Annotated in this window: 60 protein-coding genes, 1 tRNA gene and 1 pseudogene (1 of these 62 only partly in view); 29 read left to right on the top strand and 33 right to left on the bottom strand. The window is 59.8% G+C overall.

Annotated features, from left to right (window positions below; translation table 11 throughout):
• The 3 genes and pseudogenes from BJ928_RS25505 to BJ928_RS25515 form a co-directional block, all read right to left on the bottom strand.
• Window positions 1-128 (bottom strand): annotated as a pseudogene (locus BJ928_RS25505) (S-(hydroxymethyl)glutathione dehydrogenase); the annotation flags it as partial.
• 161 nt (window positions 129-289) lie between these two features.
• A complete protein-coding gene (locus tag BJ928_RS25510; RefSeq protein WP_047633452.1) occupies window positions 290-2,299 on the bottom strand; it encodes an acetyl/propionyl/methylcrotonyl-CoA carboxylase subunit alpha in 2,010 nt (669 codons plus the stop codon).
• Window positions 2,300-2,380: 81 nt separating this feature from the next.
• Window positions 2,381-3,316 (bottom strand): DMT family transporter, encoded by a 936-nt coding sequence (locus BJ928_RS25515; RefSeq protein ID WP_047633450.1) that lies wholly within the window; start codon window positions 3,314-3,316, stop codon window positions 2,381-2,383.
• Window positions 3,317-3,533: 217 nt separating this feature from the next.
• On the opposite strand from BJ928_RS25515, the gene BJ928_RS25520 reads away from it, so the two are divergent.
• Window positions 3,534-3,956, top strand: a complete 423-nt coding sequence (locus tag BJ928_RS25520; RefSeq protein WP_047633500.1) for a helix-turn-helix transcriptional regulator — start codon at window positions 3,534-3,536, stop codon at window positions 3,954-3,956.
• A 97-nt stretch (window positions 3,957-4,053) separates the two neighbouring features.
• Here the strand turns inward: BJ928_RS25520 and BJ928_RS25525 are convergent, their stop codons facing one another.
• From BJ928_RS25525 to BJ928_RS25540, 4 genes are all read right to left on the bottom strand, one after another.
• A complete protein-coding gene (locus tag BJ928_RS25525; protein WP_047633449.1) occupies window positions 4,054-4,248 on the bottom strand; it encodes a hypothetical protein in 195 nt (64 codons plus the stop codon).
• A 76-nt stretch (window positions 4,249-4,324) separates the two neighbouring features.
• Complete coding sequence (locus BJ928_RS25530) at window positions 4,325-4,540, bottom strand: hypothetical protein (RefSeq protein ID WP_047633448.1); 216 nt, start codon at window positions 4,538-4,540, stop codon at window positions 4,325-4,327.
• 161 nt (window positions 4,541-4,701) lie between these two features.
• A complete protein-coding gene (locus tag BJ928_RS25535; protein ID WP_047633447.1) occupies window positions 4,702-5,040 on the bottom strand; it encodes a hypothetical protein in 339 nt (112 codons plus the stop codon).
• Window positions 5,041-5,177: 137 nt separating this feature from the next.
• Window positions 5,178-5,262: transfer RNA gene (locus BJ928_RS25540), tRNA-Leu, on the bottom strand.
• A gap of 237 nt (window positions 5,263-5,499) precedes the next feature.
• Between BJ928_RS25540 and lipB the strand changes: the two genes are divergently transcribed.
• Complete coding sequence (gene lipB, locus BJ928_RS25545) at window positions 5,500-6,216, top strand: lipoyl(octanoyl) transferase LipB (RefSeq protein ID WP_047633446.1); 717 nt, start codon at window positions 5,500-5,502, stop codon at window positions 6,214-6,216.
• A 109-nt stretch (window positions 6,217-6,325) separates the two neighbouring features.
• Here the strand turns inward: lipB and BJ928_RS38900 are convergent, their stop codons facing one another.
• Entirely contained in the window at window positions 6,326-6,487 is a 162-nt protein-coding gene (locus BJ928_RS38900; RefSeq protein WP_156151449.1) for a hypothetical protein, read from the bottom strand.
• 561 nt (window positions 6,488-7,048) lie between these two features.
• On the opposite strand from BJ928_RS38900, the gene BJ928_RS25550 reads away from it, so the two are divergent.
• From BJ928_RS25550 to BJ928_RS25560, 3 genes are all read left to right on the top strand, one after another.
• The gene (locus BJ928_RS25550) at window positions 7,049-7,366 is read left to right on the top strand and encodes a hypothetical protein (protein ID WP_047633445.1); all 318 of its coding nucleotides are present in this window, start codon (window positions 7,049-7,051) and stop codon (window positions 7,364-7,366) included.
• A gap of 17 nt (window positions 7,367-7,383) precedes the next feature.
• A complete protein-coding gene (locus BJ928_RS25555; protein ID WP_147413939.1) occupies window positions 7,384-7,689 on the top strand; it encodes a hypothetical protein in 306 nt (101 codons plus the stop codon).
• Window positions 7,690-7,950: 261 nt separating this feature from the next.
• Window positions 7,951-8,484, top strand: a complete 534-nt coding sequence (locus tag BJ928_RS25560; RefSeq protein ID WP_047633443.1) for a hypothetical protein — start codon at window positions 7,951-7,953, stop codon at window positions 8,482-8,484.
• 60 nt (window positions 8,485-8,544) lie between these two features.
• On the opposite strand, the gene BJ928_RS25565 is transcribed toward BJ928_RS25560, so the two are convergent.
• Window positions 8,545-9,039 (bottom strand): peptide deformylase, encoded by a 495-nt coding sequence (locus BJ928_RS25565; protein WP_047633497.1) that lies wholly within the window; start codon window positions 9,037-9,039, stop codon window positions 8,545-8,547.
• A 407-nt stretch (window positions 9,040-9,446) separates the two neighbouring features.
• Here BJ928_RS25565 and BJ928_RS25570 point away from each other — a divergent pair, with 407 nt between their 5' ends.
• Window positions 9,447-9,836: a MerR family DNA-binding transcriptional regulator gene (locus tag BJ928_RS25570; protein WP_047633442.1), complete on the top strand. Its 390-nt coding sequence runs from the start codon at window positions 9,447-9,449 to the stop codon at window positions 9,834-9,836.
• Window positions 9,837-9,926: 90 nt separating this feature from the next.
• On the top strand, window positions 9,927-10,367 hold the full coding sequence (locus BJ928_RS25575; RefSeq protein WP_047633441.1) for a hypothetical protein: 441 nt from the start codon (window positions 9,927-9,929) through the stop codon (window positions 10,365-10,367).
• Between the two features lie 65 nt (window positions 10,368-10,432).
• Here BJ928_RS25575 and BJ928_RS25580 read toward each other — a convergent pair whose 3' ends face one another.
• The 4 genes from BJ928_RS25580 to BJ928_RS25595 form a co-directional block, all read right to left on the bottom strand.
• Window positions 10,433-10,900 carry a GNAT family N-acetyltransferase gene (locus BJ928_RS25580; protein ID WP_047633440.1) on the bottom strand — a complete coding sequence of 156 codons (468 nt, stop codon included), beginning with the start codon at window positions 10,898-10,900 and terminating at the stop codon, window positions 10,433-10,435.
• 31 nt (window positions 10,901-10,931) lie between these two features.
• The gene (locus BJ928_RS25585; protein WP_047633439.1) at window positions 10,932-11,405 is read right to left on the bottom strand and encodes an isoprenylcysteine carboxylmethyltransferase family protein; all 474 of its coding nucleotides are present in this window, start codon (window positions 11,403-11,405) and stop codon (window positions 10,932-10,934) included.
• 12 nt (window positions 11,406-11,417) lie between these two features.
• Window positions 11,418-12,407 carry a DUF1624 domain-containing protein gene (locus BJ928_RS25590; RefSeq protein WP_047633438.1) on the bottom strand — a complete coding sequence of 330 codons (990 nt, stop codon included), beginning with the start codon at window positions 12,405-12,407 and terminating at the stop codon, window positions 11,418-11,420.
• A 63-nt stretch (window positions 12,408-12,470) separates the two neighbouring features.
• The gene (locus BJ928_RS25595) at window positions 12,471-13,163 is read right to left on the bottom strand and encodes a DUF599 family protein (protein ID WP_047633437.1); all 693 of its coding nucleotides are present in this window, start codon (window positions 13,161-13,163) and stop codon (window positions 12,471-12,473) included.
• A 199-nt stretch (window positions 13,164-13,362) separates the two neighbouring features.
• Between BJ928_RS25595 and BJ928_RS25600 the strand changes: the two genes are divergently transcribed.
• On the top strand, window positions 13,363-14,772 hold the full coding sequence (locus BJ928_RS25600; RefSeq protein WP_047633436.1) for an L-serine ammonia-lyase: 1,410 nt from the start codon (window positions 13,363-13,365) through the stop codon (window positions 14,770-14,772).
• Between the two features lie 58 nt (window positions 14,773-14,830).
• Window positions 14,831-15,265: a DUF1489 family protein gene (locus BJ928_RS25605; protein ID WP_047633435.1), complete on the top strand. Its 435-nt coding sequence runs from the start codon at window positions 14,831-14,833 to the stop codon at window positions 15,263-15,265.
• A 108-nt stretch (window positions 15,266-15,373) separates the two neighbouring features.
• On the opposite strand, the gene BJ928_RS25610 is transcribed toward BJ928_RS25605, so the two are convergent.
• The 7 genes from BJ928_RS25610 to BJ928_RS25640 form a co-directional block, all read right to left on the bottom strand.
• Window positions 15,374-15,649 (bottom strand): hypothetical protein, encoded by a 276-nt coding sequence (locus BJ928_RS25610; protein WP_047633434.1) that lies wholly within the window; start codon window positions 15,647-15,649, stop codon window positions 15,374-15,376.
• A 125-nt stretch (window positions 15,650-15,774) separates the two neighbouring features.
• On the bottom strand, window positions 15,775-17,268 hold the full coding sequence (locus BJ928_RS25615; RefSeq protein ID WP_082011904.1) for a D-alanyl-D-alanine carboxypeptidase: 1,494 nt from the start codon (window positions 17,266-17,268) through the stop codon (window positions 15,775-15,777).
• A 117-nt stretch (window positions 17,269-17,385) separates the two neighbouring features.
• Complete coding sequence (locus BJ928_RS25620; RefSeq protein ID WP_047633432.1) at window positions 17,386-18,156, bottom strand: hypothetical protein; 771 nt, start codon at window positions 18,154-18,156, stop codon at window positions 17,386-17,388.
• 334 nt (window positions 18,157-18,490) lie between these two features.
• Window positions 18,491-19,096 carry a transglutaminase-like cysteine peptidase gene (locus tag BJ928_RS25625; RefSeq protein ID WP_047633431.1) on the bottom strand — a complete coding sequence of 202 codons (606 nt, stop codon included), beginning with the start codon at window positions 19,094-19,096 and terminating at the stop codon, window positions 18,491-18,493.
• Between the two features lie 391 nt (window positions 19,097-19,487).
• Window positions 19,488-20,450 (bottom strand): prolyl aminopeptidase, encoded by a 963-nt coding sequence (gene pip / locus BJ928_RS25630; RefSeq protein WP_047633430.1) that lies wholly within the window; start codon window positions 20,448-20,450, stop codon window positions 19,488-19,490.
• A 71-nt stretch (window positions 20,451-20,521) separates the two neighbouring features.
• Window positions 20,522-21,151 (bottom strand): PilZ domain-containing protein, encoded by a 630-nt coding sequence (locus tag BJ928_RS25635; RefSeq protein WP_047633429.1) that lies wholly within the window; start codon window positions 21,149-21,151, stop codon window positions 20,522-20,524.
• Window positions 21,152-21,234: 83 nt separating this feature from the next.
• Entirely contained in the window at window positions 21,235-21,897 is a 663-nt protein-coding gene (locus tag BJ928_RS25640) for a PAS domain-containing protein (RefSeq protein WP_245432536.1), read from the bottom strand.
• A gap of 313 nt (window positions 21,898-22,210) precedes the next feature.
• On the opposite strand from BJ928_RS25640, the gene BJ928_RS25645 reads away from it, so the two are divergent.
• Both BJ928_RS25645 and BJ928_RS25650 read left to right on the top strand, forming a co-directional pair.
• Window positions 22,211-22,981: a rhomboid family intramembrane serine protease gene (locus tag BJ928_RS25645; protein ID WP_047633428.1), complete on the top strand. Its 771-nt coding sequence runs from the start codon at window positions 22,211-22,213 to the stop codon at window positions 22,979-22,981.
• A 164-nt stretch (window positions 22,982-23,145) separates the two neighbouring features.
• The gene (locus BJ928_RS25650) at window positions 23,146-23,580 is read left to right on the top strand and encodes a CBS domain-containing protein (protein WP_047633427.1); all 435 of its coding nucleotides are present in this window, start codon (window positions 23,146-23,148) and stop codon (window positions 23,578-23,580) included.
• A gap of 164 nt (window positions 23,581-23,744) precedes the next feature.
• Here BJ928_RS25650 and BJ928_RS25655 read toward each other — a convergent pair whose 3' ends face one another.
• From BJ928_RS25655 to folE, 3 genes are all read right to left on the bottom strand, one after another.
• Window positions 23,745-24,704: a patatin-like phospholipase family protein gene (locus BJ928_RS25655; RefSeq protein WP_047633426.1), complete on the bottom strand. Its 960-nt coding sequence runs from the start codon at window positions 24,702-24,704 to the stop codon at window positions 23,745-23,747.
• A 107-nt stretch (window positions 24,705-24,811) separates the two neighbouring features.
• Complete coding sequence (gene hisI / locus BJ928_RS25660; RefSeq protein ID WP_047633425.1) at window positions 24,812-25,261, bottom strand: phosphoribosyl-AMP cyclohydrolase; 450 nt, start codon at window positions 25,259-25,261, stop codon at window positions 24,812-24,814.
• Between the two features lie 25 nt (window positions 25,262-25,286).
• Complete coding sequence (folE, locus tag BJ928_RS25665; RefSeq protein ID WP_047633424.1) at window positions 25,287-25,898, bottom strand: GTP cyclohydrolase I FolE; 612 nt, start codon at window positions 25,896-25,898, stop codon at window positions 25,287-25,289.
• Between the two features lie 290 nt (window positions 25,899-26,188).
• Between folE and BJ928_RS25670 the strand changes: the two genes are divergently transcribed.
• From BJ928_RS25670 to BJ928_RS25690, 5 genes are all read left to right on the top strand, one after another.
• Window positions 26,189-26,653 carry an iron-sulfur cluster assembly scaffold protein gene (locus BJ928_RS25670; protein WP_120296686.1) on the top strand — a complete coding sequence of 155 codons (465 nt, stop codon included), beginning with the start codon at window positions 26,189-26,191 and terminating at the stop codon, window positions 26,651-26,653.
• 14 nt (window positions 26,654-26,667) lie between these two features.
• Window positions 26,668-27,090 (top strand): membrane protein insertion efficiency factor YidD, encoded by a 423-nt coding sequence (gene yidD, locus BJ928_RS25675; RefSeq protein ID WP_047633422.1) that lies wholly within the window; start codon window positions 26,668-26,670, stop codon window positions 27,088-27,090.
• A 4-nt stretch (window positions 27,091-27,094) separates the two neighbouring features.
• Entirely contained in the window at window positions 27,095-27,622 is a 528-nt protein-coding gene (locus BJ928_RS25680; protein WP_047633421.1) for a DUF1697 domain-containing protein, read from the top strand.
• Between the two features lie 126 nt (window positions 27,623-27,748).
• On the top strand, window positions 27,749-29,737 hold the full coding sequence (gene thrS, locus BJ928_RS25685) for a threonine--tRNA ligase (RefSeq protein ID WP_047633420.1): 1,989 nt from the start codon (window positions 27,749-27,751) through the stop codon (window positions 29,735-29,737).
• Between the two features lie 144 nt (window positions 29,738-29,881).
• Window positions 29,882-30,721, top strand: coding sequence for a lysophospholipid acyltransferase family protein (locus BJ928_RS25690; RefSeq protein WP_047633419.1), 840 nt, complete (start codon window positions 29,882-29,884; stop codon window positions 30,719-30,721).
• A 71-nt stretch (window positions 30,722-30,792) separates the two neighbouring features.
• Here BJ928_RS25690 and BJ928_RS25695 read toward each other — a convergent pair whose 3' ends face one another.
• Entirely contained in the window at window positions 30,793-31,863 is a 1,071-nt protein-coding gene (locus tag BJ928_RS25695) for a hypothetical protein (RefSeq protein WP_120296694.1), read from the bottom strand.
• Window positions 31,864-32,018: 155 nt separating this feature from the next.
• Between BJ928_RS25695 and BJ928_RS25700 the strand changes: the two genes are divergently transcribed.
• From BJ928_RS25700 to BJ928_RS25715, 4 genes are all read left to right on the top strand, one after another.
• Window positions 32,019-32,603 (top strand): nitroreductase, encoded by a 585-nt coding sequence (locus tag BJ928_RS25700; protein WP_047633417.1) that lies wholly within the window; start codon window positions 32,019-32,021, stop codon window positions 32,601-32,603.
• Entirely contained in the window at window positions 32,603-33,208 is a 606-nt protein-coding gene (locus BJ928_RS25705; protein WP_047633416.1) for a flavin reductase family protein, read from the top strand. The genes BJ928_RS25700 and BJ928_RS25705 overlap by 1 nt, the downstream gene beginning before the upstream one ends.
• 113 nt (window positions 33,209-33,321) lie before the next feature.
• Window positions 33,322-34,476 (top strand): DUF2336 domain-containing protein, encoded by a 1,155-nt coding sequence (locus tag BJ928_RS25710; protein WP_047633494.1) that lies wholly within the window; start codon window positions 33,322-33,324, stop codon window positions 34,474-34,476.
• Between the two features lie 34 nt (window positions 34,477-34,510).
• Window positions 34,511-34,969, top strand: coding sequence for a GNAT family N-acetyltransferase (locus BJ928_RS25715; RefSeq protein WP_047633492.1), 459 nt, complete (start codon window positions 34,511-34,513; stop codon window positions 34,967-34,969).
• 13 nt (window positions 34,970-34,982) lie between these two features.
• Here BJ928_RS25715 and BJ928_RS25720 read toward each other — a convergent pair whose 3' ends face one another.
• From BJ928_RS25720 to parE, 3 genes are all read right to left on the bottom strand, one after another.
• Window positions 34,983-36,161: an AI-2E family transporter gene (locus BJ928_RS25720; RefSeq protein ID WP_047633415.1), complete on the bottom strand. Its 1,179-nt coding sequence runs from the start codon at window positions 36,159-36,161 to the stop codon at window positions 34,983-34,985.
• 127 nt (window positions 36,162-36,288) lie between these two features.
• Window positions 36,289-37,419: an esterase-like activity of phytase family protein gene (locus BJ928_RS25725; protein ID WP_047633414.1), complete on the bottom strand. Its 1,131-nt coding sequence runs from the start codon at window positions 37,417-37,419 to the stop codon at window positions 36,289-36,291.
• 166 nt (window positions 37,420-37,585) lie between these two features.
• Window positions 37,586-39,649, bottom strand: coding sequence for a DNA topoisomerase IV subunit B (gene parE / locus BJ928_RS25730; RefSeq protein ID WP_047633413.1), 2,064 nt, complete (start codon window positions 39,647-39,649; stop codon window positions 37,586-37,588).
• Window positions 39,650-39,855: 206 nt separating this feature from the next.
• Between parE and BJ928_RS25735 the strand changes: the two genes are divergently transcribed.
• The 4 genes from BJ928_RS25735 (at window position 39,856) to BJ928_RS25750 (ending at window position 44,098) form a co-directional block, all read left to right on the top strand.
• On the top strand, window positions 39,856-40,752 hold the full coding sequence (locus BJ928_RS25735; RefSeq protein ID WP_047633412.1) for an alpha/beta fold hydrolase: 897 nt from the start codon (window positions 39,856-39,858) through the stop codon (window positions 40,750-40,752).
• 138 nt (window positions 40,753-40,890) lie between these two features.
• The gene (tpiA, locus tag BJ928_RS25740; protein WP_047633411.1) at window positions 40,891-41,661 is read left to right on the top strand and encodes a triose-phosphate isomerase; all 771 of its coding nucleotides are present in this window, start codon (window positions 40,891-40,893) and stop codon (window positions 41,659-41,661) included.
• A gap of 113 nt (window positions 41,662-41,774) precedes the next feature.
• The gene (secG, locus tag BJ928_RS25745) at window positions 41,775-42,326 is read left to right on the top strand and encodes a preprotein translocase subunit SecG (RefSeq protein ID WP_047633410.1); all 552 of its coding nucleotides are present in this window, start codon (window positions 41,775-41,777) and stop codon (window positions 42,324-42,326) included.
• A 143-nt stretch (window positions 42,327-42,469) separates the two neighbouring features.
• The gene (locus BJ928_RS25750) at window positions 42,470-44,098 is read left to right on the top strand and encodes a CTP synthase (RefSeq protein ID WP_047633409.1); all 1,629 of its coding nucleotides are present in this window, start codon (window positions 42,470-42,472) and stop codon (window positions 44,096-44,098) included.
• Here BJ928_RS25750 and ftrA read toward each other — a convergent pair.
• On the bottom strand, window positions 44,061-45,098 hold the full coding sequence (gene ftrA / locus BJ928_RS25755; RefSeq protein ID WP_047633408.1) for a transcriptional regulator FtrA: 1,038 nt from the start codon (window positions 45,096-45,098) through the stop codon (window positions 44,061-44,063). The genes BJ928_RS25750 and ftrA overlap by 38 nt on opposite strands.
• Window positions 45,099-45,163: 65 nt before the next feature.
• On the opposite strand from ftrA, the gene BJ928_RS25760 reads away from it, so the two are divergent.
• Window positions 45,164-45,556, top strand: a complete 393-nt coding sequence (locus BJ928_RS25760) for a rhodanese-like domain-containing protein (protein ID WP_047633407.1) — start codon at window positions 45,164-45,166, stop codon at window positions 45,554-45,556.
• 143 nt (window positions 45,557-45,699) lie between these two features.
• On the top strand, window positions 45,700-46,749 hold the full coding sequence (locus BJ928_RS25765) for a HoxN/HupN/NixA family nickel/cobalt transporter (RefSeq protein WP_047633406.1): 1,050 nt from the start codon (window positions 45,700-45,702) through the stop codon (window positions 46,747-46,749).
• A 2-nt stretch (window positions 46,750-46,751) separates the two neighbouring features.
• Here BJ928_RS25765 and BJ928_RS25770 read toward each other — a convergent pair whose 3' ends face one another.
• Window positions 46,752-47,351: a LysE family translocator gene (locus tag BJ928_RS25770; RefSeq protein WP_047633405.1), complete on the bottom strand. Its 600-nt coding sequence runs from the start codon at window positions 47,349-47,351 to the stop codon at window positions 46,752-46,754.
• A 99-nt stretch (window positions 47,352-47,450) separates the two neighbouring features.
• Between BJ928_RS25770 and BJ928_RS25775 the strand changes: the two genes are divergently transcribed.
• Entirely contained in the window at window positions 47,451-48,326 is an 876-nt protein-coding gene (locus tag BJ928_RS25775; RefSeq protein ID WP_183079456.1) for a LysR family transcriptional regulator, read from the top strand.
• A 23-nt stretch (window positions 48,327-48,349) separates the two neighbouring features.
• On the opposite strand, the gene BJ928_RS25780 is transcribed toward BJ928_RS25775, so the two are convergent.
• On the bottom strand, window positions 48,350-49,438 hold the full coding sequence (locus BJ928_RS25780; protein ID WP_047633403.1) for a citrate synthase/methylcitrate synthase: 1,089 nt from the start codon (window positions 49,436-49,438) through the stop codon (window positions 48,350-48,352).
• Between the two features lie 84 nt (window positions 49,439-49,522).
• Between BJ928_RS25780 and BJ928_RS25785 the strand changes: the two genes are divergently transcribed.
• Window positions 49,523-50,656 (top strand): citrate synthase, encoded by a 1,134-nt coding sequence (locus tag BJ928_RS25785; RefSeq protein ID WP_047633402.1) that lies wholly within the window; start codon window positions 49,523-49,525, stop codon window positions 50,654-50,656.
• Window positions 50,657-50,658: 2 nt separating this feature from the next.
• On the opposite strand, the gene BJ928_RS25790 is transcribed toward BJ928_RS25785, so the two are convergent.
• Both BJ928_RS25790 and tehA read right to left on the bottom strand, forming a co-directional pair.
• Window positions 50,659-51,030 carry a VOC family protein gene (locus tag BJ928_RS25790; protein WP_047633401.1) on the bottom strand — a complete coding sequence of 124 codons (372 nt, stop codon included), beginning with the start codon at window positions 51,028-51,030 and terminating at the stop codon, window positions 50,659-50,661.
• Between the two features lie 21 nt (window positions 51,031-51,051).
• The gene (gene tehA / locus BJ928_RS25795; RefSeq protein WP_047633400.1) at window positions 51,052-52,053 is read right to left on the bottom strand and encodes a dicarboxylate transporter/tellurite-resistance protein TehA; all 1,002 of its coding nucleotides are present in this window, start codon (window positions 52,051-52,053) and stop codon (window positions 51,052-51,054) included.
• Between the two features lie 305 nt (window positions 52,054-52,358).
• Here tehA and gnd point away from each other — a divergent pair, with 305 nt between their 5' ends.
• A complete protein-coding gene (gnd, locus tag BJ928_RS25800) occupies window positions 52,359-53,384 on the top strand; it encodes a phosphogluconate dehydrogenase (NAD(+)-dependent, decarboxylating) (RefSeq protein ID WP_047633399.1) in 1,026 nt (341 codons plus the stop codon).
• Between the two features lie 169 nt (window positions 53,385-53,553).
• Here gnd and glp read toward each other — a convergent pair whose 3' ends face one another.
• Window positions 53,554-54,693 carry the 3' portion of a gephyrin-like molybdotransferase Glp gene (gene glp, locus BJ928_RS25805; protein WP_047633398.1) on the bottom strand. 87 nt of this gene lie beyond the right edge of the window, so 1,140 of the gene's 1,227 nt are visible here — the last part of the coding sequence; its start codon lies off the right edge, out of view; it ends in the stop codon at window positions 53,554-53,556.

Consider the following 54,693-nt stretch of genomic DNA (forward strand, 5'->3'; position numbering starts at 1 on the left):
TCGGTGTGGCAGATGCCGGTCGCCTTGACCTCGATCAGCACTTCGCCAGCGCGAGGCCCCTCAAGCTGAACCGTCATCACCTCAAGCGGCTTGCCAGCCTGAACCGCGACTGCTGCTCTTACGTCCATCGTCTCATCCCTTCATGCTATGGTTTGTTGGCGCGACATTGCCATGGCCGCCCATTGCAGCTCAAGCCAAAATCAGACACTTAGCGTCGCAATTATCATGTTTTAGCCGAGCAATCGCTGCGCGGCTTTTCGCGAAAGAGCGGCGATTGTCCGTATCTTGATCAGGCAAATTCCATGATCACGGCATCGACAGCGAGGCTTTCGCCCGGCTTGGCGTTGATCTTGCCGACGACCAGATCACGCTCTGCGCGCAGGACGTTTTCCATCTTCATCGCCTCAACGATCGCGAGCGTTTCGCCCGCCTTGACTTCCTGCCCCTCGGCAACGGCAATGGCGACGACGAGACCAGGCATGGGGCAGAGCAGGAGCTTCGACGTATCCGGCGGCAGCTTGAGCGGCATCAGCTTGTCGAGTTCGGCCTGACGCGGCGTGAAGACCTTCGTCCTGACGGAGATGCCCTGCCAGTCGATGCGCAGGCCATTCAGCACGGCGCGGATCTGGGCCGTCAGCTTACGGCCGCCAATCGTGCCGACCCAGACGGCATCGCCGGGGCGCCAGTCGGTTGACAAGGTCACGGTCTGACCGCCGATCTGCATGTCCATTTCAAGCGGAATGGTCACGGCACCTTCGGGGAGTGCGACCGGAATATAGTCCGAACCGATCTTGACGATCCAGTTCTCCTGTAATGTGCCTGATGCGGGGCGCAAGCGGTCAGCATGGCGCTCCCGGCGGTTGGATTCGATCAGGCTGCAGGAAAGGGCGATTGCAGAAAGCAGGGCTGTCTGCTCCTCGTCCGGTGTCACGGGTGCGAAACCATCAGGATATTCCTCGGCAATGAAGCCGGTCGAAAGACGGCCTTCGCGCCAGCGCGGGTGCTTCATCAGCGCGGAGAGGAACGGCATGTTGTGCTCGATGCCGTCGACGACGAAGCCATCCAGGGCTTCGCCCATCGCTTCGATCGCTTCCAGCCTCGTCGGAGCCCAGGTGCAGAGCTTGGCGATCATCGGATCATAATACATCGAAATTTCGGCGCCTTCGAAGACGCCGGTGTCGTTGCGCACGACGGATTTCTCAGTTCTGCCTTCACGCGGCGGGCGATAGCGCGTCAGGCGGCCGATCGAGGGCAGGAAATTGCGATAGGGGTCTTCCGCGTAGAGGCGGCTTTCGATCGCCCAGCCATTGAGCTTGATATCCGCTTGGCTGAACGGCAGCTTTTCGCCGGCGGCGACGCGGATCATCTGCTCGACGAGATCGATGCCTGTCACGAGCTCCGTCACCGGATGCTCGACCTGCAGGCGGGTATTCATTTCGAGGAAATAGAAGTTTCGGTCGCGATCGACGATGAACTCGACCGTGCCGGCGCTTTGATAATCCACGGCTTTGGCGAGCGCCACGGATTGTTCGCCCATGGCCTTGCGGGTGGCCTCGTCGAGGAACGGCGAGGGCGCCTCTTCCACGACCTTCTGGTTCCGGCGCTGGATGGAGCATTCACGTTCGCCGAGATAGACGACATTACCGTGGGCGTCGGCCAGCACCTGGATTTCGATATGTCGGGGATCGACGACGAACTTCTCGATGAAGACGCGGTCGTCACCAAAGGAGCTTTTCGCTTCGGAGCGGGCGCGCTCGAAGCCGTCGCGCACTTCGTCCTTGCTCCAGGCGATGCGCATGCCCTTGCCGCCGCCACCGGCAGACGCCTTGATCATGACGGGATAGCCGATTTCGCCGGCAATCCGCTCGGCATGATCGGCGTCATCGATGATGCCGAGATGGCCCGGAACGGTGGATACCTTGGCGGCATTGGCGAATTTCTTCGATTCGATCTTGTCGCCCATGGCTTCGATCGCCTTCGGCTTCGGACCGATAAAGATGATGCCTTCCTTCTCCAGCGCCGCGCAGAATGAGGCGCGCTCGGAGAGAAAGCCGTATCCCGGATGAACGGCCTCGGCGCCGGTCTCCTTGCAGGCGGCGATGATCTTGTCGGCGACGAGATAGCTTTCGGCGGCCGGTGCCGGGCCGATATGGACGGCTTCATCGGCCATCTCCACATGCAGGGCATCCCGATCGGCATCGGAATAGACGGCGACCGTCAGGATACCCATACGGCGCGCCGTCTTGATCACGCGGCAAGCGATCTCGCCGCGATTGGCGATCAGGATTTTCTTGAACATGCAATCTCCGCCCAAATAGTCTATTCAGTCAGTGTTTTAGCCACAAATTACGCCGTCGGTCCATGCGCAAGATGTTTGCATTCACGCCGTTTTCTCCAATCGCGACTGAACGCGCTCCCGCCAGATGATGAAGAGACCGGAACCGACGATGATGGCGATGCCGATCCATTTGGAAAAGTTGGGAAAATCTCCGAAGATCCCATAGCCGAGAACCGTCGCGGAAATGATCTCGAAATATTGGAACGGGGCAAGCAGCGAGAGCGGCGCCAGCCGGAACGCTCTGACAACAAGCATGTGCGCGTAGCCTGAGATTGAACCGAGGATCAGCAGCAGCACAAGGCCAAGGGCGGAGCCGGGCAGGGACGGTTCGAAATCCGCTATGCCGGCCGACGAGCCAGCAAGGAGAGCGAATGCCATGAACAGCGTACCGCCGGCGCCCGCCATGATCTGCATCGTCAGAGGCGAATCTGCCTCGCCGACGGCGCGGTTCATGAAGAGATAGAGCGCATAGAGGAACGCGCAGGCGATCGGCAGCAAAGCCTTCAGTCCGAAGACGGCAAAGCTCGGCTGGATGACGATCATCGCGCCACCGAAACCGATGGCAATCGCCAGCCAGCGTTTCCAGCCGACCCTGTCGCCAAGAAACACGGCCGAAAGTGCTGTCAGCATGAAGGGTTCGACGAAATAGATCGCGAAGACATCCGCCAGCGGCATGTATTTGACCGCGGCGAAGAAGAGCAGACTGGCGGCCCCGTGCAGAGCGCCGCGCAGCAAATTCATCCACGGGCGTTTCGCGGAGAAGGCCGACCGTCCTGCCTCGGTCGCCAGCAGCGGTAACATGCACACGAGCTGAAAGAAAAAGCGATAGAAGGTCACCTGTCCGGGCGACATGCCTTCGAAACTCGCCATGTATTTGGCGATCGCATCCATCGTCGGCAGCAGGATCATGGCGCTCGCCATGATCGTCATGCCTCTAAGCGGGTTCTGCTGCGTGGAAACGGCGGAGGAGACGGACATGCCCGAACATCAAACACAGGAAGGGCATGCAATCAAGGCGCGATCGGGTGCCTGCCGCAAGCTCAGGAGCGGTCGCTGGAAAATGTCACACTTTTCCAATTGGGACAGATCGTGATGGCGAGATGACGCCCTTAGACCTATCTGGAGCTTTGGAAACGGCTAAAACATGAATGCGCCGCACAAAACCGCCGGCGCGACCAGGAAAGGGATCGCACCGATGTTCAAGCGAGAACAAGAGACGACCGTTTTTTCGGATGAAGGCGACGATACGCTTGGCGGCCGCTTGTCCATGGCTCGCGATGCCGCGGGCATCAGTATCGAGACGCTATCGAGCCAGCTCGGCGTCAGCGAGGAGACGATGCTTGCGTGGGAATCCGACCGCGCCGAGCCCAACCCGTCCGCTCTGGTCAAGATGTCGGCTCTCTTCGACGTGTCTCCGGCGTGGCTGATGACCGGTTCGGGTGACGGGCCGGGAGAGGACAGCGACGAGCGCGCATTGGAAGCCGTCCGAAACGAGCTTTCGCGGCTGCGGACGGCCTACCAGGAGATCGGCCGGCTGATCGAAACGACGACAAGCCAGCTCGAGCGGCTCGACCATCAGATCAGGCTGCGCAATCTCGGCAAGGACGTGGCGCACTGAGCGCGGCGTCCTTTGACGCTTATGGCGCATGAGGTGCTTGTTCACCTTCTTGAGCAGGGATCTCCCAAATGCTGATCAAGCCTTCCATTGAGCGCCCCTAGCTCAGCCGGGCAATCGTATCGTCGAGATTGTCGATCGCGAGCTGTTCGCGGGCGATCATGCCGTCGAGATCGATCGCTTCGCTAACCGCTTTTGTGCTTCCGCCCTGCATCTTCATCGCCAGCAGCTCGTTGCGATGGGCGATCTTTTCGCCTCTGATTTTGATAAGCTTCAAGCGAAAATCATCATTCATTTCAAATCCCTCCGTTTGAATGAATTATCCGCCGTTTCCGGACTGCCGTTCCTCCGTCAGGCCGTCTCCGTTTCCTTCAGTCGTGTCCGCGTCCGCGATAGGTGGTCGGAACGCCGGCCTTTTCATGGCATTGAGCGAGCGTTTCCAGCCACTCTCCAAGTCCGGCCGGCACTTCGGCATTTCCGACCTCCATCGCCTCCACCCATGACAGGTCGCATTGCAGCGCGCTCGCCAGATTGATCGGCGTCCAGCGGATGTGCAAAAGGCATTCCGAAAAGCGTTCAGGGGTCATGCATGCTCCAATTTCTAAAGAGATTTCACGGTGCCAGAGAGGCGCGCGAAGTCAAGGGATCATCGAAGACCGCCTGCTTTTGCGAATCGAGCCGGAAGAACTGGACGAGACGTGGACGGGGCTCCGCTCCGTCGCGATGATTGAAGGGTCAATCAAGCAGGTCAGGTCAAAAAGGGCATGATATCCACGCCGTCGCCGGGAAAGACGGTGATGTGAGGATGGTCCTGGAAAAGCCTTGCGGCGGCATCGGCAGTTTCAGCCTCAACCACCAGGTAGCCGCAAAATGGGTTGACCGCATCGGCGATGCCGTTCCTGGTGATGCGCGTCGTCTTTCCCACCATGCCCCCGCGATCGAGTATAGATGCTGCGTTTCTCTCTTCCCACGCCGCCCACTGCCTGATGCCAGTGGCATCGACAGCATCCTGCTCGGCTTTGGGTCGGCTTCGAAAGGATGCAAGGTCTTCGGGCTTCATTGTGTAAACGGCAAGGAAACGGGGCATGAGCCACCTCCATGATTTCAATGATTGCCAGCTTACACGTCGTTCGCCTGAAAGCACCTCATGGAATTCCATCGCGGCGCAAACCTTCGCGGATACGCCAATTCTAAAAACAAAAAACCCGGCCTAAGCCGGGTTCTTGGTGCGGTCGAGAAGACTCGAACTTCCACGGGTTGCCCCACAGCGACCTCAACGCTGCGCGTCTACCAATTCCGCCACGACCGCATCGTGGTAGGCCGAATTGCTCCGGCGCGGCTGCATGTAGCAAAAGCATTCGGGGGGCACAAGAGCGATGTGTCAGTTTTTTTAAATTCCTTCACAGCTGCCCCGATCATGTCCGCGCGGACCGGGTGGAAACGCCTTACTTGTTTGAATTCCTGTCCGAATAACACCATATGTGGACAACTCGTCGGCGCGCAGGATTTCCACAGGCGCGGCCTGCGGCGCGCAAAGGACTGCCATATGCTTCGCACCGAACTTTCTCACCAGATGTTTCCCGTTCAAGGCACGCCGCCCGTCCGCTGGCGGATCAGCGATCGCCTCGTGCCCTATGAGGAAGCCGTTGCCACCATGGAAGCGGAAGTGGCCGCGATTGCCGAGGGGCGGGCGCCGGAGCTTGTCTGGCTGGTCGAACACCCGCCGCTTTATACGGCCGGTACGAGCGCCAATGCCGCCGATCTCATCGAGCCGGATCGATTCCCTGTCTTCGCGACCGGCCGCGGTGGCGAATATACCTATCATGGGCCGGGGCAACGCGTGGCCTACGTGATGCTGGACCTGAAGTGTCGGCGGCAGGATATCCGTGCCTTCGTCGCTGCGCTCGAGGAAGTCATCATTCGCACGCTCGACTCGATGAATGTGCGCGGCGAGCGGCGAGAGGATAGGGTCGGCGTCTGGGTCAGGCGCCCGGAGAAGCCTGTTCTGCCTGACGGCACGGTCGCCGAGGACAAGATTGCCGCGCTTGGCATCCGCGTGCGCAAGTGGGTGACGTTTCATGGTCTCTCGCTGAACGTCGATCCCGATCTCGGGCACTTCACCGGCATCGTTCCGTGCGGAATCTCCGCCTATGGCGTCACCAGCCTTGTCGATCTCGGCCTGCCGGTCATGATGACGGATGTCGATATCCGCCTTCGCGACGCCTTCGAGCAGGTTTTCGGCGAAACGGTCAACGACGCGTGAGGCCGATCTGTGATCGGATTCACGCGCTGCAGGATTGTCTGCTGAATTTCATCGCTGAAGGGGACAGGCCGTACGACCTGTCCAATTGACCGCGAAAAACTGCTGCCGGTTACAGGGAGGGGTCTTCGATATCCTCGACGACGGGCACTATCGACTCATCCAACGTGCCTCGTTTCGATTTCTCCAAAAGATCTATCCTGTCTTCTGCCTTGAGCAGATCATGCAGCTTCTGATCGCTGAGTATATTGTCATGATTGTCATGCGAGGTCATGCGGGTAACTCCTTGACCTCTGCAGGCGAGAGCGCTTCGTCTCTCTCAGCCGTCGGTGCCTACGGGTTCGGTAACCAACGATAGAATCACCCTACGCTCATTTGGGAGTTGTGGCGAATCATTTGGCGCTCAAGTTGACCGGCTGCGTCGTGCCAAGAAAGTAAACGGAAAGAAAAATGCCCTGGAAGGGAGAGCATCCAGGGCACAGAGAGGGGAACTGCATGAAAGCAACTAGGGCGATGCGACAGCAGTTCAAGGCCCCAAACTGACGATAGGTTGTATCGGGCGTGCAATCGCTCTTATTCCTCGCGAAACAGTGATCGACGGCAAGTCCTCGATGCCTTTTGGCCCCGGCGTGGCGGTGATACCGTCGCCCCTGAGATCAGCGAAGATGCCGATGGTTCCGCGCCATCACGCCGAGGCGAGGTGCCTGGCGACGTTCCGTTCATCTCACGCGCGAAAATTGCCGAGTGGCAACGTTTTGCAACACAGAAAGAAACGGAAGAAACATTCCGAAACTAGAAGCATTCCCGAACGAAATTCGTTGGATGGAGCAAGGACATGAGAGCCGCCGTTGGCATAACCCGTTATTGGAAGACAGGCTGGCAGACCCTGTTTCTCGTTGCAGTCACTGCGCTGCCGGTCATGGCGCAGACTGCCGATAACAATCAAAATAGCCAGAACTCGGCTTCGAGCTTCAGCTATCGGCGCGCGGATCTCGGCAGCGGCTATTCCACCTCGAGCATTCTGAAAATGCCGAACAACTCTTCCTACTTTGTAACATGCAATTGCGACGACCGGACCTTGCAGGACCTGACATGTCCGACCCCGTCTTATGCATGCACCTGTGTTCCCCACGCCTATCTGATGTGCCAATAGGCAAACCGGGTATTGATATGGCCAATTCTGCATCAATAATGCTGATCGTGATCTGCACTACCTTGTGCCTTCCGTTGGCGGCACTGGCACAGCAGAATAACCAGACGCCGCAGAGCGCCGGCTCGAATTATCCTTTCAGCGTGGGTTCTCGCCCGGCCGATGTCGGCACCGGCTTCTCGATCTATAGCGCGACGTCGGCGACTGCGGATCAGCAGTTCCGCGTCCAATGCAGCTGCCAGGATTTCAGCCTTGCAACCGCAACCTGTCCGGCGCCACGCTACGAATGCTATTGTAGCCCGAGCGCCGCGCTGACCTGCGAGTAGCTGGATCGAGGCCACCCATGTGCCAGGCCGGCACGGCGGCCTCTTCTGCCTTTGGTTGAGTTATGCGCGCTCGCGGAGCGCCATCAAAGATTGCCGATCAGGCCAAGCCACTCTTTTTGATGGTTATTTTTGTACAGTTTGCGTTCATGTTCGTCCGCATATGGTGTCTTCCGTCGCCCCCAGATCGCGCGTCGATTGACAATCGATATGGACGATACGATTAATAGTTTCGACATTCGTCATAGAGCGGAGGATATGCCAATGACAAGTCGTGCCATCCTGTTGATGTCTCTTGCGTCTCTCACAGTTGTAGGCTCGATGGGCCTCGCTTCTTCGGCTTCTGCGCTAACCATGAAAGAGTGCAGTGCCAAATATCAAGCCGCTAAAACCGCTGGTACGTTGAACGGCCAGAAGTGGAACGACTTCCGCGCAACGCAGTGCAGCGCCGATGCCAGCGCCACGACGACCGCGCCGGCAGCCACCGCACCAGCCGCTACGACGACGCCCAAGACGGCGAAGACGACTGCGGCAGCCAAGGTCGACGCCAGCGAGCCCGACGCCACCAAGCCGCCGGCAGCCGAACCGGCAAAGCCGACGACGGCAGCTCCCGCCGGCGTAACCTTCCCGGCAAAGGTCGATACCAAGTATGCCAGCGAGACGCCCGGCAAGGGCCGCTTCCATACCTGCGTCGACGCCTACAATGCCGCCAAGGCCAAGAATGCGCTCGGCGGCCTGAAGTGGATACAGAAGGGCGGCGGCTATTACAGCCTTTGCAACTCCAAGCTCAAGGGCTGATTGCCACAACGAGCGATTACAGAACGGGCGCCTTCGGGCGCCCGTTTCTGTTTGCACACGTCAGGCGCGCAACTTTTCCCATTTCTTCACGAGTCGGTCGCGCTTCAGCTTGGAAAGCCGCTGCAGCCAGAAAATGCCGTCTAGTTGGTCGATCTCGTGCTGGATGCAGCTGGCCAGAAAATCATGCGCATCCTCTTCGCGCAGTTCGCCATCGATCGTCTGATAACGAAAGCGGATAGATTTCGGCCTGACGACTTCCTCCGTCGCTCCCGGCATGGAAACGCTACCTTCCATATGCCGCATCGTCTCCTCCGACGACCACAGGACCTCCGGGTTGATATAGGTCCGCACACCGTCCTCGCGGCTGAGTTCGATCACGACGACTCGCTTGAGAATGCCGATATGCGGGCCGGTGATGCCGACACCGGGCGCAGCTCGCATCGTATCCAGAAGATCGCTCGCAAGTATGTGCAGATCGTCGTCGAAGGCGGCCACCGGCGCGCAGGCAGTGCGCAGCCGCGGATCGGGAAAGCGGATAATGGGAAGGGCGGGCACGGCACTCTCTATCGGATGAACGAATACAATCGAGCGGTCAGGATAAGGGGAAGATTGCGGCATTGCCACAGTCTAAATGGCTGGATGCTTTTTGAGAGATTTCTCAATTATCCCGTTGTTTTCTAACCATTTTAAATGAACAATCCGGTTGTCATTAACAGCACTCAAAGGCGCAATCGTTGTACTGCGGCGGTTCGAACGCCACCGTTACCGATTCGCAAATTACGCGGGCGAGGCGGATCTGCTTCGTTGACCAAGGCCATCGATCTTGCTGGGAATTCGCCTACTGCGCCTTGCGACCCGACGATTTGTGCTGCACAGGCGGTCGGGAATTGACTGCAAACCCGTGAAAATTGACTATTACGTAAAAGTCAATATTATGGAGCTTAGCAGATAGGGGCGGATTCTTGGTCGACGGATACTATAGCATAACGGAGCTCACTCGGGAATTCGGGGTTTCGACCCGGACGCTGAGGTTTTATGAGGACGAGGGCCTTATCCACCCCGAACGGAGAGGCCGTACGCGCCTGTTCCGCGCAGCCGACCGGCGCCTGATCATGGAAATTCTGCGCGGTCGCCGCATCGGCTTTACCATTGCCGAAATCCGCGAGATCATCCAGGTCTACAAGGAGCCTCCAGGCGAGATCGGCCAGCTGAAGCTGCTGATGAAGCGCGTCGATGAAAAGCGCGACGAGCTGCGCCAGAAGCGCAAGGATATCGACGATACGCTGAGCGAACTCGACAATGTCGAGGAAGCCTGTCTTGGCCGCCTGGCCGAAATCGGCGTGGGAACGTGACCCTCTCAATCATAGTGTGAACGGACAATATCGCAGCCATAGTTCCGGCAAGAACGCTTTCTAAGAACGAAGCGCTCTTGGAGGTGTGACGTGGCAACACGAATCTCGTCTGTCTTTGCTGTCCTCGCTGTCACTATCCTCTTAAGTCCTGATTGCGGTTCCGCCGGCGACAAGGCGCAGCCTGATGTGCCGGTTGCCTACGGCGTTCTGATTGACGGCAAGGAGCCGGTCTACGGCCAACAGGTTTGCCATATTCATTCTCGCTGCCAACTGGTCGATGACCAGAAGACCCACGTCGAAGTGAGCGTGACCATCGAATCCACCCAACGTCTATCGGGCGAAATCAGCATTCAGTGCAGCGAACCGGACTGCTCTTTCCTAAACGGCAGAACATCTGCCAGACTTGAAAGTGCAGCCGGCGGAGAAAGAGCTCGTCGCTTCGAACTCTACGCTGGCGAAGATGCTTCATTCACGAACGATCTGGTCTATCGAACGAGAGCGAGTATCGGTCGTATTTTGATCCTCTTCTGAAAGCGAGGAGTGGCAGTTTGCGTGAATCTGCGGAGCGCTTTCGATCCATGAATAGGCTAGCGATATTATAGGGATTTCAGGAGCTTGATCATGAAAAGACAAGGTGTGCTGGAATCCCACAATGTCGGAAAAACCTCGAGAGGCTCGAAGCCGATCGCCTCATAAAATTGCCGGGTGTTGGCGTAATTGGGGTCTGAATTCGTGGCGGCGACGGTTTTGACGGTCAGATATCGTATTCCGCTGGCGACCAGATGGTTTTCCGCATGCGCAAGCAAGCGACGACCGATTCCCTGACGATGTTTGTCCGGCAGAACGCCAAGCACGAAGGCTTCCGCTGCGATATCGCCATGCTGCTTTAGGGATAGAAAGCCGATTGGCTTCGCGTCCTTGTCGAATATCGCGAACATCGGCAGGTGTCTGGCTTCCGAAACATAATTTTCACGGGCCTGCCTTCGGCCAAACCATTCGGGTAATGTCTCCAGAATCTGCCGGGCTACGGTCTCCCGTTCATCACTCACAGCTTCAATTTTCACAGCTCGGAAGACCTCGCCAGATAGTCCAGCCTCATAACCAGCGCCGCGTGCGCCTGCAGTAAAATTCGAATTCGCAGCCGAAGCGCGAGAGGAGATGCATCTCCTCGCAGCGGATGACGAGCAACGTCGTCAAGGCTGCCGCCGCTGCGGCCATCGCCAGGAACCAGAGATTGCCGATCAGCAGGCCAAGCCCGGCCGTGAGCAGCGTATAGCCGAGATAGGTCGGATTGCGGGTAAAGCGAAAGGGGCCTGTGGTCACGAGATGGGCCGTGCAGCGCTGCGTTAGTACGGTCGTGCGGCGCTCCAGCAGCGTTTTGACCGCCCAGACATTCAGCGTCACCGCAAAGGCGGTCATGAACGCACCGACAAGCCACGCCACGAGCGCCCAGACGAAGGGCAAGGTCAGCGGATACCACCGTTGCAGATAGAGCGCCGCCACGACGGCAAGGCTATAGAGCAGCGGCGGCCACGGAAAACTCAGCGACTTCGAACGATAGGCATTCATAGAATAACCCTGTCATTGCGCTTCATCCGTGCATTGTATCGCGATTCGGCTGACGCGTTCATCGCTATCTGCTCTGATCGCCCCGGATTCCAGGGGCTTGAAGAGATTCTGGGCCTGCAACTTGTCGAGCGTGCATTGGCAGAAGCTGCGACACATGGCTTCGCTGCCCGACTTCGTGCACGAGGCAGTGCATTGCCTGATATAGCCGACCGTCTGGTCCTGCGGCGGGGCCGGCGCGACCAGCGACAGAAGATAGACGAGGCCAAACAGCACGGGCTGGTGAACCAGATAGAAGATCAGGCTGTGGCGTCCGGCGCGGGCGATGAGATTGCGGCCGGGGCCGAACTTCGCCAGATGCTTGAGCCAGCCGAGAGAGGTCGCCAATTGTGCGATGCCGAGGCCGAAGAGGAACGGCGTCAGCCATGGGAAGAGCGGCACATAGTCGTTCGAGCGCTGGATGTTTTCCGAAAGCCCGACCCACCATAGCCAGGGCGCGTCAAAGAACGTCGAGTGCAGCGACAGCGGCGCAACGACATTGTCGATGACGACGCCGACCGCGAGCAAGGCCGCGATCAGGAGCGTGGCGAAAGCGGGCAGGCGCAGGAACAGCAGTCCGATCAGGCTTGCTGCCGCGATACTGTGCAGGATGCCGAAGAATATCCATTCGTCGCGCATTCCGATGAAGGTGACGATCGAGATCGCGGCGGCGGCCGCAACGATCATGCCCAGTCGCCGCCAGTAGGACCGCCAGCGAATCTCCGGCGTATTGGCAAGGACGAGGCTGAAGCCTGCCAGGAACAGGAAGGTGCCGGCGATGGCACGGGCGTAGAGCTTCAGCCAGCCGGTTTCCGCCGTGCCGGAATCGAGATAGCCGAAGAATTCGAAATCCCAGGTGCAGTGGTAGCTCGCCATGGCCAGCAGCGCGACGCCGCGCGCCGTGTCAAGAATGCCGATGCGAGGCGTCTTTTGCGGAGCATCGGCGCTCTCGGCGATGGCGGCCATTACGGGGGTCCTTCCAGGCATGAATTCAGATATTTTGCGTCGGTTCGCGCCGGCGCGGGCTTGTCATGGCATATCGTTGTCCATGATGGCCAGACGGGCATCCGAAAAAAACTGCCGACGGATCAGGACGATGATGATGAACATCGTCGTTGCCATGAAGACATAGGGGCTCAGGAACCAGCCGAGATAGCCGATGGACAGGAAGATCGCCCTGAGGCCGGCGTTGAAACTGCGCGCCGCGATGATGTTCATGCGCACGACGCGCTCGGCCGCCCGTTCGGCGCCCAGCGGATCGAGAATGGCTTCCTCGCGCATCGGCAACGCGCCGAAGAGGATGGTGCAATAGTTGAACAGGCGGTAGGCCCAGCCGAATTTGAAGAAGGCGTAGCCGAAGAGACAGGCAAGCCCGGCCACCTTGACTTCGAATGCGGTGCGGCCGCTGTTGAAGATGAAGGGCATGTCGGAGAAGAAGGCATTGATCTTGTCGGTGGCGCCGAGAAGCGCGAAACAGCTGCCGATGGCGAAGATCGATGTGGAGGCGAAGAAGCCCGTGCCGTTCTGCAGGCCGGAGAGGATCTGCGTGTCGATCATCTTCAGGTCGCGGCGCAGCGAATTGTAGATCCATTCGCGCCGACGCTCGTTCATCGCCAGCGTCAGGCTGGTGCGATTGAAGAAGCTGGCGCTGCTGGTGATCCAGTTCAGCGCGACCCAGAGAAAGATGAAAAGGGCGAGGGCGACATAGTCCGCAGTCGTCATAAAGGGAGATTCTCCAGATCAATCCGATGTGGACTGTAGCTCAGCGCGTGCAGCGCGCAATGGCCTTCTGTTTGCGTCCCCGAATGCCTATATGTAATGTCGCTGCCATGAAATCCGATGTCGGCCAATCGCCGTGCAAGCTTACCGATATAGCGTAGCCTTGCCAGAAATCGATTTGCCTGGGAGGCACTAAAAGTCCATGTTTCTTTCAGTTTTCGATGTGTTCAAGATCGGTGTAGGGCCGTCCAGCTCACACACGATGGGGCCGATGTCGGCCGCGAATCGCTTCCTCGACCTCGTACTTTCGAATGAGTGGCCGCGCCCGTCTTCGAACGTGCATGTCGATTCGATCAAGGTCAGCCTGCATGGCTCGCTTGCCCATACGGGCATCGGCCACGGCACGGGCAGGGCGGTCATTCTCGGCCTGATGGGCGAGCGGCCCGACAATGTCGATCCCGACCATATGGATGCCATCATCGATGAGGTCGAGCGCAGCGGGCGCATCACGCCGCCTGACCATCCGGCCTATCATTTCCAGCCGAAGACAGATCTCATCTTTGATAAGAAGGTGCCGCTGCCCGGTCACGCCAACGGCATGAGCTTCTCCGCCTTCGACAAGGACGAGCGTCTGCTTGTCAAACGTATCTACTACTCCGTCGGCGGCGGCTTCGTCGTCACCGATACGGAGCTGGAGCAGATGAAGGCTGACCGCAAGAAGCCTGCTGCGGCGGGCGAGCGCGTTCCGTTTCCCTTTGCCAGCGCCAAGCAGATGCTGGAAATGTCCGAGCGCTCCGGCCTTTCCATCGCACAGATGAAGCGCGCCAATGAAGAGACGCGCATGAGCGCCGAAGACCTCGATGCCGGCCTCGACCGCATCTGGGCGGCCATGAGCAGCTGCATCGATCGCGGCCTCAAGGTCGACGGCATCATGCCCGGCGGCCTGAAGGTGCGCCGCCGTGCGCGCGCCATTCATGACAAGCTGCAGGAGGAGTGGCGCAGCAACCGCATCAATCCGGTGCTCGCGAATGACTGGCTCAGCGTCTATGCCATGGCCGTCAATGAGGAAAATGCAGCCGGCGGACGCGTGGTCACGGCGCCGACCAATGGCGCGGCCGGGGTTATTCCGGCGACGATCCGCTACTATCAGCATTTTCATGAAGATTGGGATCAGGACGGCATCCGCAACTATCTGCTGACGGCGGCGGCCGTCGGCGGCATCATCAAGCACAATGCCTCGATCTCGGGCGCCGAAGTCGGCTGTCAGGGCGAGGTAGGTTCGGCGGCTGCGATGGCGGCTGCGGGGCTTGCTGCGGTTATGGGCGCTTCGCCGGAGCAGATCGAGAATGCAGCCGAAATCGCGCTGGAACATCATCTCGGCATGACCTGCGATCCGATCGCCGGACTCGTTCAGGTGCCGTGCATCGAGCGCAATGCCCTCGGCGCGGTCAAGGCTGTTACCGCCGCCTCGCTCGCAATCAAGGGTGATGGCCAGCATTTCGTGCCGCTCGACGCCTGCATCGAGACCATGCGCCAGACCGGCTACGACATGAGCGAAAAATACAAGGAAACCTCGACCGGCGGCCTCGCCGTCAATGTCGTGGAATGCTGAGTGTGGACGCCTGATCTAAAAGCTTGACGCTGCCGGCCAAAAGGACTTCAACGGCACTATGGCTTTGCATCTCATCAAATTGTGCGTCGGCGCGGATTCGATCGAGGATCTGCGCGAGTGGGTCTCCGAGCGGGCGATGAACGCCATTGCGGCCGGACTGGAGCCCCATACGACGCATACGACACGGATGGTGCCGAAGCGGGTGGAGGAGCTGCTGGATGGCGGCTCGCTCTATTGGGTTATCAAGGGGCAGGTGCAGGCAAGGCAGAAGCTTCTCGGTATCGAGACTTTCACCGATGCGGAAGGCATTCATCGTTGCCGGCTGATCCTCGATCCGAGCGTCGTCGAGACGACGGGTCAACCGAAGCGGCCGTTTCAGGGCTGGCGCTATTATCCGCAAGACGACGTGCCGCGCGATCTCGATAGCCTGGGCGCTGCGGCTGAACTGCCCGCCGATCTTCGGCGGGAACTATCTGAACTCGGTTTGCTTTAGGCTGGCGAGAGCGACGCAGCTTATCAGCAAGCTTGCGAACCACTCTATCTCGTTGTTTTCAAACGGACATGTGCGGAAAACCGACCTGCAGTTTTCCGCAAAACCGTTTCAACGCAGCCGCATCATGATCGGCGCGCGTCCGGTCGGCGCCGTGATATGCAGATGAATATGCGCTTCAGGCTGAGAGTAGCGCCAGGCGCGTGCGCCGTGGCAAAGAAGGATGCCGATCAGATCCTTCGTCTTGTTGCGCGGACGCGAACGGCTGAGACCGAGGTCCGCCAACCGCATCGCCGCCTCATGCAGCGGATGAAGAGCAAAGCTCTTCTGTTTCATCTTGCCCCCGCCGTCGAGCGAGAAACCGGGAAAGTTCTCGTTCATTGCCATTTTCAAACCCCGTACACGTTACAAACTCAGGGCCGGTCCGTTTGACATTCGGAACCGGAAGATCGGGCTTAGTAGAAGGCCCGAGCAATCTTCAAACCAGGCAGCGCGGAAACGCCGCCGCATTTCTATTCCACACTGGCCCAGCACTTCACGCCGGCTCGCTTGAGCGCCTTGCAGGCATTGACTGCCTGGCTCTGATCTTCAAAGCCGCCGAAGCGGGCGCGGTAACCGCCATCGAAAGCAACCGCGTAAGGCTTGGCCGAACGCAAGGCTTTGCCGCCCTTGCTCTTCGCCGTATCGAGCAAGTCGGTCGCACCATCCTTGCTGGAGGAGATGCCGATCTGCACGACCCAGCCGGTCGGTCCGCGCTCAGCCTTTTCGGCCTTCGCGACCTTCTCGGTTTTTTCGGCGCGCTGCAGCTTGACGAGCTTCGTATCGTTCTTCGAAGTCGAAGCCGTCGTGATGGTATCGACTTCGTCTTCATCGGCATCGTCCGAGGACCCGGCGGATGCTGTTTCATCGTAAGCGGAGCGCTGTTCGGGCTTTGCTGCGAGCAGCGGATTATCCGACTGCGGCGTTACCGCCACGAAAGCCGCCGCGCTCGACGGGCGCGCATCGGCAACCTGTACCGTATTGTCATTCTTGATCTTCGCACGGCTGATATCTGCCATGCGCGCGCTGGCCGCCTGGACATTGGGTGCAGCAGACGACGCTCCGGCGATGACATTCGATGCAATATGCTTCGTGGACGCCGCGGGCAGATAGGCGGCAATCAGCTTGCGCATCTGGTTGTCGCGAGCAGGCGTCGAGGCGCCACCAAGCACGACCCCGACGATAGAGCGGCCGTCGACCTTGACCGACGTTGCAAGATTGTAGCCCGCAGCGCGAGTGTAACCCGTCTTGATGCCGTCGACGCCGCGAACCGAACCCACCAGATGATTGTGGCCAGGGATGACGCGATTGCCGAGGCGGAAACTCGTTTCGGAAAAGAAACCGTAATATTGCGGAAAATGTTCGCGCAGGGCGATGCCGAGGCGAGCCTGATCGCGCGCCGTGGTCATCTGGGCGGTGTTCGGCAGGCCATTCGGATTGCGGTAGGTGGTGCGCGTCATGCCAAGCGCGCGCGCCTTGTCATTCATCATGCGGGCGAAGCCTTCCTCCGAGCCGCCAAGCATTTCGCCAAGCGCCATGGCGGCATCATTGGCTGATTTGGTGACGATACCGAGGATCGCCTCGCGAACGGTCACGGAGCGGCCGGCACCTATGCCGAGCTTGGTCGGCGCCTGGCCGGCGGCATTCCTGGAAAACACGACGGGAGTATCGAGAGTGATGCGTCCGGCCTCGAGCGCTTCGAAGGTCAGATAAACAGTCATCATCTTGGTCAACGAGGCAGGATAGTGCAGCGTATCTGCGTTTTCGCTGTAGAGAACATTGCCGGTATTGGCGTCTATGACGATGCCGGCATATTTCGGGCCGGCAGCGCTTGCATCCACGACGGTCACGGTGATCGTCGCCGTCGCGATCGAAAAACCAAGAAGCGCTCTCGCCAGAATCTTACCGGTTTGAGACGACGAAACGGAAAGAATGGATCTGGACACTAAATCACTCTCTGCTTGCATTTACATTCTCGATTATCCGGCCGCCGCCTCCATGAACGGCCAATCCGTTCGACAGTAGAGGCTTAGCGTTACCAATCGGTTTATGATGAACAGGTGGTTTCAGGTTTCTGTGCCATTTTAGCGGCCATCCACAGCCGTTGCCAAAGGTATGGCAGTGTCGGAAAGGCGCGCCTTGATGAAGCTCTGGACGGCAGTATCCATGGCGCGCCAGTCGCCGAGCTGGTTGCTGGAGAACCGGTAGAGAACGCTCAGATCCTTGCCGAGCTTGACGTCCCGCTGACAATCGCCGCTGGTCGCCAATGCCGGCGACGAGGGCAGGAGGCAGCGCACGACATAATCAGGCTCGCCGGGTCGCGGCGCCGTCAAAAGGATTTCGTCGTTGTAGCCGGCATCCGCGCGAAGCCGATGCGCGGTCAAGCCGAAAGGACCGGCATAGGCGGCGCCATCCATCAGTTGCGAATAGATCGGCTCCAGCCGGCCGGACATGTCGCGGGACATCGTGCTCTGGCTGATCTGCAGGAAGATTAAGGAGGACGATTGCGAGATATCGTCGAAGCGCATCCGATCGGCTTCGCTGTAGCCCTGCATCTGCGGCCAGGTCAGATAGAGATCGACGCGCTCGGCGGTCCCGTCAGCGCGCTCGCTCGGAAAGCGAATGGTGTTTGCGGCAAGGTGCATCGTGTCGTCGCCGATCGTGACGGAGATCGGCCTGGTATCTGTCGTGTGGCCCGCCAGCGAAATTTTCTCGCCAAGCCAATGGCCGGCGACGGATATGGCGACGGTGAGGGCGGCCAGAACGGCAACGCCGGCCGTGAGCCGATAGACAAAGCCGCTCGATATCAGCGGCCTTTCTTCGATCATTGCGGCGGATGACAGAGGAGGAGCCATACTCTTGCCTTCATTTCCTTCCGCCCGGTCACCATCTTCAATGGTAAAACCTCGCGGCACCTGACTTTTTTGAGTCTCGTTGGAAATGATGATTGGCGCCACGATAGTTAACCGACAGTTAAATATGCGTCGTAACCCATGCTAATGGCACATATAATTCTCGAAGAGTTTTCAGGATCAGCTTCGAGCCGAGCCGCGCAATGAAAAAGAGCCGTTCCCCGGGACAGTGGGAACGGCTCAGAGGCACCGGCCTGGACAGAAATCAGGGGACGAGACCGGGCCTCGGACTTCGACCATCGACGCTAGGTCGCCGATGATCCCTTGAGAAGAGCGTCTATTTCAAGCTGCCGACTGCGACGGCCCGGCCGTCCTGGATCTTGACCCAGCGGGCCGGATGATCGGCGGACTGACGCTTGAGGAAGGTATATTCAGTCTCGGACCAGAGCTTCACCTTGTTGCGCATGTTGTCGAGGATGAAGTCACCGCGATCGGTACGGACGGTCAGCACGGCATGACCTTCACCGTTCGGCTGCAGCACGACGGTCATAAGGAGATCGGAAGGCGAGAAGCCGGCATCGATCAGCTGCTTGCGCTTCAGGAGAGCGAAGTCTTCGCAGTCGCCGGCGGTGGTCGGGATCGCCCACTTTTCCTCGACGCCGTAGAGTTCCATGTCGGTCATCGGCTTGATCGTCGTGTTGACGGTGTAGTTGATCTTCAGGATCGTCTTCCAGTTATCCTGGTTGAGGATGACCGGGCCGGCATCGCCGCCGGAATAGGCGCATTCCCGCGGGTTTTCCTTGCAGAACTCATAGTGGCCGATCGGAGGGGCGGCGTCGCCGGTGATCGTCATGTTGGCGGGCGCAGCCTGAGCGGCGCTGAAGAAGCCGAGAGTGGAAAATGCCAGAGCGGCCAAGCCGCGAAGTACGAGTTGAAAGTTCATGTCCCTGTCCCTGTTTTATTGGGATCAGAATGACACGCATGATTTTATCTGACGCAAAATTACACAGTCAAATTAAGGACTTAGTTTATTCAAATCTGGATCAAACTTTCATAAAACACGCGGAAAACTTGATTCAAGTTTGCGGCAAATTCGATTAAAATTCTAACGATCTCGGTATCGGATGCCATGACGGGCGAGTCCCGTATCAAGCTGTTTTTGAATAGTTTCCCACAAACGGAATTCTTAACGGCGCGATGCGGTTTCGACGAATGCCCGTGTCATAACGATACAGCGCTGGCCCGACGAGACGCGGTCAGGCTATTCGAAATGCGGACATCAGCCACAACCTGTCCCATTTCGAGAAAGGCGATCCGAAAAATATTTTTGATTTTTATCGCTTGATGTTGCCACGGAGCGCGTCAGTTGCGTGGACGATCGCAGCGGCCATCTCCGCAATATCCGACGAATGAGCGGCATTGGCGACAATCACCAGCCTTGCCTCCGGCCATGCCTGCGACAATTCCCAGGCGGTGACGAGCGGCGCTTCAAGATCCATGCGACCCTGGATCATCGTGCAGGGGATGGCGGCGAGCCGACCAATGTCGCGCAGGATCTGACGGTCCTCGAGCCAGGCCAGATGGTGGAAGTAATGAGTGATGATGCGGGCGCGCGCCGTCAGATAGCGGTTGTCGGACCAGCGCTGAGACAGGGTTGCGCGCGGATCGATCAGGATCGAAGCGGCCTCCCATTCATGCCAGTCTCTGGCCGCCTTCACATGGATTGCGGGATCTGGATCGCACAAGAGCCGGTAATAGGCAGCGACCAGATCGCTGTCGCGAGCCTCGTTGGGGACCGAAGCCCGAAAACGCGCCCATTCGCCGGGAAAGAAGCGGCCGAGGCCGTGATAAAGCCAGTCGATTTCCGATTGTCTCGTCATGGTGACACCGACGAGAAGCAAGCCTTCCACCCGTTGCGGATGGGTTTCGGCATAGACGAGCGCAAGCGTGCAGCCCCAGGAATTGCCAAAGACGATCCAGCGCTCCACGCCGAGCCGCAACCGCAGTTGCTCGATATCTGCGATCGTATGCCATGTCGTGTTGATCGAGAGATCGATATCCGGTTCCGATGCGTGCGGCAGACTGCCGCCGCAGCCGCGCTGGTCGAACTGAATGATCCGATAATGTTGAGGGTCGAAATAGCGCCGGGCTCCAGTCGAGCTGCCCGAGCCCGGACCGCCATGCAGGACGAGGACGGGCATACCTTCCGGGTTTCCGGACTGCATCCAGTAGATCCGCTGGCCGTCGCCAACGTCAAGCAAGCCTTCGTCGAAAGGCGTTGTGTCAGGGTAGAGCATTGCCGTCACGATTCAGGAGAAAAGCCAAGCCTCGCTATTTCGCGACGCGATGTGACGGCAGGATGACAGGATCAGAGAAATTCGCGCAAGGTCTCGCGTGACTGCAGCGAGAGGAATTCGATCGCGACACCTTCCATGAAGTGGCGCACGACGCGGCCGCGCATATTGCCGAGACGCACCGGCGTCCCGAGCGCGGGGCGTGCCTCGATGTCAACTGCCGCGCCGGACAAGGACAAGTCCATGATACGGCAGGCATATTGTGTGCCGTCCTCGAGCGTGAGGTCACAGCGGGTATTGCGCGGCGTCAGACGATCGTGGCGACGGTCTTCGGGCAGGCCAAGCTCATGCTTGTTGGCAAGCCAGGTCAATTGCGCGGCAAGTTTTTCACGCTTCCGCTCGGTCGCGTTGATCGACATGGTGAAGCCGCGGGCGTCAACGGCAACGACATTGCCTTCGACGCGGCCAAGATGATCGATATAGGCAATGACGCGCTCATCCGCCCGCGGACGTCCCAGGCAGGTGACATGAAGATCTCCGGGCGACATTTCCGTCACCAGGCACTCGAATTCCTCGTAATTAGCCAGCATCAGGCGACCCTGCATATTGATCGGAACCCGCTGAAAGGTTCTCTGATCATTGCGAACGGCTTTGCCCGTCATCTGATTGGACCGCGTCGCAGGGGCTGGCTGGAAAGAGTGCATGGAAGCGTCTTGAACCCTATTGCATCTCTTCCAACTATTAGCGGCAACTTCTTAAAGTAAGGTTGTCTTCGCTGATGCACAGATCAGAGATGATCACCGATTTTGTTCCGCGCTGGATCAATTTGGGTTCTATCGCGCCCATTTTTTGCTTGAATCAACTTTCGACGCATCCATTCGCCCAGGTTAGTGCTTCCCTGGAGCGGCAGAAGATCGGTCGGATCGGGATGGGGTGGCGTCTCCGCGAGCCGGGTAGGGCGTTCATAAAGCAGACGGCTGCGGTCGAGCGCCAGAAACTCCAGCCGTTCGTTGTCGAGCCATGTGGTCTGGGCACCGGGGGTAAGACAGCCCAGCAATCTGTCGCACCTGTCGCTTGCGGTGCGAACCGGCAGCAAAATCATCTCGAAGGTCATGCTGCGGCCGCTGATGCAATAGCCCGTCGCATGGACCGATGCGGGAACCACATGCGTCATCACGCCGGCGGCGATGCGCACCGGATCGTCCTGCTGGCTGCCGGCCCAGAGTGCCGCGAAGTTCTCGCCGCGGATCTCGCGCCCCATGAGGTTGCAGATCGCCGTGCCAGCAAGCCGGAAACGCGGATTGTCATCCACGGTGTTTTCCAGGATGAACAGCTCGGGAAGAATGTGGCTCACCGCCGAGGGTTGTATCAAATTGCGCATGGGCGCATCCGCGTTGCCGCGTATGTGTTCCCAATAGGTAAATATATCTATGCTCGTCTTCTGGCGCATAATGCGTCCGTGTCCCATTTCATTGCAAATAAGAGGCATTCATTGCCTTCGATCTCTACCTTGCGAATTCCGTGCCAGAACCGGGTCGTTAGGGTTAATGAATGGTTTGCATTGCTCCGCCGGATGGTTGGTGTAGGAATTTGTTCATCACTTCACCAAGTGATCGACAGCACGAATTTTCGGGTGCCGGGCTGGCCTTCGAGGTCAAATCCGGAGAGGAGCGCCCACCATGCCGCCCGATATCACGGGCGGCTTTTTTTTTGATTTTCGCTGCGCTATGTGTCGATGATCCTATCGATGAACCGAGAAAAACATGGACGATGAACAGCTGCCGCGCCCAGAGCCGGAAAATCCGCGGCCGCAGCAGCGAACTCCGGCCTTCAACCTGCCACCTGCCATTCTGGCGAGTCTTGCCGTCCTGATTGTCGTTTTCGCGGTCATGAACCTGCCGTGGTGGTCGGACGATACGCTGAACTGGATATACTTTACCTTCAGCTTCATTCCGGCCCGCTATGCCTTTCCCTTGTCGCAGCAGGGGCTGGAATGGCTTTGGACGCCCATCACCTATTCGCTGCTGCACGGCGGGATCGAGCATATTGTCTTCAACAGCCTTTGGCTGATGGTCTTCGCCGCTCCCGTGGCGCGGCGTATCGGCGCTCTGCGCTACTTCGTTTTCTGGGTTTTCTCGTCTGCGGCCTCCGCCTTCATGCATGCCGCGCTCTACTGGGGAGACCAGACGCTGCTGATCGGTGCGTCCGGGGTCGTATCGGCGCTCATGGGGGCGGCATGCCGCTTTGCCTTTCCCGCCATGGACGGTCGCCGGGTCTCCATGCGCCAGGCGCATCTCAACCCGCGCCTCAGCATCTTGGAGTCGCTCAAAAGCCGCACCGTTGTCGCCTATATCGTCATGTGGGTGGCCGGCAATGCGCTCGTCGCCTTCGGCATCAACCTGGCGGGCGACAGTTCGCAGCCGGTGGCCTGGGATGCGCATATCGGCGGATTCCTCTTCGGATTTCTGCTTTTTGCACCCTTCGACCGGCAGCCGCCAGTTGAAATTGAGGAAGCTTTACCACGCGATGAATGAGCTGTTGCTTTCTCGCTGACGCAGGCGCACGATTGGCATCCGTCGGTCGTGGGATGAGGAGATCGACCGACCGACGGGCAGGCGCCGGTTTGAGCTCCGGGGGTGGTTTCGGAACATATCGGACGCTTCAAGTGTTCATCATGCTTTCGAGATGGGAGGATCGAATGTCAGTTTCCGTAAAGGCCATACTTGAAGCCAAGGGCCGCGACGTCATCACGACAGGCGGCAACACGACTGTTGCCGAGGCCGCGAAAATTCTCAACGAGAATAAGATCGGTGCCATCGTCGTCGTCGGGCCGGGCGGCAAGATCTCCGGCATCTTCACCGAGCGCGATGTCGTCAACGCGGTTGCCAAGAATGGCCAAGAATGCCTTGAAAAGCCGATCGCATCGCTGATGACGGCCAAGGTGTATCGCTGCAAGGAAGATACGACGACCGACGAATTGATGGAACTCATGACGATGCGCCGCTTCCGTCACGTTCCGGTCGAGGAAAAAGGCAAGCTTTCCGGCATCATCTCCATCGGCGACGTGGTCAAATGGCGTATCCGTGAGATCGAACTCGAGGCCGAGCAGATCAAGGCCTATATCGCCGGGTGAGAGCGTAAGCTGTTCGGTGCGACCGAAGCAATCGACCTTACAGGTCGATTGCCGCGACGTATGGCTGCGGTTCGAGGCGAATGGCCGGATCATACCATATCGACAGAGCCTCGCCATTCTCGGAGGAGCCGTCCGAAGCGATCTAACGACGCTTGATTTCCGCCTTAACGCGCATACGCTTCCTGCATGCGCCGGATTTCGGTCAATCTTGCCGAGGCTTCTTCGTAGCCGCGCTCTATCGCTTCGCCGGCACGGTGAAATTCCGAAAGGCCGACATCGCTGAGGCGCGGATGCAGCGCCAGATCGGGCGGGTCGCCGGCGAGGCGGGCGCGCGCAATTCTATCCTGTATAATGTTGAAAGCCTGCACCATGACGCCGGTCATGCCGAGTTTCATGGCGGGTACATCCTCACGGCGCAGGAGATCCCCGTTCGGCGGGCTGACATTGTGCTTGACCACGGCGGAGCGGCCATAGAGATCGTAGTGCAGATTGACCGCGACCACCAATGGCTGTTCATAAGTCCGGCAGACAGAAACCGGCACGGGATTGACCAGGGCGCCGTCGACCAGGGTCCGGCCGTTGGAGCGCACCGGCTCGAAAATGCCGGGCAGGGCATAGGACGCCCGCAGCGCCGTGATGAGGCAGCCGTTCGCGATCCAGACTTCATGTCCAGTATTCAGCTCCGAAGCGACCGCAACGAAAGGACGGTCGAGATCCTCGATCGAAAGGCCTTCCAGATGCTCCTGCATGCGTTTGGTGAGGCGCATTCCGCCGAAGAGCCCGCTGCCACCAATGGTAAGGTCAAGAAGGCTCGCAATGCGGCGCATCGTCAGCGACCGGGCGAAGGCCTCGAGTTCGTCCAGCTTGCCGGCGAGATAGCAGCCGCCGACCAGAGCGCCGATCGACGTGCCGGCGATCATGCCGACTTCGATGCCGGCCTCATCGAGAGCGCGCAGAACGCCGATATGCGCCCAGCCTCGCGCGGCGCCGCCGCCGAGCGCCAGGGCGATCTTCACTTTCTTGGGAGGGGCAGGAGGGAGAAGCGGGTTGGACGTATCCTGAGAGAGGCCTGAACCGGTCGAGCTTTGTCCGCCGATGTGACGATTCAACCCCCAATTCAGCATTTGACGCCTCCTCCGAGGCTCCGTGTGCCTCGGCTAAAATACTGTCCCTTTTTCGTTTCTAAATCGTATACTGGTTGTGGCTTGTTGAAACACCATCACCGATAGATCTATTGCTTGTAGACATCTTCCGGATTGAAATGCAGGTGGTCGTCAACCACGCTCAGCACCGGCTTGCCATCTTCAAGCTCGACCGTACGATAGAAACAGGAGCGGCGGCCAGTATGACATGTCGCATCATGTCCGGCGACCTGGACTTTTAGCCAGATTGCATCCTGATCGCAGTCCGTGCGGATTTCCTTCACCGACTGCAGGTTTCCGGATGTCTCGCCCTTCTTCCAGATCTTTCCGCGCGAGCGGCTGAAATAATGCGCCGTGCCCGTCTTGATCGTCAGCGCAAGCGCCTCGGCGTTCATATGCGCGACCATCAGCAGTTCGCCGTCATGCGCATCCGTCACGATCGCGGTGATCAGGCCGCGATCGTCGAAACGCGGCGTGAAATCGCCGGCATCCTCCAACTCGGATTTATCTTCGGAAGGAGCATTGAAAATCAGGTTCATCTCCGGCTCTTTCGTTGAAGCCCGGTCAGCGGCCCCGGACCAAAGACATGAAACGGGCCTGTTCGGCCGGATCGGCCTTGAAGGCACCCGTGAACGTCATCGTCAGCGTCGAGGCACCCTGCTTCTTAATGCCACGCATGGACATGCACATGTGTTCGGCATCGATGAACACGGCAACGCCGCGCGGACTAAGCGACTCGTCGATGGCATTGGCGATCTGTGCGGTCATGGCTTCCTGCGTCTGCAGGCGGCGCGCGAAAATATCGACGACACGGGCGATCTTTGACAGGCCGAGAACACGGCCATTCGGCAGATAGGCGACATGCGCCTTGCCGATGATCGGCACCATGTGATGCTCGCAATGCGAGAAGAACGGGATATCACGCTCAAGGACGATGTCGTCGTAGCCGGAAACCTCTTCGAAAGTGCGGCCAAGTACGTCCTCGGGATTCAGTTCGTAGCCACCGAATAGCTCGCGATAGGCCTTTGCCACGCGCGCAGGCGTATCGAGCAAGCCCTCACGCTGCGGATCGTCACCGGCCCAGCGAAGCAGAACGCGCACTGCGTCCTCGGCTTCCTTCTGCGACGGGCGTTCGGAATCATTGGATTGCGGAAAGTTCTTTACAACGGCGTCCATTACCTGTGGTTCTCCTGATCCGCGGCGCGGATATCATCTTGTCGGACTCGCCACTGGTATTCCCCGACATACGGAGATTGTCCACCTTTGGCGGGCTCCGGGGCGTTCTGGCTGGCGAACAAGCCTGCCGTCCTGCACGGTTTCCCATCAAACTTACAGAAGACCATTGCATTTCGATGATCTTCGAACGACATACATATAGTATGACATTGTCCCTGTGAAAGTGTCCTAAACGGACACGCTGTGTTTTTTGTTACGAAACGCAAAGCGGGTGCATCGGAGCAAAATCTGTGATGGACGACATCTACAACAGCAAAATCCTGGAGTTTGCCGGCAATATCGGCCGCATCGGTAGCCTTTCCGACGCCGATGCCAGTGCCCAGGCCCATTCCAGACTGTGCGGTTCTCGCGTAAAAATCTGGCTGAAAATGGACGGCGATGTGGTGACCGATTTTGCCCATGACGTCAAGGCCTGCGCGCTCGGCCAGGCGTCGTCGTCGATCATGGCCCGCCACGTCGTCGGCGCCTCAGCGGATGAAGTGCGCAAGGCCCGCGAAGACATGCTCGCCATGCTCAAGGCTGATGGCGAGGGGCCGGATGGCCGTTTCGAGGACATGCGCTATCTGAAGCCCGTCAGGGACTACAAGGCCCGTCATGCCTCGACCATGCTGACATTTGACGCCGTCGTGGATGCGATCGGGCAGATCGAAGCGGCGCGCCAGGGCGGAAACGCCAAAACGGCCGCAGCTGTCTAAACGGGCCGCAGACCATGTGCCAATTCTGTCTGATGCAGGACGACGATGAAGACGAGGGCGGCGCGGCTCCTTCGAAGCGCGCGCGGCACCATGCGTCACCGTCCGGAGACAATGCGCTGAAATCGCGCAATTATTCCGGCCCCTTCCGCAAGACGCCCGACCGGCTTTTCGGCATGGGCCTCATTCGCCTCTATCAGCTGACGCTTTCCGGCTTCATCGGCAATTCCTGCCGCCATATCCCGACCTGCTCGGAATATGGCTACGAGGCCGTTGCCCGGCATGGTCTATGGGCCGGCGGCTGGATGACGCTGTTTCGCGTTGCGCGTTGCGGGCCGGGAGGCACGAGCGGCCTCGATCCTGTGCCCGACGAACTGGAGCGCCGCTATCACTGGTGGACGCCCTGGCGCTATTTCCGGCTCGGACAAAAGGCCGCCTGACCATATGGCTGTTTATGTCGCGCTGCTCTACAGCATCGTTCTCGGCTCGGGCCGCAGGGTCGTTATGGCCGATCTCAAGGCGATGGCGGAGAGGCTTGGCTTCCGCAACGCCCGAACACTTGTTGCAACCGGCAATCTGATTTTCGAATGCCAGCCACGGTCGATTGCCTCGATCGAGGCTCAGCTTGAAGCCGGCTTTGCTGCGACCTTCGGCAAACAGGTCGATATCATCGTGCGCGATGCCGATACATGGTTGAGGCTTGCTGGCGGCAATCCCTTCCTCGACGGCATCGGCAGCGAGGTCATTGTGCGAGTGATGCGCCAGCCGCTCGAACCTCAAACCCTCGATGCGCTTGGGAAATATCGGCAGGATGAGCGCATGGCGATCGTTGATGGTGATCTGTGGATCGATTTTGGTCTCAAGGCCAGCGAGACGAAGCTGCTGCCGGCCCTGACGACGAAGAGGCTTGGTGTCGGAACGATGCGAAACTGGAACACCGTGCGCGGTTTGGCCGAGATGATCGGCCGCTAATATCGCTTTTTCTTTACTAGATCGCGAAATAAAGCTATCAGGCGCGCGGATATAAGTAAGTGATTACTTAGTCCGCATTTTGAAACCACCCGCATTCGTTGGCGGGACTGGACAAGGAGAATATCGATGTCCCAACCTATTTCCCTGACATTTCCCGATGATTCCGTGCGCAGCTTCGCTGCCGGCACGACCGGTCGCGATGTCGCCGAATCCATTTCCAAGTCGCTGGCCAAGAAGGCTGTCGCGATTGCCATCGACGGCACCGTGCGCGACCTTTCCGATCCGGTCACCGACGGCAGGATAGAGATCATTACCCGCTCGGACGACCGCGCGCTGGAACTCATCCGCCACGACACCGCGCACGTTCTCGCCGAAGCCGTGCAGGAGCTTTGGCCGGGAACGCAGGTGACGATCGGCCCGGTCATCGAAAACGGCTTCTATTACGACTTCGCCAAGAACGAGCCCTTCACGCCGGATGACCTGCCTGTCATCGAGAAGCGGATGCGCGAGATCATTCTGCGCAACAAGCCGTTCACCAAGGAAATCTGGTCGCGCGAGAAGGCGAAGGAAGTCTTTGCCTCCAAGGGCGAGCGCTACAAGGTGGAGCTGGTCGACGCGATCCCCGAAGGTCAGGATCTGAAGATCTATTACCAGGGTGACTGGTTCGACCTCTGCCGCGGTCCGCATATGGCCTCGACGGGCCAGATCGGCAATGCCTTCAAGCTGATGAAGGTTGCCGGCGCGTACTGGCGTGGCGACAGCAACAATCCGATGCTGACCCGCATCTACGGCACGGCATTCGCCGAGCAGGCGGATCTCGATAACTATCTGCACATCCTGGCCGAAGCCGAGAAGCGCGACCATCGCCGTCTCGGCCGCGAAATGGACCTGTTCCATTTCCAGGAAGAGGGCCCCGGCGTCGTCTTCTGGCACGGCAAGGGCTGGCGCATGTTCCAGACGTTGGTGTCCTATATGCGCCGGCGGCTGCAGGGCGACTATCAGGAAGTCAACGCGCCGCAGGTACTCGACAAGTCTCTTTGGGAGACCTCGGGACACTGGGGCTGGTATCGCGACAACATGTTCAAGGTGACCGTCGCCGGTGACGACACCGACGACGATCGCGTCTTCGCGCTGAAGCCGATGAACTGCCCCGGCCATATCCAGATCTTCAAGCACGGTTTGAAGTCTTACCGCGAACTGCCGATCCGGCTTGCGGAATTCGGTGCGGTCCATCGCTACGAGCCCTCGGGTGCGTTGCATGGCCTGATGCGCGTGCGTGGCTTCACGCAGGACGATGCGCATATCTTCTGCACCGACGAGCAGATGGCGGCCGAGTGCCTGAAGATCAACGACCTCATCCTGTCGGTCTATGAAGACTTCGGCTTCAAGGAGATCGTCGTCAAGCTCTCGACCCGCCCTGAAAAGCGCGTCGGCTCGGACGAGCTCTGGGATCGCGCCGAAAGCGTGATGATGGACGTGCTGAAGACGATCGAGGCGCAGTCCGAAGGGCGCATCAAGACCGGTATTCTGCCGGGCGAGGGCGCGTTCTACGGCCCGAAGTTCGAATATACGCTCAAGGATGCCATCGGCCGTGAGTGGCAGTGCGGCACGACGCAGGTCGACTTCAACCTGCCGGAGCGTTTCGGTGCGTTCTACATCGACCAGCATTCGGAAAAGACCCAGCCGGTCATGATCCATCGCGCCATCTGCGGCTCGATGGAGCGTTTCCTCGGCATCCTGATCGAGAACTTCGCCGGCCACATGCCGCTCTGGGTCTCGCCGCTGCAGGTCGTTGTCGCGACGATTACCTCGGAAGCCGACGCCTACGGCGAGGAAGTCGCGGAAGCGCTGCGCGATGCCGGCCTCGATGTAGAGACCGACTTCCGCAACGAGAAGATCAATTACAAGATCCGCGAGCATTCGGTGACGAAGGTTCCTGTCATCATCGTCTGCGGCAAGAAGGAAGCCGAAGAGCGCTCGGTCAACATCCGCCGCCTCGGCAGCCAGTCACAGACCTCGATGTCGCTCGACGAAGCCATCGCGTCGCTGTCCCTCGAGGCAACGCCGCCGGACGTTCTGCGCAAGCGTGAAGCACGGCGCGCCAAGGCCGCTTGACGGCCACCCATATCTGACGGCACCTTCAGGGTGCCGTCAGAGAACTGACATACAGCTTTCATATAGTTGATGAATCAACGCGTTGCTGTGGCTGCAACATGTGACGCAACCGAACCAAAGGAGCGGGGCAGCCCCGTCGCGCACTTGGAATTCAAAGAATTATCCTACGCCAATGAACGGGATACGCGCATCAAGCGCTGGTTCATTCGCTCCATCGAAGGGCTTTCCGGCCGCGACCGTTATGCTCGGCTCTACGATATCTGGCGCACCGATATCGTCGGCAAGAGCGAGCGGGTCTTCGGCAAGATGCTCGATCTCATCGACGTGCGCCTGCTGATCAAGGGCGAGTGGCCTCCGAACCAGATCCCCGAGGCGCCGATCGTCATCGTCGCCAATCATCCCTATGGCATCGGCGACGGGATCGCGGTACTGGCGCTTGCCGAGCAACTGGGACGTCCTTTCAAGGTCCTCATCAACAACGAATTGTTGAAAGTACCCGAGATGCTGGACTATTCGCTGCCGGTTTCCTTCGAGGAAACTAAGGAAGCGATGGCGATCAACATGAAGACGCGGCATGAGGCAGTCAGACTGCTGAAGGAAGGCACGACCATTATCGTCTTTCCCGCGGGCGGTGTTGCAACGGCCAAGAAGGGCTTTGGCCGGGCGGAGGATCTGCCCTGGAAGATATTCCCCGCCAAGCTTATTCAGGCGGCGCGCGCGAGCGTCATTCCCATCTATTTCGAGGGACAGAACGGCAGGCTGTTTCATCTGGCGAGCCGGATCTCGATGACCTTGCGCATTTCGCTGCTGATCCGCGAGTTCCGACGCCTTTCCGGCAGCACGATCACCGCCCATATCGGCGCTCTTCGTAGCTGGGAAGCGCTCAGCGAGGGCAGTGACCGCAAGGATTTGCTGACGAAGCTTTATGGCGCGGTCTTCTCCATGGCTCCGCCGAGAAAAGTGCTGCGACGGAAGGCAGGATAAGCGGGAAGGGCGACGAGCTTCTCATCACCGGGCGGCGACTGCCAAGATCACTTCAACTTGGCTCGCCGATGTCAATCCATGCTATCGCCGTCATCGCCGCCGGCGTTGGGAGCCAATTGCTCGTAGGTCGGCAAGGGCTGCTGATTGGTGGTTGCCGGCGGTGTCTGGCTCTGGCGCATTGGCGGCATCTGGATCGGCAGCTGGCGGGCGGGCTGTTCGTCATCAGCGTCCTGCGGCTGCTGTTGCTTCATCAGCACTTCCACATCCGCGTTCATGCCTGCGGCAACGGTGAAGTCGCGCTGATAGATCTTGTCCTTGTTGCGGGCGACGGCGGTATAGCGCCCTTCGGCAAGCACCATGGTCGGAAAGGCGCTGACGCTTTCCCCGACAATATCGCCCGCCGATGTCAGAATCGACCAGGCGGTATCGGCGATCGCCTCGCTACCAGCATCGGACACCAGCTTGAAGGTGATCTTTGCCGCCCTGTGCTGGATGGTTGCCTCCGTCACCTTGCCGGCTTCCACCTGGATATCGGCGCGGATGACGGCGTTGACCTCGCCATATTCGGACACGATATGGTAGGTGCCGGCGCTGAGGCCGACCAGTGTGTTCGGCTTGACGTCGTCCATGACCAGACCGCGTTCACCGTCTTCCTTCGCTTCACTCGAATAGATCGAGAAGCTCAGCTCCTTGGGCGGGATACGGACATCGGGGCCGGATACGGCGTTCAAGACCATGCCCCCAGCATCGAGAACCATCGTCTGCTTCTGGGTATCGCCGCTTTCAGGCACGCTCAGCCGCTTGGTAACGCCGGCACGGCCGAAGGAGACGTTGACGAAGTAATCACCGGGCAGAAGGTGGAAGGAGGCGGAGCCTCCGCGCGAACTGGCAACCAGCGGCAGCTTGCCGTCAGCGCCTGCTATCGGACTGAAGACATACCAGGCAAGGCCCTGCTGCTGCGGGCTGCTCTGGGGCGTCAGCTTGGCTTCGAGAGAAACGTCGCGCAATGTCCGGGCGGCCGAATTCTCACCATTCGGCGCTGCAAAGGCATTGAGCTTCGGCATCTTGACGCTGCCGTCAAGCTGCTTGAACTCCTTGAAGGCCTCCTGGCCAGAGGCGGCAGTGCTCAAGCCCGCAAGCATCGCGAAAACCGCGCTCAACCGGCGAGCGGATGAAATGCCTGACATGGATACCCAACCGATTGACTTCCGATAAAACACACGCCACTTCAAAACCAATGCGGTGGCAAATTCAAGACCCACTTCCTACCACAAGCCAAAATGAAGGCAGTTCCTCAATGAAAACCGATATCAAGCTGGTCGACTATCTCGCGGTGCGTCGATCGATCCCCGCGTTCCAGATGTCGGAGCCAGGGCCGGACAAGGCGGAGATCGAGGAGATTCTCCGGCTGGCCTCACGCGTGCCGGATCACGGCAAGCTCGCGCCCTGGCGCTTCGTCGTCTATCGCGGCGAGGAGCGTGCGCGCATCAGCGAGGAACTGCTGAAGCTCGCACTGGAAGCCAAGCCCGACCTGTCGGAAGAAATGATCCAGGTGGAGCGTACCCGCTTCACGCGTGCCCCTGTCGTCATCGCAGTCGTCAGCACGGCCGCGCCGCATTTCAAGATTCCGGAGTGGGAGCAGCTGATGTCGGCCGGCGCGCTTTGCCTGAACCTGCTGATCGCAGCCAATGCCCATGGCTGGGTCTCCAACTGGCTGACAGAATGGTTTGCCTTCGATGAGCGTGCCTATCCGCTCCTCGGCGTCAAGCCGGGCGAGAAGGTCGCCGGCTTCATCCATATCGGCTCGACGAGCTTTCCGCCGGTCGAGCGTCCGCGCCCGGAACTATCGGAAACCGTCACCTGGGTCGGCGGGGACGCGTGATGTTCTATACGACGGATACCAATCGCCATGGCCTGGCGCACGATCCCTTCAAGGCGATCGTCGCGCCGCGGCCGATCGGCTGGATCGGCAGCAAGGGCAGGGATGGTTCGCTGAACCTCTCTCCCTATTCCTTTTTCAATGCGGTCAGCGATCGGCCGAAGCTGGTGATGTTCTCTTCGGCTGGGCGTAAAGACAGCGTGCGCAATGTCGAGGAAACAGGGGTATTCACCGCCAATCTCGTCAGCCGCCATATCGTCGAGAAGATGAACCATTCCTCCATCGCCGTGCCCTATGGCGTCAACGAATTCGAGCTGGCTGGCCTGACGGCGACACCGGGCAAGCTGGTGGACGCACCCTATGTCGGCGAAGCCTTCGCGGTTCTCGAATGCCGGGTGACGGAAGTGCTGGAGCCGAAGGGCCTTGATGGCGAGTCGTCGGAAAACATCATGGTCATTGGCCAGGTCGTCGGCATCCATATCGATGAGACGATCATTCGCAACGGCAGGCTGGACATGGCGCTTGCGCGTCCCGTCGCCCGCATGGGCTACATGGATTATAGCGAGGGCAGCGACGTCTTCGAGATGATCAGACCAAAGGCGCCCTGAGGCACGCCGACCGCATCGATATGCGAAAGGTTAATAAGCAAGGTAAACGTCCCGTAAACCTTTCCCCGATAGCGTGAACCACATGAATTTACGGGGCAAGAATCGCCTCGTTGATATCGGGGCATTACGTGATCATAGAAGCATTTCTTCGGTGGGCAGAGACCGCTAAGGCAGAAAGCAGAGCCAGGGCGGCGAATGCGCTCGGCAGAGCCTATCTGCAGTCGGAAATGCCGCAGGAAGAGCGGAACGCCGCCAAGATGGCGATGACCTATCTGCTCGACGATCCATCCCCTCGCGTGCGGTTGGCGCTTGCCGAGGCCGTCGCGCATTCGGCCGGCGCGCCGCGCAACGTCATCCTGTCCCTTGCCGAAGATCAGCCTGAGATTGCAGGGCAGATCATCCTGTTTTCGCCGGTATTTACCGATGGAGATCTTATCGATCTCGTATTGCATGGCAGCGACGTGGCGCGGGTTTTCATCGCTTCACGCGGACAGGTGCCCTGCGCCGTTTGCGCCGCGCTTGCCGAGATCGGTGGAGAGACCGAAATCCTTTGCCTGCTTGAAAACGACGGCGCTCAACTTTCACAGGTCTCGCTCAAGCGCATCGCGGAGCGCCTGGGCGATTGCGCGGATATACGCGGCTTGCTGCTGTCGCGGGACATGCTGTCTTCCGATGTCAGGCATCTGCTGATGGATAAGGTTAGCGACGCGCTTTCGGAATCGGCATTCGTCCAAACCTTTATCGGCAATACCAGACTGCAGCAGGTGACGCGTGAGGCGACCGAATCCGCGACCGTCGCGATCGCCGGAACGACGCAGCATGAGCAACTGCCGGATTTGGTCGAGCATTTGAGGCAGAATGGCTGGCTGACGCCGGCTTTCCTGATGCACGCATTGTGCTCCGGCAAGGTTGATTTCTTCGCCTGCGCGATCACCAGCCTTTCCGGCTGCGACGAGCGGCGCGTGCGCTCGATCATCTCCAGGGGCCGGCTCCATGCCATCCGCGCGCTCTACGAAAGCGCTGGTCTTTCCCGTGATATCAGCAGGGTCTTCGTCGAGGCTACGATGATCTGGCGTGAATCCTCACGCAAGAACGGCACGGCTTTGCTGGAAGACGTTTCTTCGCGCCTGATGCGCAAATTCCGCCTTGCGGAGCCGGCTCCGGCGGCGACGACACAGCTCCTCGACATGGTGGAGAAGCTTGCCAATGCCGAGCGGCGACAGGCCGCGCGCAGCTTTGCTGCACTGGCGACACTCGCTGCCGCGTGATATCCAGCGGGCGTTCTATTTTCCGAGGTTTATCTTGTCGCTGACGATTGCTATCGAATCCCCACGTCAGGAAGGCGTTATCCGTCTTCTCGACATGTCGAGCGCCTATGCGGAGTCGCTCTATCCGCCCGAGAGCAACCACATCCTTGACCTGACTTCGCTGGAGAAGACAGAAGTGACGTTCTGGGTCGCGAGGTTAGAGGATATGATCGTCGGATGTTGCGCATTGGTGGACGCCGGCGACGGCACGGCGGAGCTCAAGCGCATGTTCGTCGATCCTGCCGCCAGAGGCCGTAGAGTGGCGCGCAAGCTCATGGAGACGCTCGAAACGGCGGCGCTCGAAAGAAGCCTTTCAGCGATCCGGCTGGAGACCGGCATATATCAACCCGAAGCGATCGGCCTCTACCGGAACTTCGGCTATCTCGAAATCCCGGCTTTCGGCAGCTATCAGCCGGACCCGCTCAGCCTGTTCATGGAAAAACGGCTGCCCTAAACCAGTCAGCGGATCAACGTTCGGAAGCGTCCCGCACATGCAACTGGAGTTCGGGCTCCTGCGCATGCTGCTCTTCCGTCAATTCGGCCTCGCGAATCCATTCACGCCAGATTGCGACGATGATCGCCATCAGGACCGGGCCGATGAAGAGGCCGAGGAAGCCCATCGTCTTCACGCCGCCGACCAGACCGAAGAAGGTCGGAAGAAACGGCAGCTTGATCGGCCCACCGACAAGCTTCGGGCGAAGCGTCTTGTCTACGATGAAGAGCTCGATCGTGCCCCAGAGGAAGAGGGCGATACCGGCCCAAAGCGAACCGCTGGCAACGAGATAGATCGAGACGAGGGACATCGAAAGCGGCGCGCCGCCCGGCACCAGAGCCATGACGCCCGTAAGAACGCCGAGCGTGATGGCGGAGGGAGCGCCGGCGATCCAATAGGCCACGCCGAGAACGATACCCTCGCCGATGGCAATCAGCGTCATGCCCATGACCGTCGAACTGATCGTCGCCGGCACAACGCGGGAAATCCGCTCCCAGCGATTGGGCAGGATACGTTCGCCAAGCAGATCGACCTGGCGAACGAATGTCGAGCCGTCGCGATAGATGAAGAACAGCGCGATCAACATGAACAGCAAGGTCAGCATGACATGGAATGCGCCACCGCCCGCGGCCAGTACCGCGCGGTAGATGTTGCCGATATGGGCGCCGCTTACGAGTTGAGCCAATTCGCCGAGCGAGCCCGGGCTGCCGACATATTGCGTCCACTGCTCGCCGAGCCAGGAGCCGATGACGGGCAGGGCCAATATCCATTCGGGCGTCGGCGCCCCCTCGCGATTCACATGGATGGCCCAGGCAAACCAGTCACGCACCTCGCTGGCCATATAAAGGGCTGAAAGCACGATCGGCAGGACAAGAAACGTCACGATGAAGGCGATGGCGATGGTGGCGGCAAGCGTCGTATTGCCGCCGGTGCGGCGTACGATATCGCTATAGAGCGGCCAGGTGGCAAAGCCGATCACGGCTGCCGCCAGAACCGGAACGAGAAAGCCATAGAAGAAATAGATGCCGGCAACGGCAATCAAAATCAGCAGCCAACGCGCCGCGGAAATGGATGGTATCAATGGCATGCGCGCATGCGCACTCGGCCCCAGCCACCGATGCTCCTTTGGCTTATGACGTTCAAATACACCCACCGGACTTACTTTGCCCCTCTTTACTAGATCACCCGGTTATGGGGTATGATCTTGGCCGTTTCAAGAGCAACGGCTTCAAAGCCTCTTTATTATGCGGCCATGACATTAACACGACTGGCGCAAGATATCAGGAGGGGCGTCTGATGATCTTGAAGGCGAAAAACTGCGTTTTCTGCATCGGATTGAAATTGTTGTCGGCCACCAGGATCAGCAGATCGGTGCCGTCCTTTGACTTGCCGAAGGTGATGCCTTCGATATTGTCGGGTGCAAGACCGAGCGCGCGCAGATCCAGGATTTGCGTCTTGCGCACGGGCACGATGCGCTGATCTGTCTTCGCAAGCGACGGGATATGGGCGACGTCCGTGGCGCCATCGAGATCGAACATATTGATGACGACCGAATTGCCGATGCCTTGCGCGAAGCCGCGCTCGATCGACAGGAGACGGTGATCGTCCAGCGCCATGATCTCGGACAGACCGAAGTCATTCCAGCCGCTCGCCGTCGAAGGCGCCTGCGGAATGGGCGAGATCGGATAGACATATTGCGCCTTCTGCGCGCCGGTCGCCGCATCGTAGCGGATGAGACGTGCAAGCGCGCCGTTGGTCAAACTCGTGATCGGCCCGTCCTGATAGAGAGCCGATTCCGTGGCCACCAGCACGTCACCGCCGGCAAGGAATGCCAAGCCTTCAAACGCGAGATTGTCGCGGATGCCCGCGCTTTTGTCCGCGGTTGGGGCAAAGCCGTCGGGCAATGAGAATTCGCGAAGGAAGCTGCCGTCGCGATTGGCGACGCGCACGAAGGGCGACAGCAGCGCCTTGCCGTCGCCTTCGCTGGTCCAGTAGATGCCGTCCTTGCCGAGCCGAATGGCCTCGCCGTCCACCTTCTTGATTGCGAAAGGCTGGCCGTCTTTGTCCTTTAGTGTGACGTGATCGACGACGGCGACACCCTTCAGGCCGCTGGCGTCGACATCGATGTCGACATTATAGAACCGCGCCGGCGCTTTCTCAGAACGGTCATCGCTGATTGCGATATAGCGGCCGGTCGAGGGATCGAAATCGATGCCCGACAGGCCGCCGACCTCAACGCCATTTTCCATGAAGCCGGTGGGAATGTCGTGATTGCCGAGATAGGCGAGGCTGATACCGGCCTTGCAGTCGCCAAAGGGACAGGGCACGTCGATCGTCGTTCCGATATCGAGCGCATAGGCCGAATGGCCAAAGAGGAGAATGGCGGCAGTGGTCAGAAATGGCTTCAACATGGCGAAATCGTCAACCCGATCAGTAAAATGGAGGCATCAAGAGCGATGCCGCCATCTACACATTCATCCGTGACGCCTGCGTAACGGATATCCGACAATCTGATTAAATTTCGCGAATCCGTCAGACGCGGCAATTTTTGGTTGCTCTTTCGTCAAATATTGGGCGTCAGATATCGAGATCCTCGGCGAATGCAGCCCGTTCCTGGATGAACCGGAAGCGGGCCTCGGCCTTGGTGCCCATCAGATTGTCGACCGCGTCGCGGGTTCCCTCGAAATCGACCTCGTCGATCTCGACGCGCAGCAAAGTGCGCTTGGACGGGTCCATCGTCGTTTCCTTGAGCTGCGCCGGCAGCATTTCGCCGAGACCCTTGAAGCGGCTGATCTCGACCTTGGCTTTGCCCTTGAATTCCGTCTGCATCAGTTCCAGACGATGGGCGTCATCGCGGGCATAGATGGATTTCGAGCCCTGCGTGATCTTGTAGAGCGGCGGCACGGCCAGGAAGAGATGGCCCTGGCGGATCAGCTCCGGCATTTCCTGATAGAAGAAGGTGATCAGCAGCGAAGCGATATGGGCACCGTCGACGTCGGCATCGGTCATCACGACGATGCGCTGATAGCGAAGATCCTCCTCGCGATATTTCGTGCGCGTGCCGCAACCGAGCGCCTGGACGAGATCAGTGATCTGCTGATTGGCGGACAGTTTTTCGCGGCCGGCGCTGGCGACGTTGAGGATCTTGCCGCGCAGCGGCAGGATCGCCTGGTTGGTGCGGTTGCGCGCCTGCTTGGCCGAGCCACCTGCCGAATCGCCCTCGACCAGGAAGAGTTCGGCGCCTTCGGCGGCGCTTTGCGAGCAATCCGCCAGCTTGCCGGGCAGGCGCAGCTTGCGCACGGCGGTCTTGCGGTTGACTTCCTTCTCCTTGCGGCGACGCATGCGCTCTTCGGAGCGTTCGATCACCCATTCCAGCAGCTTTTCGGCTTCGCCCGGATTGTCGGTAAGGTAGTGATCGAAGGGATCGCGCAGAGCATTTTCGACCAGGCGCTGGGCCTCCACCGTCGCAAGCCTGTCCTTCGTCTGGCCCACGAATTCGGGCTCGCGGATGAAGATCGACAGCATGCCGACGCCTGATATCATCACGTCTTCGGTCGAGATATTGGCCGCACGCTTGTTTTGCGTCAGCTCGGCATAGTTCTTCAGGCCCTTGGTGAGCGCAATTCGGAAGCCGGCCTCATGCGTGCCGCCTTCGGGCGTCGGGATCGTGTTGCAATAGGAATGGATCTGCGGGTCGCCGCCGTACCAGGTGATCGCCCATTCTAGCGAGCCGTGACCGCTTTCCTTTTCCGACTTGCCGGCAAAGATCTCGCGGGTGACGGTGAACTCGTTGCCCATCGTCGCCTTGAGATAGTCCTTCAGGCCGCCGGGGAAGTGAAAGACGGCCTTCTCCGGAACATCACCACCTTCTGGCACAAGCTCCGGATCGCAGACCCAGCGGATCTCGACACCGCCGAACAGATAGGCCTTGGAACGGGCCATGCGGAAGACGCGGGCCGGCTCGAAGCGGGCGTGGTCGCCGAAGATCTGCGGATCGGGGTGGAAGCGGACGCGCGTGCCGCGCCGGTTATGCACATCGCCCAGTTCTTCGATGCCGCCGACCGGCAGGCCGCGCGAGAAGCGCTGGCGATAGAGCTTGCGATTGCGGGCAACCTCGACTTCCATATCGTCCGACAGCGCGTTGACGACGGACACGCCGACGCCGTGCAGACCGCCGGAGGTCTCGTAGGCCTTGCCGTCGAACTTGCCGCCGGCATGCAGCTTGGTCATGATGACTTCGAGCGTCGACTTGCCGGGGACCTGCGGATGATTTTCGACAGGAATGCCGCGGCCGTTATCCGTGACGGTCAGATAGCCCTGACGATCGAGATAGACCTCGATGAAATTGGCATGGCCGGCAACTGCCTCGTCCATGGAGTTGTCGATGACTTCGGCGAAGAGATGGTGCAGCGCCTTCTCGTCCGTGCCGCCGATATACATGCCGGGGCGCATGCGAACAGGCTCGAGCCCTTCGAGAACGCGGATGGAGCTCGCACCGTATTCCTCCGACGACGAAGTCGTCGGGGCCGCGCGTTGTGCGGGCGCGACGGCGGGCTTTTCTGCCTTGGTGACCGGCTTTTCCGCTGCTTCCGGTTTCGGCGAGCGGGGGAGGCCGGAGAAGAGATCGTTGCTGTTATCCATAGAATTTCAAGCTGCTCAGATTTGTTCTGGTGGGGCCAGACCCCTTTATTATCGCATTTGTCGCCGGTATTCGCGAATCACCGTGATTCTGCCAGAAACGGCGCAGAAGAGCGATGGCGCCCCATGACGGGGCAGATTCATGAATGAGATTTGCGTTGCCGGGTGAAGAATGGCAAGCCCGTTGGCCGATTTGAGGAAGTATCCGCATGCGAATGTCCACAGCTCATTTGCCCGTCCTGTCCGCAATCTCGGGCATTTTGCTTCTGGCGACCGTCCAAGGGGCGGCAGCCGACATGCTGAAACCTTTCAAGGATGAGCTCTTTTCCAATCAGACGGTCATCGAGAGCCACGACAACGGCGCTTTCCAGACGATCGACTATCAGGAAATGCGAGATATCAACGGCCGCGACCAGATTCCGGAAAAGCGTGTCAAGCCGGCCTATGTCGATACCGGCGTGCGCTGGAAGGCGCAGGAAGACGAGACGCTGCAGCTCGGCGACCGCAAGGTCGATGTCACCCGCATAGGTCCGGCATCGAAGCAGGCCTTTACCGTCATCTTCATTCATGGGCGCGGCGGCGACCGCCGGCTCGGCTCCAACGATTATACGTTCGGCGGCAATTTCAACCGGCTGAAGAATTTGGCTTACCGTAACGGCGGCACCTACTACGCGCCGAGCGTCAGAGGTTTCGACAGCAACGGCGTTGCCGATATCGCGGCGCTGATCCGTTATTCCTACGAGCAGTCTGGCGGCAAGCCTGTCATCCTGACATGCGCGTCCATGGGCAGCTTCATTTGCTGGGGCATCACCCGCGATGCCGAAAGCGTCAAGCGCCTGAAGGGCATGGCGATCCTGAGCGGCGTTACCGATCCGGATTTCACCAAGAGCGCCTTCTACAAGGCGAAGCTGCCGCTCTGGTTCACCCATGGCAGCAGAGACCCGGTCTATGCCGCGGCGGATCAGCAGGCTCTATTCGAAAAACTCTACAAGGCGCATTATCCCTCGCGCTTTACGCTTTTTGAGACCGGGAATCATGGAACGCCTGTGCGCATGACCGATTGGCGCAAGGTGCTCAATTGGATTGTCGATCCACAGGCATCCTGAAACATATCGCCCAATTCGGCATATTTTCCGGATAAGCATTTTTTCAAACGATTTGAACCGGTTTCGGCCGCATCCGATAACTTTCCTTTGCTCCTCCTTTTTGTTAGTCCGATGGATGAAATAGGGGGAGACATCGGAATGACGAAGACCATACGGCCGCTCCTGGCCGGAAACTGGAAGATGAACGGCACGCGTGCGAGCCTCGACCAGATCAAGGCGATCGCGGATGGCGTCAAGGCGCCGTTGTCCGAGAAAATCGATACGTTGCTCTGCCCCCCGGCGACCTTGCTCTATGTCGCGACCGCACTTTGCGACGACAGCCCGCTCGCCATCGGCGCCCAGGATTGCCATCAGCAGGTCTGTGGCGCGCATACCGGTGACATCTCGGCCGAGATGATTGCCGATTGCTTCGGCACCCACGTCATCGTCGGTCATTCCGAGCGCCGCAGAAATCACGCGGAAAGCGACATGCTGGTGCGGGCCAAGGCCCAGGCAGCGCATGATGCCGGTCTCATCGCCATCATCTGCATCGGCGAAACCGCCTACGAGCGCAACAGCGGCCAGACGCTCGACGTCTTGAAGCGGGAGTTGATCGGCTCCGTGCCCGACGGCTCGACGGCCGCGACGACCGTAATCGCCTACGAGCCGGTCTGGGCGATCGGTACCGGCGTGGTCCCGACCAGCGAAAACGTCGAGGAGGCGCATGCCTTCATGCGCGCAGAGCTTATCGAACGCTTCGGCAAGGAGGGCGCAAACATGCGAATCCTTTACGGCGGGTCGGTGAGCGGCGCCAATGCACGCGATCTTCTCGACATTCCGCATGTCAACGGCGTGCTCGTCGGCGGACAGAGCTTGAAAGCGACCGACTTCCTTGCCATTTATGCCGCATTCGAACGGCAGTTCGCCTGAAGCAACAACTTGCCCGGAGTTCCAGCCTTAAAAGGGCTTGGAATAGGCGAGAGCCTCATGTAAAGAGCCGCGAGCTTTTATTTTTGATGCCCGCACCGGGCAGGACTGGATCTATGCAAACCGTACTGCTTGTCATCTATCTCATGGTTGTCGTCGCCCTTATCGGCGTGGTGCTGATTCAGCGCTCCGAAGGTGGCGGCCTCGGCATCGGCGGCGGATCGGGCTTCATGTCTGCGCGCGGTACAGCCAATGCGCTGACGCGCACCACGGCCATCCTGGCCACGCTGTTCTTCGTGCTGGCACTCGGCATGAACGTGCTGTCGCGCTTCGAGGCCCGCCCGACGGATATTCTCAACCGTATCCCGAGCACGGCTGGCCAGGGCAACGGCATCCTTGATTCGCTCGGCGGCCAGAATGGCGCAGCGCCCGCAACCACGCAGCCGAAGCCGGCTGACAATAGCGGTGTTCCGAACAGTGGTGCTGTCGCTCCGCAGTCGCAGGCAACCCCGCCTGCCACGACGAACCAGGCTGCCCCTGCAACCACCAATCAGCCGGCGGCTGCAGCACCTGCACAGCAGGCTCCGGCCGCGACCGGTCAGCAGACCGCTCCGGCTACGACTACTCCCGCGCCGGCCGATAACGGCGGCGTCCCGACCGGTAAGTAATTCCGGTCGCTGAAGATCATCCCCGGCAGGTCCTCGGATCTGCCGGTTTTGTTTTGTCCATATTCCGCGTTCTGTAGCCAAAATTCCGGAAACGAATTTTAGGGCTAGCGGAATCATTTGTGAAAAGGTATCCGGTGACTCCCATGGCGCGATATGTATTCATCACAGGCGGCGTGGTTTCTTCCCTCGGAAAAGGAATTGCGGCTGCGGCTCTCGGAGCGTTGTTGCAGGCTCGTGGTTATCGAGTCCGCCTGCGCAAACTCGACCCCTATCTGAACGTGGACCCGGGCACCATGAGCCCGACCCAGCACGGCGAGGTCTTCGTCACCGACGACGGTGCGGAAACAGACCTCGATCTCGGCCACTACGAGCGCTTCACCGGCCGCTCGGCCACCAAGACCGACAACATCACCACCGGTCGCATCTACAAGAACATCATCGACAAGGAACGCCGTGGCGACTATCTCGGCGCAACCGTTCAGGTCATTCCGCATGTCACCAACGAGATCAAGGATTTCGTGACGGAAGGCAATGAGGACTATGATTTCGTCATCTGCGAAATCGGCGGCACGGTCGGCGATATCGAAGCCATGCCGTTCATGGAAGCGATCCGCCAGCTCGGCAATGACCTGCCGCGCGGCACTGCGGTCTACGTCCATCTGACGCTGATGCCCTATATTCCGGCCGCGGGCGAACTCAAGACCAAGCCGACCCAGCATTCCGTCAAGGAGCTGCAGGCACTCGGTATTCATCCCGACATCCTGCTCGTGCGTGCCGATCGCGAGATCCCGGAAGCCGAACGCCGCAAGCTTTCGCTCTTCTGTAACGTGCGGGAATCTGCCGTCATTCAGGCGCTCGACGTCGCCAACATCTATGACGTGCCGATGGCCTACCACAAGGAAGGCCTGGACAATGAAGTGCTGGCCGCCTTCGGAATCGAACCGGCTCCGAAGCCGCGCCTGGAAGAGTGGGAAGAGGTCTGCAACCGTATCCGCACGCCGGAAGGCGAGGTGACGATTGCCATTGTCGGCAAATATACCGGCCTCAAGGATGCCTATAAGTCGCTGATCGAAGCGCTGCATCACGGCGGCATCGCCAACCGGGTGAAGGTCAAGCTTGAATGGATCGAGTCGGAAGTCTTCGAAAAGGAAGATCCGGCGCCTTATCTCGAAAAGGTCCACGGCATTCTCGTACCCGGCGGCTTCGGCGAGCGCGGTTCGGAAGGCAAGATTCTGGCAGCGCGTTTCGCACGCGAGCGCAAGGTGCCGTATTTCGGCATCTGCTTCGGCATGCAGATGGCCGTCATTGAAGCGGCGCGTAATCTGGCCGGCGTCGAGAACGCGTCGTCGACCGAATTCGGTCCGACGAAGGAGCCGGTGGTCGGCCTGATGACCGAATGGCTGAAGGGCAACGAGCTGCAGAAGCGCACGGCCTCTGGCGATCTCGGCGGGACGATGCGTCTCGGCGCCTACAAGGCGGCTCTGAAGAAGGGTACGAAGATTTCCGAAATCTACGGCTCCACCGATATTTCGGAGCGCCATCGCCACCGCTACGAAGTCAACGTCGATTACAAGGACAGACTGGAAAATTGCGGCTTGACCTTCTCTGGCATGTCGCCGGACGGTGTTCTGCCCGAGACGATCGAATATGCTGACCATCCGTGGTTCATCGGCGTTCAGTATCACCCGGAGCTGAAGTCCCGGCCGCTGGAGCCGCATCCGCTGTTTTCGAGCTTCATCGAAGCAGCGACGGAACAGAGCCGGCTGGTTTAAGAATAGCGAACCGCTTGCGGTAGTCGCTCGGGCTGACCGCAAGCTTCTCCCGAAAATGATGGCGCATGGTGGCGAGCGATCCAAATCCGCTCGCCACCGCCACATCGTCAAGTGAGATGGCAGCCTGCTTCTCCAGCAGGTCGCGGGCACGCCGCAGCCGCTCGCTCAACAGCCATTCGCCCGGCGCCATGCCGGTTGTCGACTCGAAGCGGCGCTGAAATGTCCGCACGCTCATGCCGGCCCGCGCGGCAAGCGTAGCAATGGGTTGTTCTTCCTGCAGACGTTCCCGCATCCATTCGAGCAAAGGCCCCAGGCGCGCACCCTCGTGCTGCCTTAGAACCGGGGTCTCGATATATTGCGCCTGGCCACCCTCGCGATGCGGCGGCACCACCAGCCGACGCGCGACGCTATTGGCGATATCAGGTCCGAAATCCCTGCGAACGACATGCAGGCAGAGATCGATCGCGGCGGCACTGCCGGCGGCCGTCAGCACGCGGTCTTCATCGACATAGAGGACATCGGCATCGACTGCTATATCCGGGTAGCGTGCGGCAATGGAATCGACATAGCGCCAATGCGTCGTCGCCTTGCGGCCGGCGAGCAGTCCCGCCGCGGCGAGCACAGCCACGCCGGAACATAGCGACATGATGCGAACGCCGCGGCGGCTGGCCGCCTGTAGCTTGGCAACCAGCGGGGCAGGGACCGGCGTTCCGATGCCACGCCATCCGGGCACGACGATCAGGTCGGCCTCGGCAATGACTTCGAGACCGTGATCGACCTGAACGGTCAGTCCGCCGGCGGCACGCAACGGGCCGTCCTCGATCGCACAGGCAGAAAAGCGGTACCAATCCTCTCCCATTTCGGGGCGTGGCAGGCCGAAGATTTCATAGGCAACGCCGAACTCGAAGGTGCAAAGGCCGTCATAGACGAGCGTAACGACATGAGGGCCGAGAAGATTGGATTTATCAGAGTTTGGCATGATTTTGACGCTATATGGCATTTCAGCCAATTTCAACTGCGGGATCGCTGAGGCATGAATGCCCCGAACCAAACAAGGAGCGTTCCATGTCCCTAGTCAGTGAAATCCCCGCCGCAGCGCCGAGCCTCGTCGCGGAGCACTATGCCCAAAAGCTTGCTTTCGAGACCGATTGCTCAGACGTCCATCAGTCGATGATATCGGGCAATGTGGATTTCGTTCTGCTCGATGTTCGCGGGCCGGCCATGTTCCAGGATCAGCATATTCCGGGCGCGATCAACCTACCTCATGGCAAGATGACCGCACGGAAGATGGCGGAGTGGCCTGAGGATACGCTGTTCGTCGTCTATTGCGCCGGCCCGCATTGCAACGGTACGGACAAGGCCGCACTCCGCCTCGGCAGCCTCGGCAAGCGCGTGAAGGTCATGATCGGCGGCATCACTGGCTGGGCTGATGAGGGCTACCCGTTCGAAAGAAGGTGAGAGATCGATTGGGCACACCCGGCATTCGCCGGGTTTGCCCATTTTTGCAACACTGCGAAAAACTTCGGCACTTACGTCATTTGACTGTCGCGCCGCCTCCGTTTCCGTGGCACTGTTCGAGTAAGCATAACGGGAACAAAAGTATGATCATCAATCCATTTGACGATCGCGCCGACAGGCCGGGAGCCAAGATCATTTTCACTTTCGCGCTGCTGATCGCATTCAATATTGCCGCCTGGATCTGGGCTTGGGTCGCTTTCGCCGACCGGCCCTCGCTGCTGGGCATTGCGCTTCTTGCCTACATGTTCGGCCTTCGCCACGCCTTCGACGCCGATCATATCGCCGCGATCGACAATGTCGTGCGCAAACTCATGCAGGAAAAGAAGCAACCCTATGCCGTCGGCTTCTTCTTCTCGCTCGGCCACTCCTCGATCGTCGTCATCGCCTCGATCCTGATTGCCGCGACGGCGGCCGCCATGCAGAGCCAGCTCGATTCCTTCCACGATATCGGCGGCGTCATCGGCACGACGGTTTCTGCCGTGTTTCTGCTTTTGATCGGTATCGCCAATCTTTTCGTCCTCAGGAGCGTATGGTCTGCTTTCAGGCGGGCACAGAAGGGCGAAAGGATTGCGGAGGAAGATCTCGACACGCTGCTTGCCGGCGGCGGCTTTCTGGCGCGCATCTTCCGTCCGATGTTCAGTGTCGTGACCCGCTCCTGGCACATGTATCCGATCGGCTTCCTCTTCGGTCTCGGCTTCGACACGGCAACGGAAATCGGGCTTCTCGGCATCTCTGCCGCGCAAGCCGCTGAAGGCATGTCTTTCTGGACCATCCTCGTCTTCCCGGCGCTGTTCACCGCGGGCATGTCGCTGATGGATACGCTCGACAGCACGCTGATGACGGGTGCCTATGGCTGGGCCTTCGTCAAGCCGGTGCGCAAGCTCTGGTATAATCTGACGATCACAGCCGCATCGGTCGTCGTCGCTATTTTCATCGGCGGCATCGAGGCGTTGGGATTGATCGCCGACAAGCTTGGCCTTCAAGGCGGCTTCTGGAGTTTCATCGGCGAGATGAACGGCAATCTTGCCAATTTCGGCTTCGCCGTCGTCGGCATTTTCATCTTGAGCTGGCTGATCTCGACCGTGCTTTACAAGATGCGGGGATATGACAACCTGCAGATCAATCATTCCTGAGATCAATCGCGCCACATCGGGATGATCGAGAGCAAGAGAAGGCAGGCGAGGACGATATTGAGGGCGCGCCATTGCCAAGGCGCCCTCAACAGACGGGCGAACAGCTGGCCCAGTGCGCACCACAACGTCAGCGAGAGTGCTGCCATCACACAGAAGGTCAGTCCGAGCAGGATGGCGAGCGTCAGTGGGCTGTTCGCAAGCGCAGCGAAAGAGGCGGCGGCGCCCATCGTCATGGCCCAACCCTTGGGATTGTGCCAGAGCATCCAGACGCCGGCCAGAAAGCCTGTCGGCCTTGCCATCTGACCAGCCTCGCGCGGCTCTCCGCTTCTACCGATCCGAACGGCGAGCCAGATCAGATAGAGCGAACCCAATGTCTTCATGGCGATCTGCAACATCGGCAGAGCCATCAACAGGCCGCCAAGCCCGGCAGCCGCCGCACAGGCCATGGAGCCCAGGCCAAAAGCAAAGCCACCCATGACGGGGATCGACCGGCGAAAGCCGAAATGCGCGCCAGATGCGGTCGCAAGCGTCGTCGCGCCGCCCGGCGTTATGGTGGAAACCAACGCGAACAGGATCAGTGGCAACAGGGGTTCGATCGTCATATCCAGCTTTTCTCCATATCGAGAAAAGGCATAGACGGCACCTTTGCATCATGAAATCGAATATTGAAGGATCAAGGCATTAGCAATTATAATGCCGGCATGATCCGAAACTTCGACATCGCTCTCATCAGAACCTTCGCCGCCGTTGCCGACCAGGGCAGCATGACGATTGCCGCCAATATGCTGCACATGACCCAAGGCGCCATCAGCCAGCAGATTAAGCGTCTGGAAGACATGCTCGACTGCACCTTGTTCGAGCGTGACAGGCGCGGATTGCGTTTGACCGAAACCGGCGAACGGCTGCTCGGCAATGCCCGCCGCCTGCTTGTCTTGAATGACGAGATCTGGAACGACATGACGGAAAGGACGGTTCGCGGCAGCGTCCGGCTCGGCGTTCCCTATGATCTGGTCGGTGCGACGCTGGCGCCCGTCCTCAAATCCTATGCGGAGCGCCATCCGCAGGTGGAGATTTCGCTGGTCTGCGCATCGTCGCCGGAACTGCTCGAAGAGTTGGGAAACGGAACCGTCGACCTCTGCGTGGTGGAGGAGCCTTACGGCACGTCGCAAGGCGAATGCCTGGCTGTCGAGCGGCTCGTCTGGGTCGGCGCGAAGGCCGGCAATGCCCATCGCAAGGTGCCTCTGCCGATCTCGATGGTCGCCGATACCTGCGCCTTCCGATCGTCTGTCTTTGCAGCGCTCGGCAAGGATGGGCTGCGCTGGCGGACGGTATTCGAGAACGGCAATATCGAGGCGACGACTGCGACGGTGCGCACGGATCTGGCTGTCACCGCCTGGCTTGCCTCCACCGTTCCCGCCGATCTCGATATTCTCACCGTCGAGCAGGGCCTGCCCGAACTGCCGGTCTTTGCCATCAACCTGCATCTGCCGAAGGGTAGCGCAACGCCGCAGGCGCTCGAGCTTGCCCTCCACATCCGCGAAGGCATGATGCGGCCGCGCCAGTCCGCGGCCGCCTGAATTCCATCTGCTGACAGATCTGCCTACGCCGCCTTCGGCAGCGGGCCGACATAGCGCGACTGCGGACGGATCAGGCGCCCGTCGAGCGTCTGTTCGCGCGCATGGGCGATCCAGCCGACGGTTCGGCCGATCGCGAAGACGCCGGTGAAGGAGCTGCGCGGGAAGCCGAGCGCATCGAGCAGCAGGGCGGTGTAATATTCGACATTGACGTCGAGGGGGCGATCCGGCTTGCGCTCCTTGAGCAAGGCGAGGGCCGCCGCCTCGATGGCTTCCGCCAGGGCAATACGTCCGGCATCTGCCTGTCCGCTTGCGAAGATCGGCTTCAACGCCGTCTTCAAGGCGTCGGCGCGCGGATCGCGGACGCGATAGATGCGATGGCCGAAGCCCATCAGCCGCTCGCCATGATCGAGCGCGTTTGACAGCCAGGTACGGGCATTCTCGGGCTTGCCGACGGCATCAAGCATGTCAAGAACCGGGCCGGGGGCGCCGCCATGCAGCGGGCCTTTGAGGGCGCTGATTGCCGCAAGCACGGAGGAGGTCAGACCGGCATGGGTCGAGGCGATGACGCGCGACGCGAAAGTCGACGCATTCAGGCCGTGATCGGAAATCGTCACGAGGTAGGCGTCGAGCCCTGCCGTCTGTTCTGCCGTCGGTGCGCGACCGGTGAGCATGTGCAGAATATCGGCCGATTGCGAGAGCGAGGCATCCGGCTTGATCGGCGTTTCGCCCTTTTGCAATCGCAGTACAGCCGGCAGGAAGACGGCAGGCGCCGCCATCAGGCGGAGAGCGGTGGCAAAATCCTCCCCGTCTGCAACGCGCGCCAGCAAGGCGCGCACCGCGTCCACCGGCGGCAGCGCGAGTACGGCGGCGTCAGCGGCTTCGACATGCGTAAAGAGTGCGACGCGGGCTGCGCCGAGCTGTTTGCGGATCAAGGCTGCGTCGATATGTTCGTCGAACAGGCCATCGAGCAGAAGCGCGGCGACATCTTCGTAGCGGCTGGTTGCCACCAGATCATCCAGCGACACGCCCCGAATGATCAGACGACCGGCAGCGCCATCGACGTCCGATAGCTTGGTTTCTGCGGCAATGACATCTTCAAGACCACTTTTCATTACTGTTCTCCTTTGACTATCCGATTAGATCGGATCTATTCCTATTGACGTCAATCTTGATGCAATTGATCAATATGAGGACCGATGAGCTGGCTGACGGCGGAGCAGGCGCTGGACCTGCTGGGAACCAAATCGCAGACGCTTTATGCTAATGTCAGCCGTGGGCGGATTCGCGCGAAAGCCGACCCCGCCGACACGCGGCGCAGTCTCTATTTCGCCGATGATGTCAAGAGATTGGCCACCCGCCATGCCGGCAGGCGCAAGACCGAATCGGTGGCAGCCGAGGCCATCCAATGGGGCGATCCCGTATTGCCGTCGGCGCTATCGACGGTTTCGAACGGCAGACTTTTTTATCGCGGCGAAGATGCCGCCATGCTTGCCGAGAGTGCGGGCTTCGAAGACATCGCATTGTTGCTTTGGGATATGAAACGGCCGTTGCGGCTCGAACAGGGCGAGCCCAGGCAAAAGCTTCCTTCCCTGGATGCCGCTTTCTCCGCACTGGCAGAGCGCGTAACGCACGACCTGCCATCGCTCGGACGCTCGCTTCCGGCCTTGCAGTACGAAGCTGAGGGTGTCCTCGCAACCGTCGCCGATGCTTTGGCTCCCGGCGCATGGGACCAACCGCTGCACCGGCGTCTCGCCAGTGCCTGGAACCGCCCGGATGCAAGCGATCTGATCCGCCGCAGCCTGGTATTGCTTGCCGATCACGAGCTGAATGCCTCGACCTTTACCGCGCGGATCACTGCGTCTGCCGGCGCGACGCTATCCGCCGCCGCGCTCTCCGGCCTGTCGACGCTGACGGGACCTCTGCACGGCGGTGCATGGCAGAGCGTGCGCTCGCTGATTGCGCGGGCGGCTGCCATCGGCGTGGATGAGGCAGTCCGCAGCTATCTTTCAGAAGGGCGGCCATTGCCGGCTTTCGGCCATCAGCTTTACCCGGATGTCGATATCCGTGGTGAGGCTTTGCTTCGTTGTTTCACATTGCCGCCGCTCTTTGCCCAGGTACGGGATGTCGGCGAGCAACTGGTCGGAGAGTGCGTCAATGTTGACTTTGCCTTGACGGCGATGACCCACGCCTATCATCTGCCGGAGGATGCGCCCCTCATCATCTTTGCACTGGCGCGGACGGTCGGCTGGCTTGCACACGCCATGGAGCAGGCGACAAGTGGCCGACTCATTCGGCCGCGTGCGCGCTATGTCGGTCCGCCGGTGCGGTAATATCATCTCACCGACAAGTGACAAACGGCTTCGATATTGTGGCCGTCGGGATCGAGAATGAAGGCGCCATAATAGTTTTGATGATAGTGCGGGCGAAGACCGGGAGCGCCATTGTCGATGCCGCCGGCGGCGATCGCGACGCGGTGAAAATCATCGACGCGTCCTCTGCTTTCGGCTGCAAAGGCCACATGCGCGCCCGTCTGCGCGGCATCGCGCTGACCGATCCAGAAGAAGGCTTTTTGAGCGATGCCGTAGCCGGCAAAAATTTCGCCCTCGGCATAGAGGCGTTCTATGCCGAGAGGGCGCAGTACCGCATCGTAAAAGGCCTTTGATCGCACGATATCGCGAACCCCGATCGTCACATGGTCAAGCATATTGCGCTCCGATCCGCTCCATCATCCCCGCCGGATCGCGCCGGCGTCGCGATCCGCGAGCTCAAACCAGCCGATGACCAGCCTGCGGCTGACGATCAGCCGGATCGTCGCCGCAGCGACCAAAATAACGACGATGTTGGCTGCGACGAAGAGGATCGGGGCAAGCTGCGCGACGGGACCGCCGTCTCCACGTTCGATTAACCGCATTGGCGCGGTCGCCAGCGCCGTCGCACCGAAGGTGAATGCCCAGTAGCCAGGGTTGAAGCCTTCCTTCATGAGCCATGGCAGGAGGCGAAGCAGGATTAACGCCTGCAGCAGACCGTAACCGATCATGGCATGCACAAGCGTATCAGCCGGTCCGGGCGTCGCGCTCATATAGGCGATGGCGCCAACGGTGGGCGGCGCCAGCTGAATGCCGAGCGTCGGCCGCAGTGGCGGCGGAAGCGCCGGCCCCGTCAGCAGACGATGCAGCAAGGCGGATTCAATCGCGAGCCAGCTGAAGAAGCCGGCGCCAAAGAAAAGCTGCGCCCATTGGGGGAAACCGAGCGCCGCAGCGACGATCGCGGTAACGAAGCATCCGGCGCCGCTCGGGAGGTAAAGCACGGCGGTCGTTGCAGCAATATCACGCTCGCCATGCCACAGGCCACCGGTGCGCCATACCGTGAAGGCAAGCGTATAGGCTGCACCGGCGAGAAATATGGTTTCAGCGCCGATGCGTGAATAGGGCAGCACTCCTCCGGCGATCAGCATGGTCGTAACCCCGATCAGGCCGAGGAAGCAGCACTGCACGGGATGCGCGACCTCCTTGAAGGCTTCCTCGCGAGCCATTGTCCATTTCAACAAAAAGAGCACGATCAGCAGGAGCCAGACGGCGAGACTGACAAACGTCAGCACCTCGCCAACCAAAGCGGGCAAATGCCATATCCGCGCGCCCACCCGCCAAGCATTGGCGAGGCCTGAGAACCCCAGGACAATGCCGAAAAATGAAGCCGGAACCAGTGGCAGTTTCCAAGACACAGCCATATGCCCCCATTTGACGTCTCAGCCGAACGCCAGCCTAAAGAGAATTGTGCAAAGATCGCGGGATGAATGCTAAATCTATCAAAGCGAATGGAAGGCAAAATACAGCTTTCCTCGAACCCGGCAAAGCGCGATCATGGCAAAATGCGAGAGGTTTCGGCCGGCGATATCACAGATGCGTGAGCATGCGACTTTTTCTTCGCTCCATGGCTCGTGCATAGCTCGCCCGTCATTTGTTCATTGGAAAATATTGCGAAATATCTCTATGCAGTATTCAAACGATTGAAACCGTCCTAGGAGACTGAAACATGCAAATCGGAATGATTGGCCTCGGCCGTATGGGCAACAACATGGTGCAGCGCCTGATGAGGGGCGGTCACAGCGCGGTTGTTTTCGATGCGCGCCCGGAAAGCATCGCGGGGCTTGAGCAGCTCGGCGCCACCGGCAGCACGTCTCTCGCGGATTTCGTGTCGAAACTCGCGAAGCCGCGCGTCGTCTGGCTGATGCTGCCGGCCGCGATCGTCGATCAAGAGCTGGCGACGATCGTTCCGCTGCTCGAAGAAGGCGACATCGTCATCGACGGCGGCAATTCCTATTATCACGACGACATCCGCCGCGCCGAAGAGCTGAAACCGAAGGGTATCCACTATGTCGACGTCGGCACCAGCGGCGGCGTTTTCGGCCTAGAGCGCGGCTATTGCCTGATGATCGGCGGCGAGAAGGAGACCGTGCAGCATCTGTCGCCGATCTTCGCAACGCTTGCTCCCGGCGTCGGTGACGTCGCGCCGTCGGCAATGCGCTCCGAAGAAGCCGCCAAGAACAGCACGGCAGAGCAGGGCTACCTGCATTGCGGCCCGTCCGGCGCCGGCCATTTCGTCAAGATGGTCCATAACGGCATCGAATACGGCCTCATGGCCGCCTATGCCGAAGGCCTCAACGTGCTGCGCCATGCCAATATCGGCAAACAGACTGCCGAGAAGGACGCGGAAACCGCACCGCTCTCGCATCCGCAGTATTATCAGTATGATCTCGATATCGCCGAAATCTCCGAAGTCTGGCGCCGCGGCAGCGTGATCACCTCCTGGCTGCTCGACCTGACAGCCGACGCCCTGCACGGCGACGCAGCGCTTTCGCAATATGCCGGCCGCGTTTCCGATTCGGGCGAAGGCCGCTGGACGATCTCGGCTGCAATCGACGAAGGCGTTCCGACGCCGGTGCTGAGCGCAGCGCTCTATGGCCGTTTCGCCTCGCGCGGCAACGACGATTACGCCAACAAGGTTCTCTCCGCCATGCGCGCCGGCTTCGGCGGCCATCACGAGAAGCCGGGCAAGTAATCGATCCATATCGATCAGTGAGAATATGAGCCGGGTGGGTCAAACCTCCCGGCTTTTCCTTGTCCGGTTTGCCGCAGTTCCAGGAAGATGCGCAGCCGCTTTTCGCGCAGGATCACATCGCGGCGATCACGATGGGATAATTCAGAAGTCTTGAAGCAAACGGGCGACTCTAGCCGAGCAGATCCGGACGCAGGAATATGACTGGAGTGGGGGCGCCCACTTCAAGTTCCGGCGCATGTGGCGGACGCACGACCAGGCAATCGGCGCGCGAAAAGACTTTCATCATCGACGAATCCTGCTTGGAAAAGGGTTCGGCGAGCCAGCCGCCGTCATCGGCCTTCCCAAGCGTCGCGCGCACGTAATCCTGGCGCTGATCATTCGCGGCAAAGACGGCACCGGCGCGAGCAATGCCCTCGCGCTTGATCGGCGGCAGGGAGGCGAGCTTGCGGATCAACGGTTCGAGAAAAAGCAGGCCGCAGACGAGGCTTGAAACCGGGTTGCCGGGGAGGCCAAGGACGTGCATGTCGCCGAGGCTGCCGACCATCAACGGCTTGCCGGGTCGCATGGCGATTCGCCAGAAATCGAGCTGCATACCGGCCGATATCATCGTCGCCTGCACCAGATCGTGATCTCCGACCGAGGCACCGCCGAGCGTAACGATAATATCGGCTTTCGCCACCTGCGCCCGGCCAATGGCTGCGGTGATCTCGTCGCGGTCGTCGGCAACAATGCCGAGATCGAGCACATGGGCGCCGGCATTGCGCGCGAGTGCAGCAATACCGAAGGTGTTCGATGCAATGATCTGCGATGGCCCCGGTTCATTGCCCGGCGCAACAAGTTCGTCACCGGTCGCCAGAATGGCGACTAGCGGCCGGCGATAGACATCCAATGCGGGATGGTTCATCGCGGCGGCAACGGTGAGACGCGAGAAATCCATGACCGTGCCGGCGGGAAGCACCGTTTCGCCCTCGGCGAAATCCTGTCCGCGCGGGCGGATATGCTGCCCCTTGCGCAAGGGATAGGTCGTGCGGATACGATCGCCCTCCAGGCGTTCGGCATCTTCCTGCAGCAGCACCGAATCGGCACCGGCCGGAACGGGGGCGCCGGTAAAGATACGAACGGTCTCGCCCTTGCCGAGAGTTCCCTCAAAGGCATGGCCAGCGGCAGAGGCGCCGATGAGCTGCAGTTCAGAACCGGGCGTGGCCGCATCCTCGAAACGCAGCGCGTAACCATCCATTGCCGAGGCATCGAATGGCGGCTGCGTCAGGCGAGCGGTGAGATCCCTGGCCAGAACGCGGCCCTCGGCCAT

Origin of the sequence: Rhizobium sp. WW_1, assembly GCF_003610155.1 — a bacterium.
Taxonomy (GTDB): Bacteria; Pseudomonadota; Alphaproteobacteria; order Rhizobiales; family Rhizobiaceae; genus Rhizobium; species Rhizobium tropici_A.

What these genes read in the sequence shown, in the direction of transcription:
- BJ928_RS25725 (WP_047633414.1), bottom strand. Translation starts at nt 37,419, where the DNA reads ATGTTGAAGCCATTTCTGACCACTGCCGCCATTCTCCTCTTTGGCCAT.
- BJ928_RS25765 (WP_047633406.1), top strand. Translation starts at nt 45,700, where the DNA reads ATGATCATCAATCCATTTGACGATCGCGCCGACAGGCCGGGAGCCAAG.
- BJ928_RS25680 (WP_047633421.1), top strand. Translation starts at nt 27,095, where the DNA reads ATGGCTGTTTATGTCGCGCTGCTCTACAGCATCGTTCTCGGCTCGGGC.
- BJ928_RS25645 (WP_047633428.1), top strand. Translation starts at nt 22,211, where the DNA reads ATGGACGATGAACAGCTGCCGCGCCCAGAGCCGGAAAATCCGCGGCCG.
- BJ928_RS25585 (WP_047633439.1), bottom strand. Translation starts at nt 11,405, where the DNA reads ATGAATGCCTATCGTTCGAAGTCGCTGAGTTTTCCGTGGCCGCCGCTG.
- BJ928_RS25555 (WP_147413939.1), top strand. Translation starts at nt 7,384, where the DNA reads ATGGCCAATTCTGCATCAATAATGCTGATCGTGATCTGCACTACCTTG.
- BJ928_RS25550 (WP_047633445.1), top strand. Translation starts at nt 7,049, where the DNA reads ATGAGAGCCGCCGTTGGCATAACCCGTTATTGGAAGACAGGCTGGCAG.
- BJ928_RS25695 (WP_120296694.1), bottom strand. Translation starts at nt 31,863, where the DNA reads ATGCTTGCGGGCTTGAGCACTGCCGCCTCTGGCCAGGAGGCCTTCAAG.
- BJ928_RS25515 (WP_047633450.1), bottom strand. Translation starts at nt 3,316, where the DNA reads ATGTCCGTCTCCTCCGCCGTTTCCACGCAGCAGAACCCGCTTAGAGGC.
- BJ928_RS25640 (WP_245432536.1), bottom strand. Translation starts at nt 21,897, where the DNA reads ATGCGCCAGAAGACGAGCATAGATATATTTACCTATTGGGAACACATA.
- BJ928_RS25610 (WP_047633434.1), bottom strand. Translation starts at nt 15,649, where the DNA reads ATGGCAATGAACGAGAACTTTCCCGGTTTCTCGCTCGACGGCGGGGGC.
- yidD (WP_047633422.1), top strand. Translation starts at nt 26,668, where the DNA reads ATGTGCCAATTCTGTCTGATGCAGGACGACGATGAAGACGAGGGCGGC.
- BJ928_RS25530 (WP_047633448.1), bottom strand. Translation starts at nt 4,540, where the DNA reads ATGACCCCTGAACGCTTTTCGGAATGCCTTTTGCACATCCGCTGGACG.
- BJ928_RS25770 (WP_047633405.1), bottom strand. Translation starts at nt 47,351, where the DNA reads ATGACGATCGAACCCCTGTTGCCACTGATCCTGTTCGCGTTGGTTTCC.
- BJ928_RS25535 (WP_047633447.1), bottom strand. Translation starts at nt 5,040, where the DNA reads ATGCCCCGTTTCCTTGCCGTTTACACAATGAAGCCCGAAGACCTTGCA.
- tehA (WP_047633400.1), bottom strand. Translation starts at nt 52,053, where the DNA reads ATGGCTGTGTCTTGGAAACTGCCACTGGTTCCGGCTTCATTTTTCGGC.
- pip (WP_047633430.1), bottom strand. Translation starts at nt 20,450, where the DNA reads ATGCTCTACCCTGACACAACGCCTTTCGACGAAGGCTTGCTTGACGTT.
- BJ928_RS25560 (WP_047633443.1), top strand. Translation starts at nt 7,951, where the DNA reads ATGACAAGTCGTGCCATCCTGTTGATGTCTCTTGCGTCTCTCACAGTT.
- BJ928_RS25595 (WP_047633437.1), bottom strand. Translation starts at nt 13,163, where the DNA reads ATGACGACTGCGGACTATGTCGCCCTCGCCCTTTTCATCTTTCTCTGG.
- BJ928_RS25635 (WP_047633429.1), bottom strand. Translation starts at nt 21,151, where the DNA reads ATGCACTCTTTCCAGCCAGCCCCTGCGACGCGGTCCAATCAGATGACG.
- BJ928_RS25605 (WP_047633435.1), top strand. Translation starts at nt 14,831, where the DNA reads ATGGCTTTGCATCTCATCAAATTGTGCGTCGGCGCGGATTCGATCGAG.
- BJ928_RS25750 (WP_047633409.1), top strand. Translation starts at nt 42,470, where the DNA reads ATGGCGCGATATGTATTCATCACAGGCGGCGTGGTTTCTTCCCTCGGA.
- BJ928_RS25705 (WP_047633416.1), top strand. Translation starts at nt 32,603, where the DNA reads ATGTTCTATACGACGGATACCAATCGCCATGGCCTGGCGCACGATCCC.
- ftrA (WP_047633408.1), bottom strand. Translation starts at nt 45,098, where the DNA reads ATGCCATATAGCGTCAAAATCATGCCAAACTCTGATAAATCCAATCTT.
- BJ928_RS25600 (WP_047633436.1), top strand. Translation starts at nt 13,363, where the DNA reads ATGTTTCTTTCAGTTTTCGATGTGTTCAAGATCGGTGTAGGGCCGTCC.
- BJ928_RS25700 (WP_047633417.1), top strand. Translation starts at nt 32,019, where the DNA reads ATGAAAACCGATATCAAGCTGGTCGACTATCTCGCGGTGCGTCGATCG.
- secG (WP_047633410.1), top strand. Translation starts at nt 41,775, where the DNA reads ATGCAAACCGTACTGCTTGTCATCTATCTCATGGTTGTCGTCGCCCTT.
- gnd (WP_047633399.1), top strand. Translation starts at nt 52,359, where the DNA reads ATGCAAATCGGAATGATTGGCCTCGGCCGTATGGGCAACAACATGGTG.
- BJ928_RS25590 (WP_047633438.1), bottom strand. Translation starts at nt 12,407, where the DNA reads ATGGCCGCCATCGCCGAGAGCGCCGATGCTCCGCAAAAGACGCCTCGC.
- BJ928_RS25775 (WP_183079456.1), top strand. Translation starts at nt 47,451, where the DNA reads ATGATCCGAAACTTCGACATCGCTCTCATCAGAACCTTCGCCGCCGTT.
- BJ928_RS25760 (WP_047633407.1), top strand. Translation starts at nt 45,164, where the DNA reads ATGTCCCTAGTCAGTGAAATCCCCGCCGCAGCGCCGAGCCTCGTCGCG.
- BJ928_RS25520 (WP_047633500.1), top strand. Translation starts at nt 3,534, where the DNA reads ATGTTCAAGCGAGAACAAGAGACGACCGTTTTTTCGGATGAAGGCGAC.
- BJ928_RS25615 (WP_082011904.1), bottom strand. Translation starts at nt 17,268, where the DNA reads ATGCAAGCAGAGAGTGATTTAGTGTCCAGATCCATTCTTTCCGTTTCG.
- tpiA (WP_047633411.1), top strand. Translation starts at nt 40,891, where the DNA reads ATGACGAAGACCATACGGCCGCTCCTGGCCGGAAACTGGAAGATGAAC.
- BJ928_RS25510 (WP_047633452.1), bottom strand. Translation starts at nt 2,299, where the DNA reads ATGTTCAAGAAAATCCTGATCGCCAATCGCGGCGAGATCGCTTGCCGC.
- hisI (WP_047633425.1), bottom strand. Translation starts at nt 25,261, where the DNA reads ATGAACCTGATTTTCAATGCTCCTTCCGAAGATAAATCCGAGTTGGAG.
- BJ928_RS25785 (WP_047633402.1), top strand. Translation starts at nt 49,523, where the DNA reads ATGAGCTGGCTGACGGCGGAGCAGGCGCTGGACCTGCTGGGAACCAAA.
- folE (WP_047633424.1), bottom strand. Translation starts at nt 25,898, where the DNA reads ATGGACGCCGTTGTAAAGAACTTTCCGCAATCCAATGATTCCGAACGC.
- BJ928_RS25620 (WP_047633432.1), bottom strand. Translation starts at nt 18,156, where the DNA reads ATGGCTCCTCCTCTGTCATCCGCCGCAATGATCGAAGAAAGGCCGCTG.
- BJ928_RS25735 (WP_047633412.1), top strand. Translation starts at nt 39,856, where the DNA reads ATGCGAATGTCCACAGCTCATTTGCCCGTCCTGTCCGCAATCTCGGGC.
- lipB (WP_047633446.1), top strand. Translation starts at nt 5,500, where the DNA reads ATGCTTCGCACCGAACTTTCTCACCAGATGTTTCCCGTTCAAGGCACG.
- BJ928_RS25625 (WP_047633431.1), bottom strand. Translation starts at nt 19,096, where the DNA reads ATGAACTTTCAACTCGTACTTCGCGGCTTGGCCGCTCTGGCATTTTCC.
- BJ928_RS25650 (WP_047633427.1), top strand. Translation starts at nt 23,146, where the DNA reads ATGTCAGTTTCCGTAAAGGCCATACTTGAAGCCAAGGGCCGCGACGTC.
- BJ928_RS25525 (WP_047633449.1), bottom strand. Translation starts at nt 4,248, where the DNA reads ATGAATGATGATTTTCGCTTGAAGCTTATCAAAATCAGAGGCGAAAAG.
- BJ928_RS25790 (WP_047633401.1), bottom strand. Translation starts at nt 51,030, where the DNA reads ATGCTTGACCATGTGACGATCGGGGTTCGCGATATCGTGCGATCAAAG.
- BJ928_RS25655 (WP_047633426.1), bottom strand. Translation starts at nt 24,704, where the DNA reads ATGCTGAATTGGGGGTTGAATCGTCACATCGGCGGACAAAGCTCGACC.
- parE (WP_047633413.1), bottom strand. Translation starts at nt 39,649, where the DNA reads ATGGATAACAGCAACGATCTCTTCTCCGGCCTCCCCCGCTCGCCGAAA.
- thrS (WP_047633420.1), top strand. Translation starts at nt 27,749, where the DNA reads ATGTCCCAACCTATTTCCCTGACATTTCCCGATGATTCCGTGCGCAGC.
- BJ928_RS25780 (WP_047633403.1), bottom strand. Translation starts at nt 49,438, where the DNA reads ATGAAAAGTGGTCTTGAAGATGTCATTGCCGCAGAAACCAAGCTATCG.
- BJ928_RS38900 (WP_156151449.1), bottom strand. Translation starts at nt 6,487, where the DNA reads ATGACCTCGCATGACAATCATGACAATATACTCAGCGATCAGAAGCTG.